This is a genomic window from Streptomyces sp. NPDC047028 (assembly GCF_040644095.1).
GTDB lineage: Bacteria > Actinomycetota > Actinomycetes > Streptomycetales > Streptomycetaceae > Streptomyces.
In genome coordinates, this window is record NZ_JBEYVS010000033.1 from 56,454 (window position 1) to 103,911 (window position 47,458).

A 47,458-nucleotide genomic window follows, 5' to 3' on the forward strand; every position below is an offset into this window, starting at 1 on the left:
TCGGTGACCGTCTTCTCGGGGTCGGCGAGGAGGGTGATGCGGAGGGATTCCTTGTCGCGGAACTTCGCCAGCTTCTCGGGCGCGTCGGGGGAAACGCCGATCACGTCGTAGCCGGCGGAGGCCAGGAGCTGGAGGTTGTCGGTGAAGTCGCAGGCCTGCTTGGTGCAGCCCGGGGTGAGGGCCGCGGGGTAGAAGTAGACGATGACCTTGCGGCCCTTGTGGTCCGACAGGGACACCTCGTTGCCGTCGGCGTCGGGGAGGGTGAAGGCCGGGGCCACGTCCCCGGGCTGGAGTCGCTCGCTCATCCGGCCAGGGTAACCGGGTCGACCGGGGGGCCTTGCGATGCGGTGGGGCGGGGAACTGACAGACTGTTCGTCAACAGCAGCAGAGACTTCGGAGGCCGTGCGGTGGCGGAGACGTCGGACACCAGAACACCGGCGCAGATCGAGGCGGACATCAGGCGCCGCCGTGAAGTGCTGGCCGAGACGCTCGACGAGATCGGAGTGCGGGTGCACCCGAAGACGATCGCCGGGGACGTCAGGGCGAAGGTCGTCGCCAATGTCGACCACACGGTTGGGCGCGCGTATGTGCAGGTCAACCGGGTGGTGAGTGAGGTCAGGGCGCAGTTCGTGGACGAGGAGGGCGCGCCGAGGCTGGAGCGGGTCGTGCCGGTCGCGCTCATGGTCGTGGGCGTGGTGGGGCTGCTCGCCCTGGGGCCCCGGCTGCGCAGGGGCTGACGTCGGTGGCGTCGATGGTGACCCGATCGTCCGTGGACGGCGGCCGGGCAGGTAGGTTCGGGGCGTGAGCGCCAACAGAAACAGCACCCCCCATCACGACAAGCTGCCCATCCGGATGCTGCACGACCGGGTTCTCGTGCGGACGGAGACCGGTGAGGGCGAGCGGCGGTCGGGGGGCGGCATTCTGATTCCCGCGACCGCTGCGGTCGGCCGCCGGCTGGCCTGGGCCGAGGTCGTCGCGGTCGGGCAGAACGTGCGGACGGTGGAGCCCGGTGACCGGGTGTTGTTCGACCCGGAGGACCGGGCGGAGGTCGAGGTGCGCGGTGTGGCGTACGTGCTGATGCGCGAGCGTGATCTGCACGCGGTGGCCGCGGACCGGTTCGAGGGCTCGGAGGACTCCACCGGCCTGTATCTCTGAAGCGGGGTCCGTCAGGGGCCGGTGGCGCTTGTCACCGGCCCCTTTGTCGTTTGTTTGCTAGGTTCGAAGGAGCCCGACGAGACGCGCCGTACCGGGATGCAGGCAAAGACGACGCACGGCAAGAAGTAGGTCGTCGTTCGTCTCGGAGGTTTCCCGTGGCCTGGGTTCTGCTGGTCGTCGCCGGTTTGCTGGAAGTCGGCTGGTCGATCGGGATGAAGTACTCGGACGGGTTCACGCGGCTGGTGCCGAGCGTGCTCACCGGTGCCGGGATCGTCGCGAGCATGGTCCTGCTGTCGTACGCCGCAAAGTCGCTGCCCATCGGTACGGCCTACGGCGTGTGGGTGGGCATCGGCGCGGCCGGAGCGGCGGTGCTCGGCATGGTGGTACTGGGCGAGCCCGTCACCGCCGCCCGCGTGTTCTTCGTATGCCTGCTGCTGGTCGCCGTGATCGGCCTGAAGGCGACCTCGGGTCACTAGCCGTGACCGGGGCACGGAAGGGGGCTCGGTCACGGGAGCGGCCCGTGGGCGCCGGCGGCTAGCCCGTGGGTAGCTGGCCTCCGGCGGTGTCGGTGCCGGCGTCTGTGTTGCCGCCGCTGGGCAGGTTGCCGCCGGTGGTGTCTCCTCCGGTGGTGGGCCCGCCGGTCGTTCCGCCGTTGCCCTGCGTGGTGCCGCCCGCGGCGTCGCCCTGGCCGGTGGTGGTGCCGCCGGTGGTGCCCTGGCCCGTGGTGGTTCCGCCGGTGGTGCCCTGGCCTCGGGTGGTCCCGCCATTAGCCGGCGGGGTGCCGCCGGTGGTGGGGGCGCTGGGCGTGCCGCCGGTGGGGGGCGTGCCGGTGGTGCCGCCGTTGTCCTGGCCGGCGGTGCCGGGCTGGGCCGGGGGCTGGGAGGTGGGCGGCGCGGTCTGTTCGGCGCTGGGCTGGAGCTGCAGGTCGAAGTCGGTGACCGGCTTGTTCTTGAGCGCGGCGCGGGTGTACTGGGCCCAGATCTGGGTGGGCGGGCCGCCGCCGTTCATCCGGGGAACGCCCATGACGTTGTACAGCGACTTGTGCTGGGCGGTCACCGGGTCCTGGCCCATGACGGAGACGACGGTCGCGAGGTCGGGGGTGTAGCCCGCGAACCAGGCGGCCTTGTCCTCCTCGGCGGTGCCGGTCTTGCCCGCGGCGGGGCGGCCGACGGCCTGGGCGGCGGTGGCGGTGCCGTTGTCGACGACGCTCTTGAGGACGTTGGTGGTGGTGTCGGCGGCCTCGCGGCTGACGGCCTGCTTGTCCGTCTGCTGGGGCAGCTGGACCACGCTGCCCTCCTTAGTGACCTTCTTGACCATGGTGTAGGTGCCGTGCCGGCCGTGGTTGGCGAGCGTGGCGTAGGCCTCGGCCATGTGCAGGACGCCGGCGGTGTTGGTGCCGAGCGCGATCGACGGGGAGGGGTAGAGGTCCTGGGTGTCGGCGGGGATGCCGAGGTCCACGGCGGTCTGCTTGACCTTGCCGGGGCCGACGTCCACGGCCATCTGCGCGTACACCGCGTTGACCGACAGGTCGGTGGCCTCGCGGACGGTGATGTCGCCGTACGACTCCTGGTCCTCGTTCTCGGGGGCGTAGCTGCCGCCGCTCCAGCCCTCGACGGGGCGCTCGTTGGTGCCGTCGTAGTCGGTGTTCGGCGTGATGGTCTCGCCGTCCTGGGTGGTCGAGCCGTTCTGCAGCGCGGAGGCGAGGACGAACGGCTTGAAGGTCGAGCCGACCTGGAAGTCCTGCCGGGTCGCGCCGTTCGTGTACTGCTTCACGTAGTCGATTCCGCCGTACATGGCGACGACCTGGCCGGTCTTGGGGTCGACGGAGGCGCCGCCCGCGCGGACGTACTTGTCGGCCTGGTTGTTCTTCTTGTCCAGCTTGGACATCAGCTGGTCGTTGACCGCCTTGACGAATGCGTTCTGCTTGCCCTTCTGGAAGGTGGTGGTGATGCGGTAGCCGCCGGCCTCCAGCTCGTCGGCGGTGACGATCTGGTTGCTGATCAGGTAGTTCTTGACCGCGTCGACGAGGTAGCCGCGCTGGCCGGAGAGGTTGGTGGAGAGCGTCTGCTCCTTGGGCATGGGGAACTTCATGCCGGCCCGCTGGGAGGGGCTGAGCCAGTTCTTCTTGACCATGCCGTCCAGGACGTAGTTCCAGCGGGCGACGGCGGCGGCCTTGTTCTCGGGGTGGGCGATGACGTCGTACTCGCTCGGCGCGTTGACGAGGGCCGCGAGGTAGGCGGCGCGGGCCGGGTCGAGGTCGGCGGCGTCCTTGCCGTAGTAGGCCTGGGCGGCGGCCTGGATGCCGTAGGCACCGCGTCCGAAGTAGCTGGTGTTGAGGTAGCCCTCGAGGATCTCGTCCTTGGACTTCTCGCGGTCGAGCTTGATCGCGATGAAGAATTCCTTGGCCTTGCGGGTGAGGGTCTGCTCCTGGCCCAGGTAGTAGTTCTTCACGTACTGCTGGGTGATCGTCGAGCCGGACTGCTTGCCCTTGCCGGTGGCGGTGTTCCAGCCGGCGCGGAGCATGGCCTTGGGGTCGACGGCGGACTCGGTGTAGAAGTCGCGGTCCTCGGCGGCCAGTACGGCGTGCTGGGCGTCCTTGGAGATCTCGGCGAGGCCGACGTTCTCGCGGTTGACCTGGCTGTCGCGGGTGTCGCGGGCGAGCTGGGAGCCGTCGGCGTAGAGGTAGACGTTGCTCTGCTTGGTCGCGAGGGCGTTGGCGGTCGGGATCTTCACGAGGGAGTAGCCGAGGAAGAACAGGCCGATGACCAGCATGACGCCGATGACGAAGGTGCCGAGGACCATGCGCCAGGTGGGGATGACCCGCCGCCAGCCGGTGCGCTTGCGCCGCTTGGGCTTCTTGGGCCCCTTGCCGCCGCCGACGGGGGCGGAGGCGGAGGCGGGGGCTGCGGGGTCCGCCGGGTTCCCGTTCCGGCTCGCGGTCGCGTTCGCGTTCGGGTTCGCGTTCCGGTTCGCGTTCTGCCCGGGGGCGTGTTCGGGGGTGCCCGTGGTGTTGCGGGTGCCCCGGGCCGCGGCCGCGCGGGCCGCGCGCGCGGCGGCGGGGCTCGCGAGGCCGGCGGCCTGGGCGGCGTGGGAGGCCTGAGCGGCCGCCGCTGCCCCGCCAGAACCGGCAGCACCCGCAACACCGGCAGCACCGGCAGCACCGGCAGCACCGGCGGCACCGGCGCCTGCTGAGGCATCCTTGACGCGCCCGAGGACATGCGTGGTCTCGGCCGCGGGGGCTGGCCCGCCCGGCGTGGCCGACGGCGCGTCCGTGTCCTTGATCCGCCGCAGCACCTGCGTCGACTCGGCCGCCGGGGCCTCCTCGCCGGGATTCGCGTCCTTGGCGTCCTTCGCGTCCTTCGCGTCCTTCGCGTCCTTCGCGTCCTTCGCGGACTTCGCGCCCGTGCCGTCCCCGGCGTCGACCCGCCGAAGCACCTGGGTCGCCTCGGGGGCCGGGCCGGGGCCCTTGCCCGGGGCCTGCGCGGCGTCCTTGCCCGGAGCCTGGGCCGAAGCCCGGTCCGGCTCCTGCCCCTCGCGCTTCTCACCCGTTCGGCGCAGTTCTCCGCCTCCGCTCCCGGGCGCGGCCGGCGCGGGCGTGCTCTGCTCGTGGGCCCCCGCTCCCCCGGGCCCCTCGGCGGCCTGCGGTTCCGTCGGCGGGCCGCTCTGGTGCTGCGGCTGCGGCTCGTCGGTCATGTCGTGCACGGACTCCTGTTTCGCGTCGTACGTTCCGGTACGCCTCGTACGCCTTCTGCGCCCCCAGTTAGAGACTCTCGCATCCTGCGTTCCGTTCCCGGATTCGGGCACGCTTCGGCAACGGAAAACGCGTGGCCCGCCGGCCGGCCCGGGGACTAGGCTCCTGCGCTTCGGTGTCGAGCGGTCCTGGAGGTCGGTTGGCGTGGGTGCGGGACGGTTGTATGTGGCCGTCGCTGCGGGGGGATTCCGACGGTACGCGACGTATCGGGTGGCGACGGCGGCAGGGGTGTTCACCAACACGGTGTTCGGGCTGATCCTCGTGTACGTCTATCTCGCTCTGTGGGACACCCGGCCGCACCTCGGCGGGTACGACGAGGCGCAGGCCGTGACGTACGTGTGGCTGGGGCAGGCGTTCCTGTCGACGCTGGCGATCGGCGGCGGTGGCGTCGAGGACGAGCTGATGGAACGCATCCGTACGGGGGACGTGGCGATCGACCTGTATCGCCCGGCCGACCTGCAACTGTGGTGGCTGGCGGCCGATCTGGGGCGGGCCTTCTTCCAGCTGCTGGGCCGGGGTCTGATCCCCTTCGTGTTCGGGTCGCTGTGCTTCCCGGTGTCCCTGCCGACGGCCCCCGGCAGATGGGCGGCGTTCGCCGTCACGGTGCTGCTCGCGATGCTGGTCGGTTTCGGCATCCGGTATCTGGTGGCGCTGAGCACGTTCTGGTTGCTGGACGGGTCGGGAGTGACGCATATCGCATGGTTCACCGGATATTTCTGCTCGGGCATGCTGCTCCCGCTGAACGTGTTCCCGGGCGCGCTGGGGGACGTCGTACGGCTGCTGCCGTGGTCGTCACTGCTGCAGGGGCCGGCGGACGTGCTGCTGGGGCGGGCGGATCCGGTGGGGACGGTGGTGTTCCAGGGGGTGTGGGCGGTGGCGCTGCTGGGGGCCGGGCGGCTGTTGCAGTCGGTGGCGACGCGCAGGGTGGTGGTGCAGGGTGGCTGAGGCCGGCGGAGCCCGGGCGGGCGGCGGGGTGCGGGACGGGGTCCGTGCCTATGTGCTGATCGCGGGGATGTGGATCCGGTCGACGATGACCTACCGGGCCTCTTTCGCCATGACCACGTTCGGGAACTTCACGGCGACGTTCCTGGACTTCGTGGCGATCATGCTGATGTTCTCGCGGGTGGACGCGCTCGGTGGCTATTCACTGCCGGAGGTGGCGTTCCTGTACGGGCTGTCGGGGGTGTCGTTCGGGCTGGCGGATCTGGTGATCGGGTCGATGGAGCGGCTGGGGCGGCGGGTACGGGACGGCACGCTGGACACGCTGCTGGTGCGGCCGGCGCCGGTGCTGGCGCAGGTGGCCGCGGACCGGTTCGCGTTGCGCAGGCTGGGGCGGCTGACACAGGGGTCGCTGGTGCTGGGCTGGTCGCTGGCGCACGTGGACATCGACTGGACGGCGGCGAAGGTGCTGCTGATGCCGGTGATGCTGCTGAGCGGCTGCGGGATCTTCTGCGCGGTGTTCGTGGCGGGCGCGGCGTTCCAGTTCGCGGCGCAGGACGCCTCGGAGGTGCAGAACGCGTTCACGTACGGGGGTACGACGCTGTTGCAGTATCCGCCGACGCTGTTCGCGAAGGAGCTGGTGCGCGGGGTGACGTTCGTGCTGCCGCTGGCCTTCGTCAACTGGCTGCCGGCGGCGTACGTGCTGGGGCGGCCGTATCCGCTGGGGCTGCCGGGGTGGGGGGCGTTCACCTCCCCGCTGGTCGCGGTGGTGTGCGGGGTGCTGGCGGGGCTGGCGTGGCGGGCGGGTCTTCGTTCTTACCGGAGTACAGGGAGCTGACGGGTGACGGACGTGGCGGATGTGGCCGGTGTCGCGGAGGTGGCGGACGGCGGCGGGTTCATCGAGCTGGACCGGGTGGAGAAGGTCTTCGAGGTGCGCAAGAAGACCGGGTTCCTGAAGCGGGAGCGCCGGGAGGTGCGGGCGGTGGACTCGATCTCGTTCGCGGTGCCGCGCGGGGAGATGGTGGGGTACATCGGGCCGAACGGCGCGGGGAAGTCGACGACGATCAAGATGCTGACGGGGATTTTGACGCCGAGCGGCGGCCGGGTGCGGGTGGCGGGGATCGACCCGTCGCGGGAGCGGGTGCGGCTGGCGCACCGGATCGGGGTGGTGTTCGGGCAGCGTACGACGCTGTGGTGGGACCTGCCGTTGATCGATTCCTACCGGCTGGCGCACCGCATGTACCGCATCCCGGACGCCCGTTACCGCGCGAATCTGGAGCGGCTGGTCGAATTGCTGGATCTGGGCGGTCTGTTGGATGTTCCGGTGCGTCAGCTGTCGTTGGGGCAGCGGATGCGGGGGGACATCGCGGCGGCGCTGCTGCACGATCCGGAGGTGCTGTACCTGGACGAGCCGACGATCGGGCTCGACGTGGTGTCGAAGGTGCGGGTGCGGGACTTCCTGCGGGAGTTGAACGCCGAGCGGGGTACGACAGTGCTGCTGACCACGCATGATCTGCAGGACATCGAGCAGTTGTGCTCGCGGGTGATGGTCATCGACCACGGGCGGCTGGTGTATGACGGTCCGCTCGCGGGGCTGCATGAGGCCGGGGAGAGCGAGCGGACGCTGGTGGTGGACCTGGAGCGGGAGTTGCCGCCGATCGAGGTGCCGTCGGCGCGGGTGGTGCGGGTGGAGGGGGCGCGGCAGTGGCTGGCGTTCCCGGCGGGGCAGTCGGCGGCGCCGGTGGTGGCGGCGGTGGCGGCCGGGTATCCGCTGGTGGACCTTTCGGTGCGGGAGCCGGACATCGAGGCGGTCATCGCGCGGATGTACGCGGGGAAGGCGGTGCGGTAGGTCCTGTCTTGACTAGGCTGCTGTCATGACCGACGACGCGAACCCCGACCTCCGAGCCTCCGACGCCGACCGGGAGCGGGTCGCCGAGGTGCTCAGGGACGCCCTCGCCGAGGGGCGGCTGGACATGGCGGAGTTCGAGGAGCGGCTGGAGGGGGCGTACCGGGCGCGCACGTACGGGGAGTTGGCGCCGCTCACGCGTGATCTGCCGGTGTCCGGGGCGGGGTCCGCGCCTGCGGTGTCCTTCGTGAAGGAGCCGGCGGAGCCCGCGGTGCGGGGCGGGTGGACGGGGCGGATCGTGGGCGGCGAGGGGTCGTCCGACGGGGCGGTCGCGATCATGTCGGGGTTCCAGCGGAAGGGGCGCTGGACCGTGCCGAAGCGGTTCACGTGCTTCGCGTTCTGGGGCGGCGGGGAGATCGATCTGCGCGAGGCGGACTTCGTGGACCGGGAGGTCGAGATCAACTGCATCTCGATCATGGGCGGGATGCAGGTGATCGTGCCGCCGGGGGTCGAGGTCGTGGTGCGCGGGTTCGGGTTCATGGGCGGGTTCGAGCATCCGCGCGGGGACGACCAGGCCGGGCCGGGTGCGCCGCGGGTCGTCATCGGGGGGTTCGCCTTCTGGGGCGGGGTCGGGGTCGACCGGAAGGTCACGCGGGCGGAGCGGCAGCGGCTGAAGGAACTGCGCCGGCAGGAGCAGCGGGAGGGGTTGGACGCCGGGTCCGCTCGTCCCGAGCTGTTTGCCTCGCGGCATGAGCGACGGTACGACCGGCATGAGCACCGTGAGCTTCGCGAGGAGTGGCGTGAGGAGCGGCGCCGGGACCGGGAGCGGCGCCGGGGCCGGGGGTACTGAGGGTGCGCTGCCGGGTGCGGGTACGTAGTGCCTTCCCGCGCAGTTCCCCGCGCCCCTGAGAGGGCGCCTGGCTGAGCGCCGTCGTCATCCGCGGGCGCGCTGTGGTCCTTCGCGCCGTTCCCCGCGCCCCTGAGAGGGCGCCTGGCTGAGCACCGTCGTCGTCCGCAGGGGTGTTGTGGCTTGGTGTGCAGTTCCTCGGAGATCCGGGGGGTGGTCGCGCCCCTCAGGGGCGCGGGGAACTGCGCGAGGACCCGCCACCCGGCCGCGGGAGACGATGGCGCTCAACCACTCCCCCTCCCAGGGGCACCTGACTGCGGTCACGGGGTGCAGACCTTTGTCAGTTCGCCTGCGGCGTCTGTTACCGGGCCGACGTCGGGGGTTTTGTCGCCGTTGCGGACGGCCGTGCGGACGTTGGAGACGGCCTGCTGGACGTGGTCGACGGCCTTGTTGACGTCCGCGTCGTCCGTCTTGTCGCTGATCTTCTTGAGGTTGTGCTCGATGTCGTCGAGCGACGCGTCCGTCTGGGACGGATCGTTCGCCGCGTTCTCCACCGCCTGCTGGAGGCCGGTGACGCTGTCGGCTATCGCGTCGGCGGTCTGCACGCAGTCCAGTGCCTTGTTGACGCTGTCGCAGCCGGCCGTGAGGCCGATGCTGAGGACGGCGGCGGCCGCTGCGGCGGCGATGGCGGTCGTACGGCCTCGGCGTCGGCGTCGGATGGCGGCCATGGTGGTGTTCCTCCCCTGACAACGGATGGCAGGGCGCACGGTGGTGGTCCGTGCGCCCGTATCCATAGGACGCCGGGGAAGTCGGCGGGGTTGCCCCCGCCCACCCGCCTCTTTGGGGCGCCCTTTACTTTTCGAGCGTGGCCGCCAGGGCCGCCTGCTGGATGGCGGCCAGGTCGGTGCAGCCGGCCACGGCGAGGTCCAGCAGGGAGTTGAGTTCGTCGCGGGCGAACGGCTCGGCCTCGGCGGTGCCCTGGACCTCGACGAAGCGGCCGTCGCCGGTGCAGACGACGTTCATGTCGGTGTCGGCGCGCACGTCCTCCTCGTAGCAGAGGTCGAGCAGCGGAACGCCGCCGACGATGCCGACGGAGACGGCGGAGACGGTGCCGGTGAGGGGCTGCCGGGAGGCCTTGATCAGCTTCTTGCCGCGGGCCCAGGCGACGGCGTCGGCGAGGGCGACGTACGCGCCGGTGATGGCCGCCGTGCGGGTGCCGCCGTCGGCCTGGAGGACGTCGCAGTCGAGGACGATGGTGTTCTCGCCGAGCGCCTTGTAGTCGATGACGGCGCGCAGGGAGCGGCCGATGAGGCGGGAGATCTCGTGGGTGCGGCCCCCGATCTTGCCGCGGACGGACTCGCGGTCGCCGCGGGTGTTGGTGGAGCGGGGCAGCATGGCGTACTCGGCGGTGACCCAGCCCTCGCCGCTGCCCTTGCGCCAGCGCGGGACGCCTTCGGTGACGGAGGCGGTGCAGAAGACCTTCGTGTCGCCGAAGGAGACGAGGACGGAGCCCTCGGCGTGCTTGCTCCAGCCGCGTTCGATGGTGACGGGGCGGAGCTGTTCGGGGGTGCGGCCGTCGATTCGAGACATGGTGCCGAGCCTATCGGGAGTGCCGGAAGGGGCTCCTCCCGCCTCGGGAAGAGCCCCTCCAAAGTGAACCGGCGAACCGGCACCGCTCACATCATGTCTTCGATGTCCGCCGCGATCGGGTCGGCGTCGGTGCCGATGACGACCTGGATGGCGGTGCCCATCTTGACGACGCCGTGGGCGCCGGCCGCCTTCAGGGCCGCGTCGTCGACCAGCGAGGGGTCCTTGACCTCGGTGCGGAGCCGGGTGATGCAGCCCTCGACCTCTTCGATGTTGTCGAGTCCGCCGAGCCCGGCGACGATCTTCTCAGCCTTGCTGGCCATGTTCCTTCTCCCTGGTCCGAACCGGTTTGTGGCAGTAACCCACAGTTGGCCCAACTTTGCGAGCGGTCGTGCCGTACGCGCCGCATGATGGCGATCACAGGCGATCACAGCAGTGGAACCGTCCGCCGACTGGTCTACACCACTGTGGGGACGGTCGCCAAACCGCGTCCGGGCCGAGCGGGTCGGGAGGACACCCATGAGCGCCGACAGCGCCGACGCCGGAACCGCCGGCCGCCCGGCCGGTCCCCTGCGGGAGCACTGGAACCGCTGGTTCCAGGGGCTGCAGAAGATGGGCCGGAGCCTGCAACTGCCCATCGCGGTGCTACCGGCCGCGGGCATCCTGAACCGGCTGGGCCAGCCCGACGTGTTCGGGTCGGACGGGCTGGGCTGGACCGACGTGTCCCGGGTGATGAAGGGCGCGGGCGGCGCGCTGCTCGACGGCTCCCTCGGCCTGCCCCTGCTCTTCTGCGTGGGTGTCGCGATCGGCATGGCGCGCAAGGCGGACGGCTCGACGGCGCTCGCGGCGGTGGTGGGCTTCCTCGTCTACTACAACGTCCTGCACCAGTTCCCGGAGTCCTGCCCGGGCGGGTCCCAGGCGGTGCCGGACATCGGCTGCCAGGTCAGCGTCGGCGCGGGCATCGGCGCCGTGACGCCGTTCACGTTCCAGAATCCCGGGGTGTTCGGCGGCATCGTCATGGGGCTGCTGTCGGCCTTCTTCTGGGCCCGTTTCCACCGGACCCGGCTGGTGGACTGGCTCGGCTTCTTCAACGGCCGCCGACTCGTCCCGATCATCATGGCGTTCGTCGCGATCGCGTTCGCCGCGCTGTGCCTGTGGGTGTGGCCGCCGATCGGCGACGGCCTGGAGAGCTTCAGCAAGTGGCTGCGGGACGCGGGTGCCTGGGGGGCCGGCATCTTCGGCGTCGCCAACCGCGCGCTGCTCGTCATCGGGCTGCACCAGTTCCTGAACGTGCCCATCTGGTTCCAGTTCGGCACGTACACGCCGCCGGGCGGCAAGCCGGTGCACGGTGACATCAACATGTTCCTGGCGGGCGACCCGCACGCCGGCCAGTTCACCTCGGGGTTCTTCCCGATCATGATGTTCGCGCTGCCGGCGGCCGCGCTGGCGATCACGCACTGCGCGCGGCCGGACCGGCGCAAGGAGGTCGGCGGGCTGATGCTCTCGGTGGCCCTGACCTCGTTCGTGACCGGCATCACCGAGCCGATCGAGTACTCGTTCCTGTTCATCGCCCCGCTGCTGTACGCCGTCCACGCCGTGCTCACGGGGGTGTCGATGGCGGTGACCTGGGCGCTCGGGGTGCACGACGGGTTCAGCTTCTCCGCCGGGCTCATCGACTACGTCATCAACTGGAACCTGGCGACCAGGCCCTGGGCGATCGTCCCGATCGGGCTGTGCTTCGCCGTCGTCTACTACGCGGTGTTCCGGTTCGCGATCACGAGGTTCGATCTGAAGACGCCCGGGCGGGAGCCGCTGGACGAGGTCGAGGACGTCACCAAGAGCTGATCTCCGGGGCCTCGCGGGCCCCTTGAACGGGCCTCGGACCGACACGAAAAGTAGCGATTCCGTCGCAGGAATCGTGGGTTCCTTATGCCGCCTTCATCGTGCTACAACAGGTCTACACCACTGAGTGGTGTAGACCACCACCCGATGGAGGACGTATGACCACCGCCACCGCGCCATCCACGGCGGCCCCTCAGAAAAAGAGGGGATCCGGCCTGTTCCAGGGCCTGCAGAAGGTCGGCCGCAGCCTGCAGCTCCCGATCGCCGTGCTGCCGGCGGCGGGCCTCCTGATGCGGCTCGGCCAGCCCGACGTCCAGGCGAAGCTGCACCTGCCCACCGACGTCGCGAAGGTGTTCGCCGGGGCCGGCGGCATCCTGTTCGACAGCTCCTTCGGGCTCCCCCTCCTGTTCTGCATAGGCGTGGCCATCGGCTTCGCGAAGAAGGCCGACGGCTCGACGGCGCTCGCGGCCGTGGTCGCGTTCCTCACCTACTATGCCGTGATCCACCAGTTCCCCATCAAGGAGGGTCACGAGGGCGCGACGTACACGCCCGTCGCACCCTTCGGCGGGTTCTGGCAGAAGGGGCACGAGGCGGCCACGGCCGCCACGTTCCAGAACCCGGGTGTGCTCGGCGGCATCATCATCGGTCTGCTGACCGCCGTGCTGTGGCAGCGCTACCACCGCAAGAAGCTCGTCGACTGGCTCGGCTTCTTCAACGGCCGCCGTCTGGTCCCGATCATTACGGCCGCCGTCGGTGCCGCCCTCGGTGTCCTGGTCGTCCTCGGCTGGCAGCCCATCGGTGACGTGATCACCAACTTCGGCGAGTGGATGACCGGCCTCGGCTCCTTCGGCGCGGCCCTCTTCGGTCTCATCAACCGCGCGCTGATCCCCATCGGCATGCACCAGTTCGTCAACTCCGTGGCCTGGTTCCAGATCGGCGACTACACCAACTCCGCCGGCACCGTCTTCCACGGCGACCTGCCGCGCTTCTTCGCGGGCGACCCGCACGCGGGCATGTTCATGACCGGCTTCTTCCCGATCATGATGTTCGGTCTGCCGGCGGCGGCCCTCGCCATGGCCCACTCCGCTCGGCCCGAGCGCCGCAAGGCCGTCCTCGGCATGATGACGTCGCTGGCGCTGACCTCGTTCATCACCGGTGTGACCGAGCCGATCGAGTTCTCGTTCATGTTCATCGCACCGCTGCTCTACGCGATCCACGCGGTCCTCACCGCGCTGTCCATGGCGGTCACCTGGGCCCTCGGCATCCACATGGGCTTCAGCTTCTCCGCCGGTCTGACCGACGTCCTCATCAACTGGGGCATCTCCACCAAGCCGTGGCTGATGATCCCGGTGGGCCTGGTCTTCGGCGTCATCTACTACGTCGTCTTCCGGTTCGCCATCGTCAAGTTCAACATCCCCACCCCGGGCCGGGAGCCCGAGGAGGAGGTCGAGGACCTCACCAAGGCGTGAGGCACCACCGCAGGGCATGACGAAGGCCCCGGAACCCGTGTGCATCGGGTTCCGGGGCCTTCGTCGTAGGACGGGGACCGGACTCAGATCTCGTACGACTGCCTCGGCGCCGCCAGGTCGACCGGGCCGGCGAAGACCTCGCGGGCGTCGCGGAGGTTGACCTGCGGGTCGGTCCACGGCGGGATGTGAGTGAGGACCAGGCGGCGGGCGCCCGCACGGGCCGCCGCCTCACCCGCCTCGCGGCCGTTGAGGTGCAGGTCGGGGATGCTCTCCTTGCCGTGCGTGAACGCGGCCTCGCACAGGAACAGGTCCGTGTCGCGGGCCAGCGTCCCGAGCGCCTCGGTGACTCCCGTGTCGCCGGAGTAGGCGAGGGACTTGCCGCCGTGCTCGACCCGGATGCCGTACGCCTCCACGGGGTGGCGGACCCGCTCGGTGTGCACCGTGAACGGGCCGATCTCGAACGTCGACGGCTTGACCGTGTGGAAGTCGAAGACCTCGCTCATCGAGGAGGCGCTGGGGGTGTCGGCGTAGGCCGTGGTGAGGCGGTGCTCGGTGCCCTCGGGGCCGTAGACCGGGAGGCGGTCGCAGGGGCCGCCGTCGTGGCGGTAGTAGCGGGCGACGAAGTACCCGAGCATGTCGATGCAGTGATCGGCGTGCAGATGGCTGAGGAAGATCGCGTCGAGGTCGTAGAGACCGCAGTGGCGCTGGAGCTCGCCGAGGGCGCCGTTGCCCATGTCGAGCAGCAGCCGGAAGCCGTCGGCCTCGACGAGGTAGCTCGAGCAGGCCGATTCCGCGGACGGGAACGACCCCGAGCAGCCGACGACGGTGAGCTTCATGAAGCAGAAACCTCCGTGGCGGAAACCATTGGGCGCGGTGCGGGACAAGTGGTGCGAAGGGGGCGGGGCGGGGGGTGACGAGGGGTCGTACGGGGTTCGTCGAGCGTAAGGCGCAAAAGGGCCGGTCGCTCCTCCGCCAGGGGCCGTTGTGGGCGAACTCACCTGTGCTGTCACCGGTTCGGCTGGACCGGGGGCGCAACAGGATTGAAAGAGGGCGCGCAATGCGCGGCGTGCGCCGGTACCGTCGTCCGTATGGACACGTCATGGTGGCTGGCGCTCGCGGCGGTGGTGCTGCTCGCGCTGGTCGCCACGCTCGTGGACGGCTGGGGGCGCGGCCACCGGCGGCCCGGGCGGTGGCGACGGCGGCACGGGCGGTTGGAGGGGGCCGCGGCGGCGGCACGGCCCCATCCGGGTGACATCTGGTGGGCGAACGTGCCCTACGAGGACCACGTGGGTGTCGCCAAGGACCGGCCCTGCCTGGTGCTGGCGGTGCGTGGCAACCGGGCGACGGTCGCGAAGATCACCAGTAAGTACCACGACGAACGCGCGGGGGTGATCCCGCTGCCGCCCGGCGCGGTCGGGGACGCCCAGGGCCGCCCCAGCTTCCTCCGCACGGACGAGCTTCGCGAGGTGCCCGTCGGGGATTTCCGCCGCCGGGTGGGTGTGGTGGACCCGGTCCTCTGGGATCAGGTACGGCACCTGGCCGGGTGAGTGCTCCGCTGGATGCGGCGCGTCGTCAGGCTGCGGCGCCGTCGTGGCTTGTCGCGCCCACGCGGCGGAGCCGCACATGTACACAGCCCCGCGCCCCTTCGGGGCGCTCAGCTCACCCTCACTGTCACCGTCCAGTCCTGGATGCCCTTGCAGGAGACCGCGCCCGGGGTTGTGAGCTGGGCGCACAGGGGGCGGGAGGACACCAGTTTCACCGTGCCGGAGGTTGTCGCGCGCCAGGCGCCCGTGGAGTCGCCCGGTTGCAGGACTATGCCGGCGTTGATGGCTTCCAGGCCCTTGCCCTGTACGGAGACCGGCTTCCAGGGGCGGGCCTTGGTGCCGTCGAGGGTGAGGCGCAGCTCGTCGCCCTTGGACAGGCAGACGGTACGGCCGTTGTCGGCGGCCGTCAGCTGTCCCTTGGCGGTGCAGCCGGCCGGGGTGGAGGACACCGTGCCGCCGTTGCCGGAGTGGCCGGCGGACGTGCCGGACTTCTCGGAGCCGCAGCCGGCCAGGAGGAGCGTCGCCGCGAGGGCGACGGCGGTGGTGCCGACGGGGAGCGCTGTCCGTGTCGTACGGCGCATGGGGACCGCCTTTCGGTACGGGGCCGGACGACCGGCCTGGTGCTGATGTGACGTATCAGCGGCGCCGTCGGATCCCGGTCGAGGCCCCCGAAACGGAATGATCCCGCGCGCGGAAGGCCTCCGCGCGCGGGATCACCGGGTGGTGCGGGTCAGCTGGTCGTGACGGCGGTGTCGTCGACGACGAAGCTGGTCTGCAGGGAGGAGTCCTCGGTCCCGCTGAACTTCAGGGTGACCGTCTGGCCCGCGAAGGCGGACAGGTCGAAGGACTTCTGGGCGTAACCGGAGGCGGCGTCCAGGTTGGAGTAGGTCGCCAGGGTGGTCGAACCGGCGGTGACCTTCAGCTTGTCGTACGCGCTGGAGGAGGTCGACTCGTTGGTGTCGATGTGCAGGTAGAACGTCACCTTGGCGGTGCAGCCGGCCGGGATCGTCACCGACTGGGAAACGGTGTCGGTGTGGGTGCTGCCGTAGCCGTCCATCCACGCCTTGTAGGAGCCGCTGTGGGCGGCCTCACCGGAGTCGGTGGTGATGACGCCGCTGGTGGCGCTCCAGCCGGTGCTGCCGGACTCGAAGCCCGGGTTCTTGAGCAGCTGGGCGGAGGTGCAGCCGCCGCCGGAGGTGCCGACGGTCCAGGTGAAGGAGGTCGCGCCGGTGGCGCCGGTGGAGTCCTTGGCGGTGACGGTGACCTGGTAGGTGCCGGCGGTGGAGGCGGTGCCGGAGATCAGGCCGGTGGAGCTGTTGATGGACAGGCCGGTCGGCAGACCCGTGGCGCTGTAGGTCAGGGCCGCACCCGCGCTGTCGCTGGCGTGGATCTGCAGGCCGGCGGAGCCGCCCGTGGTGGTGGACTGGTTGCCGGGGTTGGTGACGCTCACCGTGTTGCCGGTGCTGCCGCCGCCGGCGGTGAAGGCTGCGGTGCCGTTGGGGGTGCCCCAGCCGGTCGGGCCGTCGTAGCCGGTGCCGGCGGTGCAGAAGTAGGACGTGGAGCAGGAGCCGTTGCTGCCGCTCGTCACGTCGAACAGGTTGCTGGTGTGGGCGTAGGGGTACTTCGCCGGGTAGTCACTGCTGCCCGGGGTGCCCGCGAGGGCGTAGACGCCGGCGACGAGCGGGGCGGAGGCGCTGGTGCCGCCGTAGACCGCCCAGCCGGAGCCGCCGTAGGTGTCGTAGACCGCCACGCCGGTGGCCGGGTCGGCGACGGCGGAGACGTCGGCCTCCATGCGCTTGGAGCAGCCCGTGTCCGTCTGCCAGCTCGGCTTCGGGTCGTAGGCGGAGCAGCCGGAGCCCGTGCCCTCGGTGGAGTTGGTGTGCCAGACGGACTCCGACCAGCCGCGCGAGTTGGAGGACTGGTTCAGCGCGGTGCCGCCGACGGCGGTCACGTACTGGGAGGTCGCCGGGTACTCGGCGCCGTAGGCGGAGTCACCCGCGGAGACCGTGATGGCCACGCCCGGGTGGTTGAAGTACTGCTGGTCCTCGGACGTCTGGCTCGATGCCTCGTCGCCGCCCCAGCTGTTGGAGACGATCTTGGCGCCCTGCGAGACGGCCTGGTTCTCGGCGATGCCGAGGTCCGTGTCGTTCGCCGAGTCGGCCTCGACCAGGACGATGTGGCAGTTCGGGCAGGTGGCGCTGACCATGTCGAGGTCGAGCGCTTCCTCACCGGCCCAACCCGAGTCGTTGGTGGGGAGGTTGGTGGTGGAGCCGGTCTGGCTGACCTGCTTGAAGCAGCCGTTGGCCTTGGTGCAGGAGGACAGGCCGTAGGTCGAGCGGTAGGTGCCCAGGTCCGCCTCGGCGTTGGGGTCGTTGTAGGCGTCGACGATCGCGACCGTCATGCCGGACCCGCCCGTGGAGGGCAGCTTGTAGGCGTCGTGCAGGTTGGCCGGGGAGAGCCCGGAGGGGGTGGCGGCCGCGGCGGCGAGCGCCGAGGCGAGGTGCTGCTTGATGTCGGTGCGGCGCTGCGCGAAGCAGGACGCGTGACCGGGCTCGGCGGTGGCGCACAGGTGCTGGGTGGGCACCTTCTGGCCGGCCTTGCCCGTTGTGTGGAAGGTCTGACGCTTGGGGTCGGTCAGGGCCTTCGCGTTCTGCGCCGCGTGCGTGGTGGTGTGGGCGGCGGTCTGTGCCGTGACCGGCGTGGCACCCGCTACGGGTGCGGCGGCGAAACCGGCGACGGTGAGGCCGAGGGCCGGGACGGCGACGGCGACGAGCTTGCGCAGACGGGGTCTGCGCCCGCTCGGGCGTGACTCACGCATGGGGTACTGCCTCCGTGGAAGTGGGGATTCGCAGCTGGAAGGGCAGCCCGTGACACGCGCGTAGCGGCGGCGAAACCGCGCAGGTCATGAGCATGACACTCACAGGCACCTGCCCGCCGACCTCGTGGAGTGAGGGTGACATGACAGGGTGCGGGAGGAACGTAGCCCTGGCCCGAGCGTTACCGGCAGTACCGGACACAATTCTTTGCCCGGCCATAGGATTCGCGTGACCCCCTCATTGGAGGGGGTTGGCGAGAACCGAGAACTACACCCGAAGGCCGTTACGCGCGAGCCTCTACGCCCAGAGCTGGCCCTGGAGGGTCTCGATGGCCTCTTCCGTCGTGGCGGCCGTGTAGACGCCGGTGGAGAGGTACTTCCAGCCGCCGTCGGCGACGACGAAGGCGATGTCGGCGCTCTCGCCGGCCTTCAGCGCCTTGTTGCCGACACCGATCGCCGCGTGCAGGGCGGCACCGGTGGAGACGCCCGCGAAGATGCCCTCCTGCTGGAGGAGTTCACGGGTGCGGGTGACCGCGTCGGCGGAGCCCACGGAGTAGCGGGTGGTGAGGACCGAGGCGTCGTACAGCTCGGGGACGAAGCCCTCGTCGAGGTTGCGCAGGCCGTACACCAGGTCGTCGTAGCGCGGTTCGGCGGCGACGATCTTGACGTCCGGCTTGTTCTCGCGCAGGTAGCGGCCGACGCCCATCAGGGTGCCGGTGGTGCCGAGGCCCGCGACGAAGTGGGTGATGGAGGGCAGGTCCGCGAGCAGCTCCGGGCCCGTGGTCGCGTAGTGCGCGCCGGCGTTGTCCGGGTTGCCGTACTGGTAGAGCATCACCCAGTCGGGGTGCTCGGCGGCCAGCTCCTTGGCGACGCGCACGGCGGTGTTGGAGCCGCCCGCCGCCGGGGAGGAGATGATCTCCGCGCCCCACATGCCGAGCAGGTCCCGGCGCTCCTGCGAGGTGTTCTCGGGCATCACGCACACCATGCGGTAGCCCTTGAGCTTGGCCGCCATGGCGAGCGAGATGCCGGTGTTGCCGGAGGTGGGTTCGAGGATCGTGCAGCCGGGGGTCAGCCGGCCGTCCTTCTCGGCCTGCTCGATCATGTGCAGGGCCGGGCGGTCCTTGACCGAGCCGGTCGGGTTGCGGTCCTCCAGCTTGGCCCAGATGCGGACCTCGGGGGACGGCGACAGCCGCGGCAGGCGCACCAGGGGGGTGTTGCCCACCGCGGCCAGCGGGGAGTCGTAGCGCATCGCTGCCGGCGCCGTCAGCGCATGCCGCCGGCCACGGCCGGCAGGATCGTCACGTTGTCGCCGTCGGACAGCTTGGTGTTGATGCCGTCCAGGAAGCGGACGTCCTCGTCGTTCAGGTACACGTTGACGAAGCGGCGCAGCTGGTCGCCGTCCACGATGCGCGCCCGGATGCCACCGTGCCGGGTCTCGAGGTCGGCGAACAGCTCGGCGAGGGTGTTCCCGGCGCCGTCCACCGCCTTCTGGCCGTCGGTGTAGGTGCGGAGGATGGTCGGGATGCGGACCTCGATGGCCATGGTCGCGGGCTCCTGTCAGGGTTAAGTCGTCGATGTCGGGTCGTCGATGTCGTCGAAGGTGGCGCGGATGCCGCGGAGGCTGCGCGCGCGGCGGCTGGCCGCGCGGCCCACGGCCGGTACGGCGGCAGGGAACGTCAACAGATGGCGCTGTTCAACCTGCACAGGTCGACGTGCAGCCGCGCCACGAGCAGCATGCCCGGCGTCTCATCGCTCACGTCGTGGAGAACCATGGGCTCATCGTATCGATTCCCGGTCCGGGTTCCGGAATGTGATCCCAGATGGCGGACGCATGACGATCGAGGGGTGAGACGGTGCGGCTCAGTAGGCCTCGACGATCTTCACGTCCTCCTCGGTGACCTGCCCGTCGAGGATGCGGAAGGAGCGGAACTGGAACTCGCCGAGGCCGTCGGCGTCCGCGGTGGAGACGAGGACGTAGTGGGCGCCCGGCTCGTTGGCGTAGCCGATGTCGGTGCGGGAGGGGTAGGCCTCGGTCGCGGTGTGGGAGTGGTAGATGATCACCGGCTCCTCGTCGCGGTCGTCCATCTCGCGGTAGAGCTTCAGCAGGTCCTGCGAGTCGAACTCGTAGAAGGTGGGCGAGCGGGCCGCGTTCAGCATGGGGATGAAGCGCTCGGGGCGGCCGGCGCCCACGGGACCGGCGACCACGCCGCACGCCTCGTCGGGGTGGTCCTCGCGCGCGTGGGCGACGATCTGGTCGTGGAGGGCCTGGGTGAGGGTCAGCATGGGGCTCAGGATAAGCAGAGGGCCCGCTCCGTACCGAGGGATGGTACGGAGGGGCCCACATGCCGGACGTCTTGAGCGGGTGGCTGCCGGGAATCCACGAGTGTTCCCGGTCGCCCGACGTCCTGCGGGGAGGCCGGCACGGCGGGGCCGGCTCCTGGTTCTGGCTGGTGCGGTCAGCCCACCTGTTCCAGTTCCGGCTCGCGGCGGGCGGCGATGTCCGGGGTGCGGTTCTTCAGGACCAGCCAGCCGACGCCGAGCGCCGCCGCCCAGACGGCCATCACGTAGAGGCAGACGCGGGAGTCCGGGTCGTAGGCGATCAGACCGGTGACGAACAGCAGGAACGCGATGGCGATGTACGACGACACCGCGCCGCCGGGCGCCGGGAAGGGCGAGGCGGGCAGCCGGCCGGCGGCGACCGCGCGGCGGTACCGGACGTGGCTGACCAGGATCATCAGCCAGGTCCAGATGCCGGCCGCGGTGGCGACGGAGGTGACGTAGCCGAACGCCTTCTCCGGGACGACGTAGTTGAGGACCACGCCGATGCCCATGAACAGCACGGAGACGGTGATGCCGAGCGCCGGGGTCTTGGTGACCGACAGCTTGGAGAAGACCTGCGGGGCCTCGCGGTTGTCGGCGAGGGTGCGCAGCATGCGGCCTGTGGAGTACATGCCCGAGTTGCAGGAGGACAGGGCGGCGGTGAGCACCACGAAGTTGACGATGCCGGCGCCGGCCGGGATGCCGATCATCGCGAACGCCTTCACGAAGGGGCTGACGTTCGCGTGGAACTCGGTCCACTTGACCACGCACAGGATGACGGTGAGGGCACCGACGTAGAACAGGCCGATCCGCCAGGGCAGGGTGTTGATGGCCTTCGGGAGGGTCTTCTCCGGGTTCTCGGACTCCCCCGCCGTGACGCCGACGAGTTCGACGGCGAGGTAGGCGAACATCACGCCCTGCAAGGTCATCAGGGAGGAGCCGATGCCCTTGGGGAAGAAGCCGTCGAACTGCCAGAGGTTCGACACGTGCGCGGTGTCACCGGCGGCGCTGAAGCCGAAGGTGAGCACGCCGACGCCGATCACGATCATGCCGATCAGCGCGGTGACCTTGACCATGGAGAACCAGAACTCCAGCTCGCCGAAGAGCTTCACGGAGATCAGGTTGACCCCGAAGAGGATCACCAGGAAGACGAGCGCGGTCACCCACTGCGGCACCGAGGGGAACCAGTAGTTGATGTAGATCGCGGCGGCCGTCAGCTCGGCCATGCCGGTGACCACCCACATCAGCCAGTACGTCCAGCCGGTGAAGTAGCCGAAGAACGGGCCGAGGAATTCGCGCGAGTAGTCGGCGAAGGAGCCGGAGACCGGGCGGTAGAGCAGCAGTTCGCCCAGGGCCCGCATGATGAAGAAGATGATCACGCCGGCGAGGGCGTACATCAGGATGAGACTGGGGCCGGCCTTCTCGATGTTGGCCCCGGCCTTCAGGAACAGTCCGACACCGATCGCGCCGCCGATGGCGATCATCTGGACCTGGCGGCTGCCGAGCCCGCGCTCGTACCCCTCCTCAGGGGCTGCGGTGACCTTCTCAGAGGCCATGTGTGGTGCGCCTTTCTCCATTTCCGACCCGGGCCTGTCGTCGGCCTCCGGATCGGGTTTCGATCCCCCCGGACTGATGGAGCTGGGCGGGCTTTCGAAACGGCCCGCCCGTGCCTGGCCGGCGGTCGCCGGCTCGGTGGCGCACCCGGCCGTACATGGGTGGTGTCGGCCGGGCGGTCGTGAAGATTTACCACGGTCGGACCGCTGATCACAGGGTCGCGATGTGACGCACAGCACAGGTAGAACCGGACAAAGGGCGTCCGAACGCAGCATTACCGGCCACATCGGTGACGTGATCGTTATCCGGATTTGAGCGTCCTCTGAGCGAACACGAAATGCGGATGAATCAGGACATCACGGCATGATGGCCGTCACGGCATGATGGCCGTCAAGGCATGACGGCCATCAGGACATACCGGCCGTCAGGACATGGGGCACGTCACGGCATGAGCGTGCCGACGAGGGTCTCCTGGAGTCCGCCGAGCCAGAGGTAGGCCAGCACCATCGGCTTGCGCGGGTCCTCGTCGGGGAGCCGGTAGAGCAGGTCGGTGTCGTCCTCGTCGGTGATGTCCAGCGTCGTGCCGATGGCGAGGCGCAGGTCGTTGAGGGAGCCGAGCCACTGCCGGGACTCCTCCGGGGACAGCTTGAGGACCGCGCCGCCGTCGTCGTCCAGGGGGGCGAGGGCGTCCAGGGTGCGGATCACCGCGAGGGCGTTGTCCCGCTTGCCGGCCCTCAGGTCGTTCTCGGTGTAGCGGCGGAACTCGGCGGAGTACTCCTGCCACTCCTCCGCCTGACCGAGGGACTCGGGCGCCTTGGCGGGGTCGCTGTAAGCGTCCGGGAAGAGCCGTCTGAGCACCGGGTCGGAGGGCGGCTCGCTGGGGCCCTCCGCGAACAGCTCGGCGAGCGGGTCGTCCGGGGCGTCCTCGGTGGGACCGGGGCCGATGCGTTCCAGCAGCTGGGCGGCGAGCGAGCGGAGAATGGAGATCTCGACGTCGTCGAGTGCGACGGCCGCGCCGCCGCCGGGGAGCGGTTCGAAGGTTCCTGACATGGAGGCGATTCGCTACTTCCGGTCCTGCTGGAGGGTGGCCCACAGACCGTAGCCGTGCATGGCCTGCACGTCGCGTTCCATCTCCTCGCGGCTGCCGCTGGAGACGACCGCCCGGCCCTTGTGGTGGACGTCGAGCATGAGCTTGGTGGCCTTGTCCTTGGAGTAGCCGAAGTACGCCTGGAAGACGTACGTCACGTAGCTCATGAGGTTGACCGGATCATTGTGGACGATGGTGATCCAGGGGACGTCGGGCTCGGGTACGGCGAAGACCTCCTCCGCCGACTCGGTGCGTTCGATCTCTGCGGGCGCGGGTGACGTCACAGTGCCCATGCTGCCACGCCGATCAGTATTCGTCACACTGACGAAATGGGGGTACGATCCCTTGCCATGAACACAGCGGACCTCGGGCTGCCGGTGGACGTTCCCTCCACGGCGCTCTTCACGGACCAGTACGAGCTGACCATGCTGCAGGCCGCGCTGGCGGGCGGTACCGCCGAGCGGCGCAGTGTGTTCGAGGTCTTCACCCGGCGGCTGCCGCACGGGCGGCGCTACGGCGTGGTGGCGGGCACCGGGCGCGTCCTGGACGCGGTCGAGAACTTCCGCTTCGACGACGCCGTCCTGGCGTTCCTGCGTGAGCGGGAGATCACGGACGAGCGGACGCTGGAGTGGCTCGCCGGCTACCGGTTCAGCGGGGACATCTGGGGCTACCCCGAGGGCGAGGTGTACTTCCCGGGCTCGCCGATCCTGCGGGTGGAGGGCTCCTTCGCCGAGTGCGTGCTGCTGGAGACCGTGATCCTCTCCATCCTCAACCACGACTCGGCGATCGCGGCCGCCGCCTCCCGGATGGCGTCCGCCGCGGGCGGCCGGCCGCTGGTCGAGATGGGCGCCCGCCGCACCCACGAGCTGGCCGCCGTCGCCGCCGCGCGCGCCGCGTACGTCGGCGGGTTCGCGACCACCTCCGACCTCGCGGCCGGCTTCCGGTACGGCATTCCGACCGTCGGCACCTCCGCGCACGCCTTCACCCTGCTGCACGACCACGAGCGGGACGCCTTCCGCGCCCAGGTGGACTCGCTGGGCCGGGGCACGACGCTGCTGGTGGACACGTACGACGTCGCCGAGGCGGTCCGCACGGCGGTGGAGGTGGCCGGTCCCGAGCTGGGCGCGGTGCGCATCGACTCCGGGGACCTGCTGCTGGTCGCGCACCGGGTGCGGCAGCAGCTGGACGAGCTGGGCGCGACCCGCACGAAGATCATCGTCACCTCGGACCTCGACGAGTACGCCATCGCCTCGCTGGCGGCGGCGCCCGTGGACGCGTACGGCGTCGGCACCCAGCTGGTGACCGGGTCCGGGCACCCGACCTGCTCGATGGTCTACAAGCTGGTCGCCCGCGCCGAGTCCGCGGACCCTGCGGCGCCGCTGGTGCCGGTCGCGAAGAAGTCCAGCGGGGGCAAGACGTCCGTGGGGGGCCGCAAGTGGGCGGCACGGCGCCTGGACGCGGAGGGGGTGGCGGAGGCCGAGGTCGTCGGCACCGGATCCGTCCCCGCCGAGCTGGGCGACCGGCAACTGCTGGTCGAGCTGGTCAAGGGCGGCCGGGTCGTCGCGCGCGAGCCGTTGGACGTCGTACGGGACCGGCACGTCGCCGCGCGGGGAAACCTGCCGCTGTCCGCGACGCAGCTCTCACGCGGGGAACCCGTCCTGCCGACGGAGTACGTGCACGGGCGCTCGGGTAGCTAATCCGGGACCGGTACGCGCCCCTCCTCTCCACCACCCACACAGCCGAAGGACACCCGCCATGCGCCGCGCCTTGATCGTCGTAGACGTCCAGAACGACTTCTGCGAGGGCGGCAGCCTCGCGGTGGCGGGGGGTGCCGATGTCGCCGCCGCGATCACCGAACTGATCGGGCAGGCGGCGGGCGGCGCGGGGTACCGGCACGTGGTGGCCACCCGGGACCACCACATCGCGCCGGGCGGCCACTTCGCGGACGACCCCGACTACGTCCACTCCTGGCCGGCGCACTGCGTCGCGGGCACGGAGGGGGTGGGGTTCCACCCCAACTTCGCCCCGGCCGTCGCCTCGGGGGCGGTGGACGCGGTGTTCGACAAGGGGGCGTACTCGGCCGCGTACAGCGGGTTCGAGGGGGCCGACGAGAACGGGGTGTCGCTGGCGGCGTGGCTGCGGGCGCGGCACATCGACGAGGTCGACGTGGTGGGGATCGCCACGGACCACTGCGTGCGGGCGACTGCGCTGGATGCCGCGAAGGAGGGGTTCCGGACGCAGGTGCTGCTCGACCTCACGGCCGGGGTCTCCGCCGACACCACCGACCGCGCCCTCGAATCACTCCGCTCCGCAGGCATAACCCTCACCGGCAAACCGGTCCTGAACAGCTAGCCCGCGCTGAGCTCGTAGGTCGCCTGCGGGCCGGTGGGGGCCGTTCGCGCAGTTCCCCGCGCCCCTAGGGGTGGGCTGCCCTGGCCGGTGCTGGAAAGTGTCGGCCAGTACAGCGCGCCCCTCAGGGGCGCGGGGAACTGCGCGAGCGGCCACAGCGGGGCTGCGGACGGGACGGGGGCGGGGTCAGCCCTGGGGTACCGCTGGTCGGCGGAGGAGTGCTCGGATGGGGTGCCAGAGTTCGTTCGGGATGACACCGTTGTCCGGGGACGTGCGCCAGAGGAGGCCGTCGGGGTGGTGGAGGACCGCCGTCACCTCGTCCGGGGTCGGCGGGGCGGTGTTGCCCCGCAGGTATATCGCGCGCAACCCCAGGTTGCGGAGCCTGGTCAGGGCTCGGGCGCGGTTCTGGGCGTGGACCAGGACCCGTACCCCCGCGGGGCCGCCCGCGGGCCCGGGACTGGGCAGGTTGAGCGCCACCACCACCGTGCCGTTCGGCATCTTGCAGAAACCTCCTGCGGCCATGTGGTCACATCCCCGTTCCGGTCGGTGTCAATAAGCGAGCCACAGGTCGCACCTAAACACGATCGGCGGCAACCCGCCAGGGGGTTGCCGCCGATACGCTTCTGACCTGCGAAAATGTCCGCTTACTTCACCGCGGGACCGACCAGCAGCTCCACCGTCGAGCCACCCTTGCCCTGCTTCAGGATCCTGATCATGGTGTTGGTGTCAGTGATCTTGACGCTCGCGGAGGGGTTCTCCGGGTCGTAGTAGGTGCTCGTGTGGTCGTTGAACGTCCGCACGCCCTTCTGCGACTTGATCTTGGTCTTCACGTCCGCCTTGTGCAGGGTCAGACCGTCGGTGCGACCGATCGTGAACGTCGAGTCGTACGTCTGGATCTTGTTGCGCATCAGCGTGCCGTCGGACCACTTCAGCGCCTTGGCGTGCGCGTCGACCGGCAGGATCAGACCGGTGCCCGGGTGGGCGCTGGTGTTGTTGTCCGCCTGGGAGGTGTCCCACTTCCAGATCAGCAGGCCGTTCTGGTACGGGTAGTGCTCCACCCAGCCCGTGCGCTTGGCCGAACCGAAGTTGTACGGGCCGACCTTGAGGGTCTTGTCGTACGACTCGTACTGCCGGTTCTCGGCGATGTAGTACTGCTTGTAGTCCTTGGTGAAGGACGCGCCGATGCGGGAGAAGCCGGAGGCCGTCCACGCGTTGTCCGCGCTCTCGGCGTTGTCCGAGAACACCGGGGCACCGTCGGCGGTCAGCGTGATGTCGTCCGCCGCGAAGCCCTTCAGGGCGACGCCGCCGTCGGACTGGTAGCGGAAGCGCAGCTGGATCTTCTGGCCCGCGTAGGCGTCCAGGGAGTACGACAGCTTCTTGTAGCCGTCGACCGAACCGGTCAGGGCCGGCTTGTCGCTGCCGTCGCGCGGGATGGCCTGGCCGTCCACCGTGCCGTCGAGGGCGGTCCAGTTGGAGCCGCCGTCGGTCGACACCTCGGTGTAGAGGTAGTCGTAGTCCTTCTCGATGTCGTACCAGCCGTCGAGGTCCAGCTTCGCGGACTTCTTGCCGGTCAGGTCCACCGAACGGGTCAGGGTGTTCTTGAGGTTGTCACCCATACCGCTCCACCACTGGGTGGCACCCTGCGCCGGGTTGACGATCGTGGTCTTGACCGCCTTGTCCGGCAGCGAGACGACGAGCGCCTGGTGGTACTTGGTGTTGTACTCGGCGAGACCCAGCTTGTGCCAGGAGGTGACGCCCGCCTTGGCGGTGTCGTAGTTCAGCCAGCCCAGCTGCATCTTGTCCCAGGCGTTGAGGTCGCCCGGCATGTCGCCGATCGACTCCTTGCCGGTGCCCAGCCAGGAGCCGGCGGACATCAGCGTCCAGAAGCCGGTGCCGTTGTCGCCGCCCGCGGTGTCGTACTCGTCCGGCAGGCCGAGGTCGTGGCCGTACTCGTGGGCGAAGACACCGAGGCCGCCGTTCTCCGGCTGGATGGTGTAGTCGCCGACCCAGACGCCGGTGTCGCCGACCTGCGTGCCGCCGAGCTTGTTGTCGGCCGGACCGGTCGCGCCCGCGTCCGTGCCGAAGGCGTACCAGCGGTGGGCCCAGATCGCGTCCTTGCCCTGGGCGCCGCCGCCCGCGGACTCGTCCTCACCGGCGTGCACGAGCTGGAAGTGGTCGATGTAACCGTCGGGCTCGTTGAAGTTGCCGTCGCCGTCGTAGTCGTAGCGGTCCCACTGGTCGTACTTGGCCAGGTCCGCCTTGATGGTGGCGTCGGACTTGCCGGCCTTCTTCTGGTCGGCGACCCAGGCGTTCAGGCCGTCGCGGACCACGTTCCACACGTCGGTGCAGTTCGTCTGGCCGCAGGCGTCGTTGCCGTAGCGGGCCTCGTTGTAGGGCACCTTGACCCAGTCGGAGACCTCACCGTCGACCGAGTAGCGGCCCGAGGACTGCTTCTCGTAGTACTTCTTCAGCGACTCGGTCTTCTTGCCGGTGCCGAAGTACAGGTCCTGGTAGTGCTTCTGGTTGTAGTCCGCCTGCCAGGCCGTCGAGTTGTCCTTGCGGCGGTCGGGCTGGGCGATCGTGTTGTGCAGCGGGCCGGGGGTGCCGCCGAACTTGGGGTCCGTCTGGTCGCCGAACTCCACCAGGATCGTGAAGATCTTGTCGGTCTTCTCCCGGCCGAGCTCGACGTACTTGCTGTCGCCCTTCTTGCTCTTGAGCTGGACGACCTTGGAGCCGTTGCGCTCCTTGACCTTCGTCTTGCCCGATATGAGCTGGTTCAGGGCCTCCTGGCGCTGAGCCCGCTGCGTCTTGCTCATCGGACCGTCGAGGTTGTGCGACTGCTGCTTCACGGCCGGGTCGTGCCGGTTCGCGGCAGCCGACGGGGCCTTGTCCGCGCCGGTCGCCGCCTGCGCGACGGCGAAGGTCGCGAATCCGGCCGAGGCGGTGGTGAGCACGACGCCGATGGCGGCGGCTCTGAACGTCCAGGGTCTGCTGGTCACTTGAGTTCCTCCCCCGCGCCGCGCGCACGAACAGGGGGTCCCGGGTCATGGATGGATCCGTGCGCGCACGTTCAACGCGTGTGTCAAGTGACGTCATTTGACTAGAGGTTTAGAAGAAAAGACAGATCTTGACTTGCCCAGGACAAGTGCACTATGCGGAGCTGGCGTCCGCTTTACGAACAGGGTTAACCCTCGATCCCCGGGCGCGCCGTAGGGGAATCCCGGCCAACGGGCGCGTGATACCGGCACATGCCGGGGCCCCATGACTCCGTGCGCCCCCTGTGCACCGGCACCGTGGGTTAGGTCACGCTTACCCATCGTCCGTCCCGGGCATGCAGCCGAATAGAGTCGAATCGGCACCCCCCGACCCTCCCGAGGACACGATTGCCATGCCTCGTCCGACTGCCGCACAGCTCGTCTACGGTTCCTGCACCGTGGTCTTCTCGACCCTCGCCATGCTGCTGCTCTCCAAGGCGACTTCCGTCCTCGGGATCGCCGTCATCGCACTCGCCGCGCTCGCGCTGGGCGTCTTCGTGGCCATGACGGTGCCGCTGCCCGGCGCCCACACCGTCGCGGCGCGGACGGAGCCCGCGGCCGAGGAGGAGCGGGTGCCCAGCCGGCTCTGACCGGCGGGCACCGGGCTCAACGCGTGCTGACGACCACCGTCTTGGCCGCTTTGTCGTGCAGGCCCTGTTTGTACGGCCTGTCGAAGAAGCTCCAACCACCCGAGATGGCCGTCCAGATACAGGCACAGCAGAACGCGAACGGAATCCACAGCACCAGGGAGCGGATCAGCAGGGTCTGCGGGGAGGGCGTGGCACCGTTGTCCAGGTTGGCCACGCGCAGGTGCAGCCACTTCTTGCCGAGCGTCTGGCCGGTCCGGGACATCATGAACGTGTCGTAGGCGATGTAGAGGACCGCGGCGATGACGCCCTCGGCCGCCGACCGGCCGGCCTGGATGCCGTTGTCGTCCATCTCCCACGCGCTGACCCCGAACGCCCAGGTGAGCAGTCCGACGACGATCCCCACCAGGATCATGTCGATGATCCGGGCGAGGGTGCGCTTGCCGCTGTCGGCGAGCGGGGGCATTCCGGCGAGCGGGTCGGCGGGGTAGCCGCTGCCGCCGTAGGAGTCACCGCCGTACGGGCCGCCGCCACCGTAGGGGCCGCCGCCCGGCGGAGGAGGCTGACCGCCGCCGTAGGGGCCGCCACCCTGCGGAGGGGGCTGGCCGCCGCCCTGGTCGCCGCCCGGGGGCGGGGGCTGCTGGGCGCCGTACGGCGGGTCGTACGGCGAGCCCGCGCCCTCCTGCGACGGGGGCCGCTTGCGGAGCGGATCGTCGTCGGGCGGCTGCGGTCCGGAGCCGTGGGGCGGTTCGCTGCTCATGGCCCGAGTGCATCCCGAACTCCCCGCCACCGCATCCGGCAGACCGCCGTACGGAGTACCGGTGCCAGCCCTTCGGCGCCGTCGCGCGGCCGGCGGTCAGCCCGCGACGAAGGTGTGCGCCGCCTTGTCGTGCCAGCACTGGTGCCAGGGACGGTCGAACAGGCACCACAGCACGCCGAGGACCCCGATGCCGAGGAGACCGGGAACGCTGTACACCAGCCAGCGGCGCAGCGCCGCGCCGAAGGCGGGAGGCTCGTGGCCCTCGATGTCCCGCACGTCGAGCCCGCACAGCTTCTTGCCCAGGGTGCGGCCCCACTTGGCCGTGGGCAGCACCTCGTAGAGGACGCCGAAGACGAGCAGGACGGCCAGCACGATGGCGAGGCAGGTGCCGGTGGTGCCGTCGAGCAGCCAGACGGTGACGCTGCGGCCGGACAGCTTCGCCGCGTCGATCTTGTCCTGGATGTGGTCGACGGCCCTGGTGCCGAACGGGACGGCCGCGACGCCGGTGACGGCGCCGATGACCAGGTTGTCGACGAGCCGGGCGAGGAACCGCCTGCCGAGTCCGGCGGGCCGGGCCGCGGCCTGCCGGCGCGCCGCCGCCTGGAAGATGTCGTCCACCGGCGGCTTCCACGGCGCGACGGGCTGCTCGTCCCCGGCCCCGGCCAACTGGTGCACCTGCTGCGCCCAGGAGGCCTGCCCTCCCCCGGGACCGCTGGTCACCGGGGCGGGCGCCGGCTGCGGTGCCGGGGCGGCGGCCTGGTGCGGCACGGAGGGGGCAGGTGCGGCGGCGTTCGGCGCGGAGGGGGCCGGTGCGGCGGCGCGTGCGGCGGCCGCCTTTCCGGCTCCGAAACCGGCACCGGCGACCGGCGGGGCGGCGGGACCGGCGGAAGGGGTGGCGGGGGCGGCAGTTGAGGCGGCGGGGGCCGCTCCGACCGGGCCCTGGAGGCCGGGGACGGCCGCACCGGGGGCGCCGGAGCCGCCGCTCGCCGGCCCACGCGCCCCACGCGCGCGTGCCCCGCTCGTCCCCGGACCGGAGGTGTCCCGCACCGGGCGGAACGTCATCGTGCCCTCGTCCTGGATCGCCGCCGGGCCCGGGACCGGGCGGCGGAAGATGAAGGTGCCGCCCGCGTCGGGGGTGTCCGGCTCGGCCGGAGGGATGGAGGCCGTGCCGTCGGCGCTCATGGCGTGGCCGGACGGCTGGGCCGGGGCGTCCGCCGGAACCCTGGGGTCGGCCGGCCATGCGGCGGGCGCCTGCCGCTGCGGGCCGGACGGCGCGGGCTGCGGGTCCTCGTCGAAGAAGTGCGGGCCCGTCTCCTCCATCGCCGAAGCCGCGGAAGCCGCTGAAGACGCCGGACCGGCCGGGGCGACCGGAGCCGCAGGAGCCTGCGGAGTCGGAGCCGCCGGGGCGGCGCCCGGCGGCGGGTTGAGCGGTTCGCCGTCCCTCGGCGCCGGCCTGCTGGTGCCCGGCACCCAGGAGGCGCCGTTCCAGTACCGGACGTAGCCGGGGATGGACGGGTCCGGGTAGTAGCCCTCGCGGGGCCTGTCGTCGCCGGGGGCCGGGGTTGGGGCGCTCATGTCCGTCGTCCCGTATCTGCTCGGAGGTGGGATGCGAGCCTCCACATCTATCAGACGCGCGGAGCCCCCACCGCCAGTCCCGCCGTACCCGCACCTTTACGGGCAACTCCGTGCACAGCTCCGCCATACCGGGAGGAGGGAGCGGCGCCGTACGCGAAGAGGCGGCGAAAAACTTCCCCGAACCCGCGTAATGCCCGCGCCCCCGCCGCCTCTCCCTCGTGCGGGGCCGCGTCCGGGCGGCCCCCGGGAGAGAGGAAACGCAGGTCATGGAGCACACCGTGGTGGAGCGCGAGCTGGAGCTGAACCTCGTCCTGTCGCCGGAGCGGAGCGTCCCGGTCCCGGCGCGGCTGAGCTACCGCACCGACGACCCGTACGCCGTGCACGTCACCTTCCACATCAACTCCGAGCATCCCGTCAACTGGACGTTCGCGAGGGAACTCCTGGTGGAGGGGGTGTTCCGGCCGTGCGGGCAGGGGGACGTGCGGGTGTGGCCGACGAAGGCCGACGGGCGCAGCGTGGTGCTGATGGCGCTGAGTTCACCCGACGGCGACGCCCTGCTGGAGGCGCCCTCCGCGCAGGTTTCGGCCTGGCTGGAGCGGACGCTGCGGGTGGTGGCGCCGGGGACGGAGGCGGCGCGGCTGGGCATCGACGACGCGCTCGACCAGTTGCTGGCCCAGTGAGCGCATCGGTGGTGAACCGGTGCGGCTCGTCAGAACAGTTTGCCCGGGTTGAGGATGCCGAGCGGGTCGAAGACCTGCTTCACCGCGCGCTGCATCTCCAGGCCGACCGGGCCGATCTCGCGGGCCAGCCACTCCTTCTTCAGTACGCCCACCCCGTGTTCGCCGGTGATGGTCCCGCCGAGTTCCAGGCCGAGGGCCATGATCTCGTCGAAGGACTCGCGGGCCCGCCGGGTCTCGTCGGGGTCGCGGGCGTCGAAGCAGACGGTGGGGTGGGTGTTGCCGTCGCCCGCGTGCGCACAGACGCCGATCGTCAGGTCGTACTTGGCGGCGATCCGCTCGATCCCGTCGAGCATCGCGCCGAGCCGGGAGCGCGGCACGCACACGTCGTCGATCATCGTCGTGCCCGCGACCGCCTCCAGCGCCGTCAGCGCGAGCCGCCGGGCCTGGAGCAGCAGTTCGGACTCGGCGGCATCGTCGGCGGGCACCACCTGGGTGGCGCCGGCGGCCTCGCAGAGCGCGCCGACGGCGGCGAGGTCGGCGGCGGGGTCCGGGGTGTCGAAGGCGGCCAGCAGCAGCGCCTCGGTGGTCTCGGGCAGACCCATGTGGGCGAGCGCGTTGACCGCCTTGACGGTCGTACGGTCCATCAGTTCGAGGAGGGACGGGACGTGCCCGCCCTCCATGATCCGGCAGATCGCGTCGCACGCGGCGGTCGCGGAGCCGAACTCGGCGGCGAGCACGAGCTGCTGGGGCGGCTTGGGCCGCAGCGCGAGCACGGCCCGTACGACGATGCCGAGGGAGCCCTCAGAACCGACGAACAGCCGGGTGAGGTCGTAGCCCGCGACGCCCTTCGCGGTGCGGCGGCCGGTGGACATCAGGCGGCCGTCGGCGAGGACGACGTCCAGGCCGAGGACGTACTCGGCGGTCACGCCGTACTTGACGCAGCACAGACCGCCGGAGGCGGTGCCGATGTTCCCGCCGATCGTGCAGGTCTCCCAGCTGGACGGGTCGGGCGGGTAGTACAGGCCGTGTTCCCCGACGGCGCGGGAGAGCGTGGCGTTGACGACGCCGGGTTCGACGACGGCGATCCGGTCGACGGGGCTGATCTCCAGGATGCGGTTCATCCGCGTGAGGGACAGCGCGATGCAGCCGTCGACGGCGTTGGCCCCGCCGGACAGGCCGGTGCGGGCGCCCTGCGGGACGACGGGCACGCCCAGTTCCGTGGCGGTGCGCATGACGTGCTGGACCTGTTCCACTGTGCGCGGCAGCACGACGACGGCCGGGGCGCCCGCCGGGCAGAAGCTCGCCATGTCGTTGGCGTAGGAGGCGGTGACGTCGGGGTCGGTCAGCACTGCCTCGGGCGGCAGCCCGGCCAGGAGCCGGCCGGTGAGGCTCCCCGGCTCACCGGTCTGAGCGGTGCGCTGCGCTTCGGTACGGCTCATGATCACACCTTCGCACTCGCCGCCATCCGTGTGAACCCGTCCGCACCGCCCTTGGGCCACCCGGACGCGGTCGCCGGGTTGACGCACAGTGAGCGGCATGGAGATCCGACCGTACGACGACCGTCCCGATACGGGCGACGTGGGCGCGCCGGGCGCGGTCCCGCCGTCGGGTGCCGTGCGGCCGTCGGTGCGGCTTCGGGGGCTGCGGCTTTCGCGGCGGGCGCTGGTGGGCCTGGTGGCGGGCGGGCTGTTGGCCGGCGGGGCGCTGGTGCTGCTGCCGGGGGTGTCGGGGCACGAGGCCGTGGCGCCCGCGCCGGGGCCCCGCGCGCGGGCGCTCGCGCTGACGGCGGTCACGTCCGGGCGACCGGCCGCGCTGCCGGATCTGGCGGTGCTCATCGGGCGGCAGGAGAGCCTGGTGCGGGCGCGGCCGCGGGACGCGCGCGCGTGGGCGGTGCTGGGGTCCGCGTATGTGGCGCGCGGCCGGCGGGAGGCGGACGCCGCGGACTTCCCGCGGGCGGAGCGGGCACTGCGGACGTCGCTGAAGGTGAAGGCCGAGGGGAACGCCGAGGCGCTCGGCGCGCTGGCCTCGCTGGCGAACGCGCGCCGGGACTTCCCGGCGGCGAAACGGTACGGCGAGCAGGCGCGGAAGCTGACGCCGAAGGAGTGGTCCGCGTATCCGCCGCTGATCGACGCCTACACGGGGCTCGGTGACTACAAGCGGGCCGGCTCCACCCTGGAGAAGCTGCTGGAACTGCACACCGGTCCCGCCGCGCGGCCGGCAGTGATGGCGCGGGCGTCGCAGGTGTACCGGGACCGGGGCTGGCGCGAGGACGCCGAGGCCCAGCTCGCCGACGCGGCGGCCGCCGCCGGTACGCCCGCCGAACGGGCCGCGTACCTGGCGGACGCGGGCCGGCTGGCCTGGGAGCGCGGGGACCGCGAGGATGCGCTGCGGCACTACCGGGCGGCCGTACGCCTCGATCCCGACCGGCGCGAGGCGCTCGCGGGGCAGGGCCGGGCGCTGGCCGCGCTGGGCCGGAACGGGGAGGCGCTGGACGCGTACGCGGCGGCCGTGGCGACGCGGCCGCGCCCGGAGGACCTGCTGGACCTGGGCGAGCTGTACGAGTCGCTGGGCAGGGGCGGGCAGGCCGGGGAGCAGTACGCGCTGCTGCGAAAGCGGCTGCGGCAGGCGGAGTCCGGCGGGGTCGACGAGGACCTCCTGACCGGGCGGTTCGAGGCGGACCACGGGGACGCCACGGACGCGGTGGCGCGGCTGCGGGCGGAGTGGGCGCGCCAGCCCGGCATCGCGGTGGCCGACGCGCTGGGCTGGGCGCTGCACCGCACGGGCGCCGACGAGGAGGCGCTGACGTACGCGGCGGTCGCGACGGACGCGGCGAAGGGCGGCGGGGTGCGCAGTGCCCCGTACGCGTTCCACCGGGGGATGATCGAGCAGGGGCTGGGGCTGGCCGCTCCCGCCCGCCGGCACCTTGAGGAGGCGCTGCGGATCAACCCGTGGTTCTCGCCCCTGGACGCGCCGGAGGCCCAGCGGGCGCTTGCCGCACTGGGCCCCGTGCCGGACGAACCGCTGCCGTCCGAGGAATGACTACAGGTTGCCGCGCTTCTCCTGCTCGCGCTCGATCGCCTCGAACAGGGCCTTGAAGTTGCCCTTGCCGAAGCCCATGGAGCCGTGCCGCTCGATCATCTCGAAGAAGACGGTCGGCTTGTCCTGGACCGGCTTGGTGAAGATCTGCAGCAGGTAGCCGTCCTCGTCGCGGTCGACGAGGATCTTCAGCTCGCGCAGCGTCTCGACGGGCACGCGGGTCTCGCCGGCCCACTCGCCGAGGGTGTCGTAGTAGGAGTCCGGGGTGTCGAGGAACTCGACGCCGGCCGCGCGCATCGTGCGGACCGTCTGCACGATGTCGTTGGTGTTCAGCGCGATGTGCTGGCAGCCCGGGCCGTTGTAGAACTCCAGGTACTCGTCGATCTGGGACTTCTTCTTGGCGATCGCCGGCTCGTTGAGCGGGAACTTCACCTTGAGGGTGCCGTCCGCGACGACCTTCGACATCAGCGCCGAGTACTCGGTGGCGATGTCGTCGCCCACGAACTCCTTCATGTTCGTGAAGCCCATGACGTTGTTGTAGAACGACACCCACTCGTTCATCTTGCCGAGTTCGACGTTGCCGACGCAGTGGTCGATGGCCTGGAAGGTGCGCTGGGCGGGCGGCTCGACGATGGGCCGGGCGGCCACGAAGCCGGGCAGGTAGGGGCCGTCGTAGCCGGAGCGGTCGACGAGGGTGTGGCGGGTCTCGCCGTAGGTGGCGATGGCGGCGAGGACGACGGTGCCGTGCTCGTCCTTGACCTCGTACGGCTCGGCGACACTCTTCGCACCGTGCTCGACGGCGTACGCGTGCGCGGCGCGGGCGTCCGGGACCTCGATGGCCAGGTCGACGACGCCGTCGCCGTGCTCGGCCACATGCTCGGCGAGGAAGGTGCCCCAGGTGGTAGAGGGCTTGATCACCGAGGTGAACACGAACCGCGCCGAGCCGTTCTCCAGCACGTAGCTGGCGGTCTCGCGGCTGCCGTTCTCCGGTCCGGAGTAGGCGACGAGCCGCATGCCGAAGGCCGTCGAGTAGTAGTGCGCGGCCTGCTTGGCGTTGCCCACGGCGAAGACGACGGCGTCCATTCCCTTGACCGGGAAGGGGTCGGCCTGCCGCGCGGTGTCGGGAGTGTGGTCTGTGGTCTGCGTCATAGCGGAAGGGTGACCCGACTCTGCAAGGTGCGCAATAGTTCGCGTAATCGCTGGGCATTTTGTTCAGCGGTACGGCCGGACTCTCGGCCTTTCTGTACAGGATGACCACCCCTGGAGGCGCTGTGGCGATCGATCATCTGGACGGCCGGATCCTGGTGCTGCTGGCACGGGAGCCGCGTATCGGGGTGCTGGAGATGTCCCGCAGGCTGGGGGTGGCGCGGGGCACGGCACAGGCCCGCCTCGACCGGCTTCAGTCGAATGGCGTCATCCGCGGATTCGGCCCCCAGGTGGACCCGGCGGCCCTCGGCTACCCGGTCACCGCGTTCGCCACGCTGCAGATCCGGCAGGGCCAAGGAGCCGATGTGCGGGCGCACTTGGCGACGGTTCCCGAGGTGCTGGAGCTGCTGACCACGACCGGCACCGGAGACATGCTGTGCCGGCTGGTGGCCCGCTCGAACGCCGATCTCCAGCGGGTGATCGACCGGGTTGTCGGTTTTGATGGGATCGTCCGGGCCTCCACGGCGATCGTCATGGAGAACCCCGTCCCGCTGCGGATCATCCCGCTGGTGGAACAGGCGGCCGTCGGCGAGTGCGCCCTGGAGGTGAACTCGCCCGTCGGCAGGGACAGCGAAGGAGCCTGACCGCGGGCCCGCGGACGACCGGAGGGACCCGAACCGGAGCGGGGGTGAGCGCGTGTGAACTTCTGGGACTATCTGACCGCCCGTCACCAGCAGCTGCTCGCGGACGCCTACCAGCACGCCAGCGTGGTGTTCCAGTGCATGGTCGTGGCGACCGTCCTCGGCGTGCTGATCGGGATCGTCACCTACCGCAGCACCTGGGCGGGCAACCTCGCCACCACCGCCACCTCCACCATCCTGACCATCCCCTCCCTGGCCATGATCGGTCTGCTCATCCCGGTCGTGGGGCTGGGTGTGCCGCCGACCGTCGTCTCGCTGACCCTGTACGGGCTGCTGCCCATCGTGCGGAACTCCATCGTGGGCCTGCGCGGGGTCGACCCGACGCTGGTGGACGCGGCCCGCGGGATCGGCATGTCCCGGTTCGCCTGCCTGATGCGGGTCGAGCTGCCGCTGGCCTGGCCGCCGATCCTGACCGGCATCCGGGTCTCCACGCAGATGCTGATGGGCATCGCGGCCATCGCGGCCTACGCGTCAGGGCCCGGTCTCGGCAACGAGATCTTCCGCGGGATCGGCTCGCTGGGCAGCAAGAACGCGCTGAACCAGGTGCTCGCGGGCACGCTGGGGATCATCATCCTCGCCCTTCTGTTCGACGCCGCGTACGTGCTGATCGGGCGGCTGACCATTCCGAGGGGGATCCGTGTCTGAGTCGTCGTCCCAGTCCTCGTCCCAGTCCCAGTCCCAGTCCTCGTCCCAGTCCGCGTCCGAGGCAACGGCCGAGTCGTCTTCCGTGGCGGGGGCGACCATCGAGCTGGAGAACCTCACCAAGCTGTACCCGGGGAACCCGCAGCCGGCCGTGGAGAACGTCACCATGGAGATCGGGGCGGGCGAGACGGTGATCTTCGTGGGCCCGTCGGGCTGCGGGAAGTCCACCACCCTGAAGATGATCAACCGGCTGATCGAGCCGACCGGCGGCCGCATCCGCATCGGCGGCGAGGACGTCACCGACATCGACGCGGTGAAGCTGCGCCGCAAGGTCGGCTACGCCATCCAGTCCTCGGGCCTGTTCCCGCACATGACCGTCGCCCAGAACATCGCGCTGGTGCCGAAGATGATCGGCTGGTCCAGGCCGCGGATCAGATCGCGGGTCGAGGAGATGCTGGACCTCGTCGGGCTCGACCCGGGCGAGTTCCACGGCCGTTATCCGCGCCAGCTCTCCGGCGGCCAGCAGCAGCGCGTCGGCGTGGCCCGCGCGCTCGCCGCCGACCCCCCGGTGCTGCTCATGGACGAGCCGTTCGGCGCGGTCGACCCGATCACCCGCGACCACCTCCAGGACGAGCTGATCCGGCTCCAGCACGAACTGCACAAGACGATCGTCTTCGTCACCCACGACTTCGACGAGGCGATCAAGCTGGGTGACCGGATCGCCGTACTGCGCGAGCGCTCGCACATCGCCCAGTTCGACACCCCGGAGGCGATCCTCACCAACCCGGCGGACGACTTCGTCTCCGGCTTCGTCGGCGCGGGCGCGGCGCTGAAGCGGCTGAACCTCACCCGGGTGCGGGACGTGGAGATGCGGGACTACCCGACGGTGACCGTGGACACCCCGTTGCAGCAGATCTTCGGGTTCCTGCGAAGCAGCGGCACCAACGAGATCCTGCTGCTGGACCGGCGCCGCCGCCCCTACAAGTGGCTCCGGCGCGGCGACCTGATGCGGGCGCGGGGCTCGCTGGCCCGCGCGGGCACGCTGGTGCACGACACGGTGACCCGGGACGCGACCCTGCGGGACGCGCTGGAGGCGGTGCTCACGGACAACGCGGGCCGGGTCGCGGTGACCGGGCGGCGCGGGGAGTACCTCGGCGTCGTCGACATGGAGACCCTCATGAACTCGGTGCACGAACTGCTGGAGGAGGACCGGCTGGAGGCGATGGAGCACCAGCACGACCTGGAAGAGGCCCGCTCCCAGCAGACCCACCTGGAGCAGGAGGGTGTGGGGGGCGGGGGCGGGGCTCCCGGCGGGACGGGGAAGGCATGAGCACGTCCCCGCGGCGGCGCCCCGAGGGCGAGCACGAGGTCAGGGGGCGCGCGTTCGGCGACGAGCGCGAGGGGACCGCGTTCCGCGACGAGGACGGTGGGCTCGCACTCCCGGACGAGGCCGGACAGGAGGCCCCTCCCCCGCGGCAGCGGCCGCCGGCCCGGCGGCTGACCTGGCAGCAGCTGACGGTCCGGCCCGCGTTCCTCGTCGCGATCCTGCTGGCCACCTGGCTGTGGTTCCAGCAGGCGCACCTGGACACGATCTCGGAGAACGCCCTGTCGGACGGCAAGGTCTCCAAGGCGCTGTGGCAACACGTGCAGCTGACGGTGATCTCGACGTTCTTCGTGCTGATCATCGCGATCCCGCTGGGCATCGTGCTCACCCGCCGGTCGTTCCGCAAGGCCACCCCGGTCGCCGTGGCGTTCGCCAACATGGGCCAGGCGACCCCGGCGATCGGCCTGCTCGCCCTGCTGGTGATCTGGCTGGGCACGGGCACGAAGGCGCCGCTGATCGGCATCATCATCTACGCCGTGCTGCCCGTGCTGTCCAACACCATCGCCGGGCTGAAGGCCAACGACCCCACGCTGCTGGAGGCGGCCCGCGGCATCGGCATGTCCCCGTTCGGCGTGCTCACCCGCATCGAACTCCCCCTCGCCGTACCGCTGATCCTCGCGGGCGTGCGGACGGCCCTGGTGCTCAACGTGGGTACGGCGACGCTGGCGACCTTCGGCGGGGGCGGCGGCCTGGGGACGCTGATCACCACGGGCATCACCACGCAGCGCATGCCGGTCCTGGTGCTGGGCTCGGTCCTCACCGTGGCGCTGGCCCTCCTGGTGGACTGGCTGGCCGCCCTCACGGAGGTCCTGCTCCGGCCGCGCGGTCTGGAGGTGGGCGCATGAGGTGCACGGGGCACATGGGGCGCCGCACGACCCTGCCCGCCGCCGCGCTGCTGCTGATCGCCCTCTCCCTCTCGGCGGGCTGCGGCCTGACCAGCGGTTCGCCGATGGTGGACGACGTGGAGCCCGGCTCGATCGGCGCCGGGAAGCCGCTGAAGGGGGCGCACCTCACGGTCACCTCCAAGGAGTTCACCGAGCAGCTGATCCTCGGCGCGATCATGGGGATCGCCTTCGAGGCGGCCGGCGCGGACGTGCTGGACCGGACCGGCATCCAGGGGTCCATCGGATCGCGGGAGGCGGTCAAGAGCGGCGACGCGGACGCCCTCTACGAGTACACCGGCACGGGCTGGATCACCTACCTCGGCAAGAGCAAGCCCATCCCGGACCCCGAGAAGCAGTGGCAGGCGGTCCGGGACGCCGACCTGAAGAACGGGCTGACCTGGCTGCCGCCCTCGCGCCTGAACAACACCTACGCGCTGGCCATGAACCAGGACAACTTCAAGAAGTACGGCACCCGGACGCTGTCCCAGGTGGCGGCGCTGGCGAAGAAGGACCCCGGCGCGGTGACCCTGTGCGTGGAGGGCGAGTTCGCCAACCGGGCCGACGGGCTGCCCGGCATGGAGAAGGCGTACGGGATGCACATCCCGACGCGGAACATCACCCAGATGGACACCGGGATCATCTACACCCAGGTGGCGAAGGGGAGTTGCACGTACGGGGAGGTCTTCACCACCGACGGCCGAATCAAGTCCATGCACCTGGTGGTGATGGCCGACGACAAGCACTTCTTCCCCAACTACAACGCGGCGCCCGTGATCAACACCAAGGTCCTGAAGAAGTGGCCGGCCATCGCCCGCGTCATCGACCCCGTCACCAAGAAGCTGGACAACACGGTGGCCCAGACCCTGAACGCCAAGGTGGACGTCGACGGCGAGGACCCGCACCAGGTGGCACTGGACTGGATGAAGCAGGAGGGGTTCGTGAAGTAGGGCCCTCAGCAGCTGGGTACCGAGCCCCTGCCCGTCTCAAGGGCCTTCAGGGCGGTGACCGTGCCCTTCAGGGTGCTGACCGGAACCAGGCGCAGGCCCTTCGGCAGCTCGGACTGTGCGTCGGAGCACTCGTCCTTCGGGACCAGGAAGACGGTCGCGCCGTCCCGGCGGGCGGCCTGCGTCTTCAGGGCCACCCCGCCGACCGCGCCGACCGCGCCGTGGCCGTCGATCGTCCCCGTACCGGCGATGGTGCGGCCGCCCGTCAGGTCGCCGCCGCTGCCGTCGCCGTCCAGCTTGTCGATGATGCCGAGGGTGAACAGCAGGCCCGCGCTGGGGCCGCCCACGTCGGCGAGCCGCAGCTTGACCTTGACGTCGTCGCCGCTCAGGTGCAGGTAGTTCAGCGCGGCCTGCGTCGCCGCGTCCTGGGACTGCCGCATCTGCTGGGTGTTGTGCTTCTCGATCTCCTTGACGGTGTCGCCGCTCGGGTAGACCGAGTCGTGCGGCATGACGGCCCGGTCGGTCCGGAACCAGTTGCCCAGCACGTCGCCGAGGTGGACGGGGGTGTCCGGGCCGGTCGCCTCGATGGTCACCATCCGCAGCTGGCCCTTGGTCGCGCGGACCGGCGCCCCCGAGATGGTGATCACCTGGGTGCCCTTGTTCTTCCCCAGCACATCGGCGGTCAGCCCCGGCTGCGCCACGGTGAACGGCAGCGGCGCGAACGCGGCGGTCGCCAGCAGGGCCACGACGGGCAGGACACAGACGAGGAGGGCCTGGGGACGCGTGAGACGTGAGAGCACGGCATCAATCTAACGTGACCGCTCCGCTGGGTTTCACGGACCGGGGACCGTCTGCCGGGCGCGGGCCCGTACGCCGGGTGCGCCCCGAGCCACCGTCTGCCGGGCGCGGGCCGTTCGCCGGGTGCGGCACGGGACAGCGCCTGCCGCGTGCGGGCCGTTCGCCGGGTGCGGGTACGCCGTGGCTTGTCGCGCCCGCGCGGCGGAGCCGCATATCGCCGGTGAGCGAAACGGCGCCCCGGGTCAGCGGAGGGCTTCGGCTACCTCTCGGGCCGCGTCCATGACACGGGGGCCGACCCTCTCCGGGACGGAGTCCGCGAGCATGACGACGCCGACGCTGCCCTCGACCCCGGTCACCCCGATCAGCGCCGCCGCGGCCCCACTCGCCCCCGCCTCCAGCTCACCGTGCGTCAGCGTGTACCCCGGCTCGGCCAGAGGCGCCTGCCGGGCAGCGAGGATGGCCCGGCCCGCCGCACCCCGGTCCAGGGGATGCCGGAACCCGGCACGGTAGGCCACGTGGTAGTCGGTCCAGGTCGGCTCGACCACGGCGACGGCCAGCGCCTCCGTCCCGTCCACCAGCGTCAGGTGCGCCGTCGCCCCGATGTCCTCCGCGAGCGAGCGCAGCGCCGGCAGCGCGGCCTCCCGTACCAGCGGATGCACCTGCCGGCCCAGCCGCAGCACCCCGAGGCCCACGCGGGCCCGGCCACCGAGATCACGCCGTACGAGGGCGTGCTGCTCCAGCGTGGCGAGCAGCCGGTACACCACGGTCCGGTTCACGCCCAGTTTGTTGGAAAGCTCGGTGACGGTCAGCCCGTGGTCCGTGTCGGCCAGCAGTTTGAGGACGCGCAGTCCCCGGTCGAGCGTCTGAGAGGTCTCCGCGGTCACGACGCCCACTCCTTCAGTGGTGAGGTCGGCAGCCAACGGAGCGGGAGGTGCGTCGTCGAGTCCCGTCGGCGACGCGCTTCAGAGGCCGCCGATCGGCAGGACGGCCCGGCGGCTCCGGGCCGTGTCGCTTCACGGCTGCGCTCCGCGGCGGCGCTGCCACGGGGCGTTGCGTAGCGGGACAGTAGCGAAGGGAGTTCGCTGAGCGGAAGCCTTCGTCCAGAATCCGGGCACAACAAGATCCGCCCTGGCAGCATTCGTCCTGATACGCGCCGAGCGGCCGCGCAGCACAGCACGGGGTCCGGGGCGGAGCCCCGAGACGGCCACTGCTGGACCACCCGAGTCGGGCGGGCGGGTGGGCGAGAAGACGGCAAACCAGCGGAGCGTCACCGCATCCGCGTCGCCCACTCTCCCATCTTCTCGATCCGCTGCCGCAACTGCCCCGCCGTGGCCTCCGCGCTCGGCGGCCCTCCGCACACCCGCCGCAGCTCGGTGTGGATCACCCCGTGCGGCTTGCCGCTCTGGTGGACGTAGGCGCTGACCATCGTGTTCAGCTGCTTGCGCAGTTCCATCATCTCCTTGTGGGAGACGACGGGCCGCCGTTCGGCGGGCAGTTCCAGCAGGTCGGCCTCGGAGTCAGGCTTCTTGCGGCTGTGCGCGATCTGCCGGGCCTGCCGCTTCTGCAGCAGCATCTGCACCTGGTCCGGTTCCAGGAGTCCCGGGATGCCCAGGTAGTCCTGTTCCTCCTCGCTGCCCGGGTGCGCCTGCATGCCGAACTCGGCACCGTCGTAGAGGACCCGGTCGAAGACGGCCTCGGACTCCAGCGCCTCGAAGGAGAACTGCTCCTGCTCGCCGGTGTCCTCGTCCTGCTGCTTGTTCGCCTCGTCCATCTCCTTCTCTGACTCGGCGTACGGGTCCTCCTCCCCCTCCTTCCTCGGCTTGTCGAGGGCGTGGTCGCGTTCCTTCTCCATCTCATTGGCGAAGGTCAGCAGGTCGGGCACGGTCGGCAGGAACACGGACGCGGTCTCGCCGCGCCGCCGGGACCGTACGAAACGCCCGACGGCCTGGGCGAAGAAGAGGGGGGTGGAGATGGTGGTGGCGTACACGCCGACCGCGAGCCGGGGCACGTCGACGCCCTCGGACACCATCCGCACCGCGACCATCCACCGGTCGTCGCCCTGGCTGAACTCGTCGATCCGCTTCGAGGCGCCGGCGTCGTCGGAGAGCACGACGGTGGCCTTGCTGCCGGTGATCTCGCGGATCAGCTTGGCGTAGGCGCGGGCCGAGTCCTGGTCGGAGGCGATGACGAGGGCGCCGGCGTCCGGGATGCCCTTCCTGACCTCGGTCAGCCGCTGGTCGGCGGCGCGCAGCACGCTGGGCATCCATTCGCCGCGCGGGTCGAGGGCCGTACGCCAGGCCTGGCTGATCGCGTCCTTCGTCATCGGCTCGCCGAGCCGGGCGGCGATCTCGTCGCCGGCCTTGGTGCGCCAGCGCATGTTGCCGCTGTAGGAGAGGAAGATGACCGGCCGGACGACGTGGTCGGCGAGGGCGTTGCCGTAGCCGTAGGTGTAGTCGGCGGCCGAGCGCCGGATCCCGTCGTTGCCCTCCTCGTACGTCACGAAGGGGATGGGGTTGGTGTCCGAGCGGAACGGCGTGCCGGTGAGGGCGAGCCGGCGGGTGGCGGGCTCGAACGCCTCCAGGCAGGCCTCGCCCCAGGACTTGGAGTCACCGGCGTGGTGGATCTCGTCGAGGATCACGAGGGTCTTGCGCTGCTCGACGCGGTTGCGGTGCAGCATGGGCCGGACGCCGACGCCCGCGTAGGTCACGGCGACGCCGTGGTAGTCCTTGCCGAGCGGGCCCGCGCTGTACTCGGGGTCGAGCTTGATGCCTATCCGCGCCGCGGCCTCGGCCCACTGCTTCTTCAGGTGCTCGGTCGGTGCGACCACGGTCACCTGCTGCACGACGTGGTGATGCAGCAGCCAGGACGCGAGGGTCAGCGCGAACGTCGTCTTCCCGGCGCCGGGCGTCGCGACGGCGAGGAAGTCACGCGGCTGCTCCTGGACGTACCTCTCCATCGCCCCCTGCTGCCAGGCACGCAGCTTGTTGGCGGTACCCCAGGGGGCGCGGCCGGGGAAGGCGGGCGAGAGGTGGTGGGAGGTGGCGGCGGCGGTGGTAGTCACGGTCTCCGTGGGGGGGTCGGGCGGCTACGTCGGACAACCGGGCCACCCTACCGGCGCACCCCCGACGTCAACGCGCACCCGAGCCCGGGTCACCCGCGGGTGGGACCCACATCACAGGAAAGCGCATGCGGTACGGCACCGGCGGCGGGCGGCCGCACGGGACGGCCGCCCGCCGGTCTCACACCGGCGGCGTACCGCCCTGGGCCGACCGGGGCACGGTCGTGCGCGTTGTCTGGTGGTGCCACCGGGACCGGCCTAGCGTGGGTTGGAGGTATCTGTTCCGCGAACCGGTCCGGTGACGTGTCGACGCCTCTCCGGTGACGGACCGCTGTTCCTCGACGAGGAGGGCAAGCGCACACATGAGCACCCCACAGACCGGCGCCGTCACACCGGCCGCCGAACAGCCCATCGCCGACCCCGGCCCGCTCGGCCTGGCCGGATTCGCCGCGACCACGTTCGTACTGAGCGCCTTCAACGCGGACCTCATCGACGCCACGCTCAGCGGCGTCGTCCTGCCGCTCGCCCTGTTCTACGGCGGGCTGGCCCAACTGCTCGCGGGCATGTGGGAGTTCCGCAAGGGCAACACCTTCGGCGCGACCGCGTTCTGCTCGTACGCCTCGTTCTGGCTGTCGTACGCCGCCTACGTGAAGTTCGTGCACCTGCCGCTCGCCACCGCGCACCAGGCGACCGGGCTGTACCTGCTGGTCTGGGCGATCTTCACCGTCTACATGACGGTCGCAGCGATGCGCACCAGCGGCGCGCTCGTCGTCGTGCTGGGCCTGCTGTCGGCCACCTACATCGTGCTGACCATCGCCGAGTTCTCGTCCTCCACGACCACCGCGAAGATCGGCGGCTGGCTGGGCCTGATCACCGCGGTCGCCGCCTGGTACGCGTCCTTCGCCGGCGTCGTCAACGCCACCTGGAAGCGGCAGGTCGTCCCGGTGATGCCGCTGTCCGGGCGGGAAAGGGTACGGCCATGACCTCGTCGGACGGCACAGCGGACACGGGCGGCACGGCGGGCGCGAACGGCACCGACGCCACCCTGGCCAACCTGCTCCACGAGGAGCGCCGTTTCCCGCCCCCGGGCGACCTGGCCGCCACCGCCAACGTCCCGGAGTCCGCGTACGCCGAGGCGGACGCGGACCCGGACGCCTTCTGGGCCGCCGCGGCCGACCGGCTCGACTGGGCCGAGCCGTGGACCGCCGTCCGCGACTGGAGCAAGGCGCCCTTCGCCCGCTGGTTCACCGACGGGCGGCTCAACGTGGCGTACAACTGCCTGGACCGGCACGTCGCCGCCGGGCACGGCGACCGCGTGGCCTTCCACTGGGAGGGCGAGCCGGGCGACACCCGCACACTCACCTATACCCAGCTGACCGAGGAGGTGTGCCGGGCCGCGAACGCCCTGCTCTCCCTCGGCGTGGGGACCGGTGACCGGGTCGCCCTCTACATGCCGATGATCCCCGAGACGGTGATCGCGATGCTGGCCTGCGCCCGCATCGGCGCCCCGCACACCGTGGTCTTCGGCGGATTCTCCGCGGACGCGCTGCGCGGCCGCATCCAGGACTGCGACGCCCGCGTGGTCATCACCGCGGACGGCGGCTACCGCAGGGGCAACCCCTCCGCGCTGAAGCCCGCGGTGGACGAGGCGGTCCGCGACTGCCCGGACGTCCGCTCCGTGCTCGTCGTCCGCCGCACCGGTCAGGACGTCGACTGGCAGGACGGCCGCGACGTCTGGTGGCACGACCTGGTCGACGCGCAGCCGGCCGAGCACACCTGCGAGGCGTTCGACAGCGAGCACCCGCTGTACATCATGTACACCTCGGGTACGACGGCCCGGCCCAAGGGCATCCTGCACACCTCGGGCGGCTACCTCGCCCAGGTCGCCTGGTCGCACTGGGCGGTGTTCGACCTCAAGCCCGAGACCGACGTGTTCTGGACGGCCGCCGACATCGGCTGGGTCACCGGCCACTCCTACATCGTCTACGGCCCCCTCGCGAACGGGGCGACCTCGGTGCTCTACGAGGGCACCCCGGACACCCCGCACCAGGGCCGCTGGTGGGAGCTGGTGGAGAAGTACGGCGTCACCATCCTGTACTGCGCGCCCACCGCGATCCGCACCTTCATGAAGTGGGGCAGCGACATCCCGGAGGGGTTCGACCTCACCTCGCTGCGGCTGATCGGCTCGGTGGGCGAGCCCATCAACCCGGAGGCGTGGATCTGGTACCGGAGGGTGATCGGCGGCGACCGCTGCCCGGTGGTGGACACCTGGTGGCAGACGGAGACCGGCGCCCAGATGATCAGCCCGCTGCCCGGGGTGAGCGTCCTCAAGCCGGGATCGGCGCTGCGCCCGCTGCCCGGCATCAAGGCCGAGGTCGTGGACGACAAGGGCGTCCCGGTGCCCAACGGCTCCGGCGGCTACCTGGTGCTCACCGAGCCGTGGCCGGCGATGCTGCGCACCATCTGGGGCGACGAGCAGCGGTACATCGACACCTACTGGTCGCGCTTCCCCGGCTGGTACTTCGCCGGTGACGGGGCCAAGAAGGACGAGGACGGCGACATCTGGCTGCTGGGCCGGGTGGACGACGTCATGAACGTCTCCGGGCACCGGATCTCCACCACGGAGGTGGAGTCGGCTCTCGTGTCCCACCCGGGGGTGGCCGAGGCGGCCGTGGTCGGCGCCGAGGACGCGGTCACCGGGCAGGGCATCGTGGCCTTCGTGATCCTGCGCTCCGACGCCGCCGCCACGGGCGACGGCGCCGCGCTCGCCAAGGAACTGCGCGACCACGTGGCCCGGGAGATCGGGCCGATCGCGCGGCCGCGGCAGATCCTGGTCGTCGCGGAACTGCCCAAGACCCGCTCCGGGAAGATCATGCGCCGTCTGCTGCGGGACGTGGCCGACCGGCGTGCCCTGGGCGATGTCACCACCCTGACCGACTCCTCGGTGATGGACGCCATCCGCGGCGGCCTGAGCGGTCAGGCGGCCGAGGAGTAGCGGGCAGCGGCGAAGAGAAGCAGCGAGGCGGGCGTTCGTCGCCAAGGGCACCGGCACCATGGCAATCACCGCCGGAGCGCTCAGCGCCGACGAAGCCGCCTTCGGCCACTGCCTTACCACCCGCTTCGT

General features: G+C 70.9%; 46 protein-coding genes and 1 riboswitch (1 of these 47 running past the window's edge). Of the genes, 22 read left to right on the plus strand and 24 right to left on the minus strand.

Annotated features, from left to right (window positions below):
• Positions 1 to 305 carry the 5' portion of a thioredoxin-dependent thiol peroxidase gene (bcp, locus tag ABZ854_RS26630; protein WP_361215179.1) on the minus strand. The gene continues 163 nt to the left of window position 1, outside the view, so only the first 305 of its 468 coding nucleotides appear in the window; it begins with the start codon at positions 303 to 305; its stop codon lies beyond the left edge, outside the window.
• A gap of 102 nt (positions 306 to 407) precedes the next feature.
• Here bcp and ABZ854_RS26635 point away from each other — a divergent pair, with 102 nt between their 5' ends.
• The 3 genes from ABZ854_RS26635 (at position 408) to ABZ854_RS26645 (ending at position 1,631) form a co-directional block, all read left to right on the plus strand.
• A complete protein-coding gene (locus tag ABZ854_RS26635) occupies positions 408 to 737 on the plus strand; it encodes a DUF3618 domain-containing protein (RefSeq protein WP_361215181.1) in 330 nt (109 codons plus the stop codon).
• Between the two features lie 64 nt (positions 738 to 801).
• Positions 802 to 1,155 carry a co-chaperone GroES gene (locus tag ABZ854_RS26640; RefSeq protein WP_129308931.1) on the plus strand — a complete coding sequence of 118 codons (354 nt, stop codon included), beginning with the start codon at positions 802 to 804 and terminating at the stop codon, positions 1,153 to 1,155.
• A 48-nt stretch (positions 1,156 to 1,203) separates the two neighbouring features.
• Positions 1,204 to 1,273, plus strand: a riboswitch (guanidine-III (ykkC-III) riboswitch).
• A gap of 37 nt (positions 1,274 to 1,310) precedes the next feature.
• Positions 1,311 to 1,631 carry a multidrug efflux SMR transporter gene (locus ABZ854_RS26645; protein WP_361215183.1) on the plus strand — a complete coding sequence of 107 codons (321 nt, stop codon included), beginning with the start codon at positions 1,311 to 1,313 and terminating at the stop codon, positions 1,629 to 1,631.
• 58 nt (positions 1,632 to 1,689) lie between these two features.
• Here ABZ854_RS26645 and ABZ854_RS26650 read toward each other — a convergent pair whose 3' ends face one another.
• The gene (locus ABZ854_RS26650) at positions 1,690 to 4,848 is read right to left on the minus strand and encodes a transglycosylase domain-containing protein (RefSeq protein WP_361215185.1); all 3,159 of its coding nucleotides are present in this window, start codon (positions 4,846 to 4,848) and stop codon (positions 1,690 to 1,692) included.
• Positions 4,849 to 5,050: 202 nt separating this feature from the next.
• Between ABZ854_RS26650 and ABZ854_RS26655 the strand changes: the two genes are divergently transcribed.
• The 4 genes from ABZ854_RS26655 to ABZ854_RS26670 are packed head-to-tail and all read left to right on the plus strand — an operon-like array spanning position 5,051 to position 8,541.
• Complete coding sequence (locus tag ABZ854_RS26655; protein ID WP_129308928.1) at positions 5,051 to 5,851, plus strand: ABC-2 family transporter protein; 801 nt, start codon at positions 5,051 to 5,053, stop codon at positions 5,849 to 5,851.
• Positions 5,844 to 6,683, plus strand: a complete 840-nt coding sequence (locus ABZ854_RS26660; RefSeq protein WP_361215188.1) for an ABC transporter permease — start codon at positions 5,844 to 5,846, stop codon at positions 6,681 to 6,683. The genes ABZ854_RS26655 and ABZ854_RS26660 overlap by 8 nt, the downstream gene beginning before the upstream one ends.
• Positions 6,684 to 6,686: 3 nt before the next feature.
• Positions 6,687 to 7,694, plus strand: coding sequence for an ATP-binding cassette domain-containing protein (locus tag ABZ854_RS26665; protein ID WP_361215190.1), 1,008 nt, complete (start codon positions 6,687 to 6,689; stop codon positions 7,692 to 7,694).
• 25 nt (positions 7,695 to 7,719) lie between these two features.
• On the plus strand, positions 7,720 to 8,541 hold the full coding sequence (locus ABZ854_RS26670; protein WP_361215192.1) for a DUF1707 domain-containing protein: 822 nt from the start codon (positions 7,720 to 7,722) through the stop codon (positions 8,539 to 8,541).
• Positions 8,542 to 8,858: 317 nt separating this feature from the next.
• Here the strand turns inward: ABZ854_RS26670 and ABZ854_RS26675 are convergent, their stop codons facing one another.
• The 3 genes from ABZ854_RS26675 to ABZ854_RS26685 form a co-directional block, all read right to left on the minus strand.
• Positions 8,859 to 9,266 carry a hypothetical protein gene (locus tag ABZ854_RS26675; protein WP_361215194.1) on the minus strand — a complete coding sequence of 136 codons (408 nt, stop codon included), beginning with the start codon at positions 9,264 to 9,266 and terminating at the stop codon, positions 8,859 to 8,861.
• Between the two features lie 124 nt (positions 9,267 to 9,390).
• Positions 9,391 to 10,128, minus strand: a complete 738-nt coding sequence (gene rph / locus ABZ854_RS26680) for a ribonuclease PH (protein WP_361215196.1) — start codon at positions 10,126 to 10,128, stop codon at positions 9,391 to 9,393.
• Positions 10,129 to 10,214: 86 nt separating this feature from the next.
• Positions 10,215 to 10,448: a PTS glucose/sucrose transporter subunit IIB gene (locus ABZ854_RS26685; RefSeq protein WP_129308923.1), complete on the minus strand. Its 234-nt coding sequence runs from the start codon at positions 10,446 to 10,448 to the stop codon at positions 10,215 to 10,217.
• Between the two features lie 289 nt (positions 10,449 to 10,737).
• Here ABZ854_RS26685 and ABZ854_RS26690 point away from each other — a divergent pair, with 289 nt between their 5' ends.
• Positions 10,738 to 11,970, plus strand: coding sequence for a PTS transporter subunit EIIC (locus ABZ854_RS26690; RefSeq protein ID WP_361215261.1), 1,233 nt, complete (start codon positions 10,738 to 10,740; stop codon positions 11,968 to 11,970).
• A 155-nt stretch (positions 11,971 to 12,125) separates the two neighbouring features.
• On the plus strand, positions 12,126 to 13,436 hold the full coding sequence (locus ABZ854_RS26695) for a PTS transporter subunit EIIC (RefSeq protein WP_361215199.1): 1,311 nt from the start codon (positions 12,126 to 12,128) through the stop codon (positions 13,434 to 13,436).
• An 83-nt stretch (positions 13,437 to 13,519) separates the two neighbouring features.
• On the opposite strand, the gene ABZ854_RS26700 is transcribed toward ABZ854_RS26695, so the two are convergent.
• Positions 13,520 to 14,272 (minus strand): MBL fold metallo-hydrolase, encoded by a 753-nt coding sequence (locus tag ABZ854_RS26700; protein WP_361215201.1) that lies wholly within the window; start codon positions 14,270 to 14,272, stop codon positions 13,520 to 13,522.
• A gap of 252 nt (positions 14,273 to 14,524) precedes the next feature.
• Here ABZ854_RS26700 and ABZ854_RS26705 point away from each other — a divergent pair, with 252 nt between their 5' ends.
• Complete coding sequence (locus ABZ854_RS26705) at positions 14,525 to 14,983, plus strand: type II toxin-antitoxin system PemK/MazF family toxin (RefSeq protein WP_361215203.1); 459 nt, start codon at positions 14,525 to 14,527, stop codon at positions 14,981 to 14,983.
• Positions 14,984 to 15,090: 107 nt separating this feature from the next.
• On the opposite strand, the gene ABZ854_RS26710 is transcribed toward ABZ854_RS26705, so the two are convergent.
• From ABZ854_RS26710 to clpS, 9 genes are all read right to left on the minus strand, one after another.
• The gene (locus ABZ854_RS26710) at positions 15,091 to 15,561 is read right to left on the minus strand and encodes a hypothetical protein (protein WP_361215205.1); all 471 of its coding nucleotides are present in this window, start codon (positions 15,559 to 15,561) and stop codon (positions 15,091 to 15,093) included.
• Positions 15,562 to 15,710: 149 nt separating this feature from the next.
• Positions 15,711 to 17,798: a putative Ig domain-containing protein gene (locus tag ABZ854_RS26715; RefSeq protein ID WP_361215207.1), complete on the minus strand. Its 2,088-nt coding sequence runs from the start codon at positions 17,796 to 17,798 to the stop codon at positions 15,711 to 15,713.
• A 295-nt stretch (positions 17,799 to 18,093) separates the two neighbouring features.
• Entirely contained in the window at positions 18,094 to 19,044 is a 951-nt protein-coding gene (locus tag ABZ854_RS26720; protein ID WP_361215209.1) for a cysteine synthase, read from the minus strand.
• Between the two features lie 14 nt (positions 19,045 to 19,058).
• A complete protein-coding gene (locus tag ABZ854_RS26725) occupies positions 19,059 to 19,337 on the minus strand; it encodes a MoaD/ThiS family protein (protein ID WP_361215211.1) in 279 nt (92 codons plus the stop codon).
• Between the two features lie 134 nt (positions 19,338 to 19,471).
• Positions 19,472 to 19,567 carry a putative leader peptide gene (locus tag ABZ854_RS26730; protein ID WP_347239660.1) on the minus strand — a complete coding sequence of 32 codons (96 nt, stop codon included), beginning with the start codon at positions 19,565 to 19,567 and terminating at the stop codon, positions 19,472 to 19,474.
• Between the two features lie 88 nt (positions 19,568 to 19,655).
• Positions 19,656 to 20,078: a M67 family metallopeptidase gene (locus ABZ854_RS26735; protein ID WP_361215213.1), complete on the minus strand. Its 423-nt coding sequence runs from the start codon at positions 20,076 to 20,078 to the stop codon at positions 19,656 to 19,658.
• A 173-nt stretch (positions 20,079 to 20,251) separates the two neighbouring features.
• Positions 20,252 to 21,670: an amino acid permease gene (locus ABZ854_RS26740; RefSeq protein WP_361215215.1), complete on the minus strand. Its 1,419-nt coding sequence runs from the start codon at positions 21,668 to 21,670 to the stop codon at positions 20,252 to 20,254.
• A 439-nt stretch (positions 21,671 to 22,109) separates the two neighbouring features.
• Positions 22,110 to 22,718, minus strand: a complete 609-nt coding sequence (locus ABZ854_RS26745) for a DUF2017 domain-containing protein (RefSeq protein WP_361215217.1) — start codon at positions 22,716 to 22,718, stop codon at positions 22,110 to 22,112.
• 12 nt (positions 22,719 to 22,730) lie between these two features.
• The gene (gene clpS, locus ABZ854_RS26750) at positions 22,731 to 23,048 is read right to left on the minus strand and encodes an ATP-dependent Clp protease adapter ClpS (protein ID WP_361215219.1); all 318 of its coding nucleotides are present in this window, start codon (positions 23,046 to 23,048) and stop codon (positions 22,731 to 22,733) included.
• A gap of 57 nt (positions 23,049 to 23,105) precedes the next feature.
• Between clpS and ABZ854_RS26755 the strand changes: the two genes are divergently transcribed.
• On the plus strand, positions 23,106 to 24,452 hold the full coding sequence (locus ABZ854_RS26755; protein ID WP_361215221.1) for a nicotinate phosphoribosyltransferase: 1,347 nt from the start codon (positions 23,106 to 23,108) through the stop codon (positions 24,450 to 24,452).
• A 58-nt stretch (positions 24,453 to 24,510) separates the two neighbouring features.
• Positions 24,511 to 25,107, plus strand: coding sequence for an isochorismatase family protein (locus ABZ854_RS26760; protein ID WP_361215223.1), 597 nt, complete (start codon positions 24,511 to 24,513; stop codon positions 25,105 to 25,107).
• A gap of 183 nt (positions 25,108 to 25,290) precedes the next feature.
• Here ABZ854_RS26760 and ABZ854_RS26765 read toward each other — a convergent pair whose 3' ends face one another.
• Both ABZ854_RS26765 and ABZ854_RS26770 read right to left on the minus strand, forming a co-directional pair.
• Positions 25,291 to 25,626, minus strand: a complete 336-nt coding sequence (locus ABZ854_RS26765) for a hypothetical protein (protein ID WP_361215225.1) — start codon at positions 25,624 to 25,626, stop codon at positions 25,291 to 25,293.
• 122 nt (positions 25,627 to 25,748) lie between these two features.
• On the minus strand, positions 25,749 to 28,103 hold the full coding sequence (locus ABZ854_RS26770) for an immune inhibitor A domain-containing protein (protein WP_361215227.1): 2,355 nt from the start codon (positions 28,101 to 28,103) through the stop codon (positions 25,749 to 25,751).
• A gap of 389 nt (positions 28,104 to 28,492) precedes the next feature.
• On the opposite strand from ABZ854_RS26770, the gene ABZ854_RS26775 reads away from it, so the two are divergent.
• Positions 28,493 to 28,729 (plus strand): hypothetical protein, encoded by a 237-nt coding sequence (locus ABZ854_RS26775; RefSeq protein ID WP_361215229.1) that lies wholly within the window; start codon positions 28,493 to 28,495, stop codon positions 28,727 to 28,729.
• Positions 28,730 to 28,745: 16 nt separating this feature from the next.
• On the opposite strand, the gene ABZ854_RS26780 is transcribed toward ABZ854_RS26775, so the two are convergent.
• Both ABZ854_RS26780 and ABZ854_RS26785 read right to left on the minus strand, forming a co-directional pair.
• A complete protein-coding gene (locus tag ABZ854_RS26780; protein ID WP_361215231.1) occupies positions 28,746 to 29,486 on the minus strand; it encodes an RDD family protein in 741 nt (246 codons plus the stop codon).
• Between the two features lie 96 nt (positions 29,487 to 29,582).
• Positions 29,583 to 31,061: an RDD family protein gene (locus ABZ854_RS26785; RefSeq protein WP_361215233.1), complete on the minus strand. Its 1,479-nt coding sequence runs from the start codon at positions 31,059 to 31,061 to the stop codon at positions 29,583 to 29,585.
• A gap of 266 nt (positions 31,062 to 31,327) precedes the next feature.
• Here ABZ854_RS26785 and ABZ854_RS26790 point away from each other — a divergent pair, with 266 nt between their 5' ends.
• Entirely contained in the window at positions 31,328 to 31,741 is a 414-nt protein-coding gene (locus ABZ854_RS26790) for an SsgA family sporulation/cell division regulator (protein ID WP_129308902.1), read from the plus strand.
• 29 nt (positions 31,742 to 31,770) lie between these two features.
• Here ABZ854_RS26790 and ABZ854_RS26795 read toward each other — a convergent pair whose 3' ends face one another.
• Positions 31,771 to 33,180 (minus strand): FAD-linked oxidase C-terminal domain-containing protein, encoded by a 1,410-nt coding sequence (locus tag ABZ854_RS26795; protein WP_361215235.1) that lies wholly within the window; start codon positions 33,178 to 33,180, stop codon positions 31,771 to 31,773.
• 97 nt (positions 33,181 to 33,277) lie between these two features.
• Between ABZ854_RS26795 and ABZ854_RS26800 the strand changes: the two genes are divergently transcribed.
• The gene (locus tag ABZ854_RS26800) at positions 33,278 to 34,780 is read left to right on the plus strand and encodes a tetratricopeptide repeat protein (RefSeq protein ID WP_361215237.1); all 1,503 of its coding nucleotides are present in this window, start codon (positions 33,278 to 33,280) and stop codon (positions 34,778 to 34,780) included.
• Here the strand turns inward: ABZ854_RS26800 and hppD are convergent, their stop codons facing one another.
• Positions 34,781 to 35,926, minus strand: a complete 1,146-nt coding sequence (gene hppD, locus ABZ854_RS26805) for a 4-hydroxyphenylpyruvate dioxygenase (protein WP_361215239.1) — start codon at positions 35,924 to 35,926, stop codon at positions 34,781 to 34,783.
• Between the two features lie 122 nt (positions 35,927 to 36,048).
• On the opposite strand from hppD, the gene ABZ854_RS26810 reads away from it, so the two are divergent.
• From ABZ854_RS26810 to ABZ854_RS26830, 5 genes are all read left to right on the plus strand, one after another.
• The gene (locus ABZ854_RS26810) at positions 36,049 to 36,567 is read left to right on the plus strand and encodes an Lrp/AsnC family transcriptional regulator (RefSeq protein ID WP_361215241.1); all 519 of its coding nucleotides are present in this window, start codon (positions 36,049 to 36,051) and stop codon (positions 36,565 to 36,567) included.
• 54 nt (positions 36,568 to 36,621) lie between these two features.
• Positions 36,622 to 37,269: an ABC transporter permease gene (locus ABZ854_RS26815; protein ID WP_361215243.1), complete on the plus strand. Its 648-nt coding sequence runs from the start codon at positions 36,622 to 36,624 to the stop codon at positions 37,267 to 37,269.
• 82 nt (positions 37,270 to 37,351) lie between these two features.
• Entirely contained in the window at positions 37,352 to 38,596 is a 1,245-nt protein-coding gene (locus ABZ854_RS26820) for a betaine/proline/choline family ABC transporter ATP-binding protein (RefSeq protein ID WP_361215263.1), read from the plus strand.
• Positions 38,593 to 39,495 (plus strand): ABC transporter permease, encoded by a 903-nt coding sequence (locus ABZ854_RS26825; RefSeq protein WP_361215245.1) that lies wholly within the window; start codon positions 38,593 to 38,595, stop codon positions 39,493 to 39,495. The genes ABZ854_RS26820 and ABZ854_RS26825 overlap by 4 nt, the downstream gene beginning before the upstream one ends.
• 14 nt (positions 39,496 to 39,509) lie before the next feature.
• On the plus strand, positions 39,510 to 40,481 hold the full coding sequence (locus ABZ854_RS26830) for a glycine betaine ABC transporter substrate-binding protein (RefSeq protein WP_361215247.1): 972 nt from the start codon (positions 39,510 to 39,512) through the stop codon (positions 40,479 to 40,481).
• A 5-nt stretch (positions 40,482 to 40,486) separates the two neighbouring features.
• Here ABZ854_RS26830 and ABZ854_RS26835 read toward each other — a convergent pair whose 3' ends face one another.
• The 3 genes from ABZ854_RS26835 to ABZ854_RS26845 form a co-directional block, all read right to left on the minus strand.
• On the minus strand, positions 40,487 to 41,278 hold the full coding sequence (locus ABZ854_RS26835) for a S16 family serine protease (protein WP_361215249.1): 792 nt from the start codon (positions 41,276 to 41,278) through the stop codon (positions 40,487 to 40,489).
• A gap of 240 nt (positions 41,279 to 41,518) precedes the next feature.
• Complete coding sequence (locus tag ABZ854_RS26840) at positions 41,519 to 42,160, minus strand: helix-turn-helix domain-containing protein (protein WP_361215251.1); 642 nt, start codon at positions 42,158 to 42,160, stop codon at positions 41,519 to 41,521.
• A gap of 383 nt (positions 42,161 to 42,543) precedes the next feature.
• Positions 42,544 to 44,337 carry a DEAD/DEAH box helicase gene (locus ABZ854_RS26845; protein WP_361215253.1) on the minus strand — a complete coding sequence of 598 codons (1,794 nt, stop codon included), beginning with the start codon at positions 44,335 to 44,337 and terminating at the stop codon, positions 42,544 to 42,546.
• A 359-nt stretch (positions 44,338 to 44,696) separates the two neighbouring features.
• Here ABZ854_RS26845 and ABZ854_RS26850 point away from each other — a divergent pair, with 359 nt between their 5' ends.
• Both ABZ854_RS26850 and acs read left to right on the plus strand, forming a co-directional pair.
• Entirely contained in the window at positions 44,697 to 45,317 is a 621-nt protein-coding gene (locus ABZ854_RS26850) for an acetate uptake transporter (protein WP_361215255.1), read from the plus strand.
• A complete protein-coding gene (acs, locus tag ABZ854_RS26855; protein WP_361215257.1) occupies positions 45,314 to 47,329 on the plus strand; it encodes an acetate--CoA ligase in 2,016 nt (671 codons plus the stop codon). Before ABZ854_RS26850 ends, acs begins: the two co-directional genes overlap by 4 nt.
• Positions 47,330 to 47,458 lie beyond the last annotated feature (129 nt).

What these genes read in the sequence shown, in the direction of transcription:
- ABZ854_RS26745 (WP_361215217.1), bottom strand. Translation starts at nt 22,718, where the DNA reads ATGTCAGGAACCTTCGAACCGCTCCCCGGCGGCGGCGCGGCCGTCGCA.
- ABZ854_RS26825 (WP_361215245.1), top strand. Translation starts at nt 38,593, where the DNA reads ATGAGCACGTCCCCGCGGCGGCGCCCCGAGGGCGAGCACGAGGTCAGG.
- ABZ854_RS26755 (WP_361215221.1), top strand. Translation starts at nt 23,106, where the DNA reads ATGAACACAGCGGACCTCGGGCTGCCGGTGGACGTTCCCTCCACGGCG.
- ABZ854_RS26695 (WP_361215199.1), top strand. Translation starts at nt 12,126, where the DNA reads ATGACCACCGCCACCGCGCCATCCACGGCGGCCCCTCAGAAAAAGAGG.
- ABZ854_RS26690 (WP_361215261.1), top strand. Translation starts at nt 10,738, where the DNA reads ATGGGCCGGAGCCTGCAACTGCCCATCGCGGTGCTACCGGCCGCGGGC.
- ABZ854_RS26765 (WP_361215225.1), bottom strand. Translation starts at nt 25,626, where the DNA reads ATGGCCGCAGGAGGTTTCTGCAAGATGCCGAACGGCACGGTGGTGGTG.
- ABZ854_RS26650 (WP_361215185.1), bottom strand. Translation starts at nt 4,848, where the DNA reads ATGACCGACGAGCCGCAGCCGCAGCACCAGAGCGGCCCGCCGACGGAA.
- ABZ854_RS26700 (WP_361215201.1), bottom strand. Translation starts at nt 14,272, where the DNA reads ATGAAGCTCACCGTCGTCGGCTGCTCGGGGTCGTTCCCGTCCGCGGAA.
- ABZ854_RS26705 (WP_361215203.1), top strand. Translation starts at nt 14,525, where the DNA reads ATGGACACGTCATGGTGGCTGGCGCTCGCGGCGGTGGTGCTGCTCGCG.
- ABZ854_RS26675 (WP_361215194.1), bottom strand. Translation starts at nt 9,266, where the DNA reads ATGGCCGCCATCCGACGCCGACGCCGAGGCCGTACGACCGCCATCGCC.
- clpS (WP_361215219.1), bottom strand. Translation starts at nt 23,048, where the DNA reads ATGGGCACTGTGACGTCACCCGCGCCCGCAGAGATCGAACGCACCGAG.
- ABZ854_RS26760 (WP_361215223.1), top strand. Translation starts at nt 24,511, where the DNA reads ATGCGCCGCGCCTTGATCGTCGTAGACGTCCAGAACGACTTCTGCGAG.
- ABZ854_RS26685 (WP_129308923.1), bottom strand. Translation starts at nt 10,448, where the DNA reads ATGGCCAGCAAGGCTGAGAAGATCGTCGCCGGGCTCGGCGGACTCGAC.
- hppD (WP_361215239.1), bottom strand. Translation starts at nt 35,926, where the DNA reads ATGACGCAGACCACAGACCACACTCCCGACACCGCGCGGCAGGCCGAC.
- ABZ854_RS26710 (WP_361215205.1), bottom strand. Translation starts at nt 15,561, where the DNA reads ATGCGCCGTACGACACGGACAGCGCTCCCCGTCGGCACCACCGCCGTC.
- ABZ854_RS26850 (WP_361215255.1), top strand. Translation starts at nt 44,697, where the DNA reads ATGAGCACCCCACAGACCGGCGCCGTCACACCGGCCGCCGAACAGCCC.
- ABZ854_RS26785 (WP_361215233.1), bottom strand. Translation starts at nt 31,061, where the DNA reads ATGAGCGCCCCAACCCCGGCCCCCGGCGACGACAGGCCCCGCGAGGGC.
- ABZ854_RS26670 (WP_361215192.1), top strand. Translation starts at nt 7,720, where the DNA reads ATGACCGACGACGCGAACCCCGACCTCCGAGCCTCCGACGCCGACCGG.
- ABZ854_RS26735 (WP_361215213.1), bottom strand. Translation starts at nt 20,078, where the DNA reads ATGCTGACCCTCACCCAGGCCCTCCACGACCAGATCGTCGCCCACGCG.
- ABZ854_RS26830 (WP_361215247.1), top strand. Translation starts at nt 39,510, where the DNA reads ATGGGGCGCCGCACGACCCTGCCCGCCGCCGCGCTGCTGCTGATCGCC.
- ABZ854_RS26715 (WP_361215207.1), bottom strand. Translation starts at nt 17,798, where the DNA reads ATGCGTGAGTCACGCCCGAGCGGGCGCAGACCCCGTCTGCGCAAGCTC.
- ABZ854_RS26720 (WP_361215209.1), bottom strand. Translation starts at nt 19,044, where the DNA reads ATGCGCTACGACTCCCCGCTGGCCGCGGTGGGCAACACCCCCCTGGTG.
- ABZ854_RS26725 (WP_361215211.1), bottom strand. Translation starts at nt 19,337, where the DNA reads ATGGCCATCGAGGTCCGCATCCCGACCATCCTCCGCACCTACACCGAC.
- acs (WP_361215257.1), top strand. Translation starts at nt 45,314, where the DNA reads ATGACCTCGTCGGACGGCACAGCGGACACGGGCGGCACGGCGGGCGCG.
- ABZ854_RS26775 (WP_361215229.1), top strand. Translation starts at nt 28,493, where the DNA reads ATGCCTCGTCCGACTGCCGCACAGCTCGTCTACGGTTCCTGCACCGTG.
- ABZ854_RS26790 (WP_129308902.1), top strand. Translation starts at nt 31,328, where the DNA reads ATGGAGCACACCGTGGTGGAGCGCGAGCTGGAGCTGAACCTCGTCCTG.
- ABZ854_RS26740 (WP_361215215.1), bottom strand. Translation starts at nt 21,670, where the DNA reads ATGGCCTCTGAGAAGGTCACCGCAGCCCCTGAGGAGGGGTACGAGCGC.
- rph (WP_361215196.1), bottom strand. Translation starts at nt 10,128, where the DNA reads ATGTCTCGAATCGACGGCCGCACCCCCGAACAGCTCCGCCCCGTCACC.
- ABZ854_RS26800 (WP_361215237.1), top strand. Translation starts at nt 33,278, where the DNA reads ATGGAGATCCGACCGTACGACGACCGTCCCGATACGGGCGACGTGGGC.
- ABZ854_RS26795 (WP_361215235.1), bottom strand. Translation starts at nt 33,180, where the DNA reads ATGAGCCGTACCGAAGCGCAGCGCACCGCTCAGACCGGTGAGCCGGGG.
- ABZ854_RS26730 (WP_347239660.1), bottom strand. Translation starts at nt 19,567, where the DNA reads ATGGTTCTCCACGACGTGAGCGATGAGACGCCGGGCATGCTGCTCGTG.
- ABZ854_RS26780 (WP_361215231.1), bottom strand. Translation starts at nt 29,486, where the DNA reads ATGAGCAGCGAACCGCCCCACGGCTCCGGACCGCAGCCGCCCGACGAC.